Annotated in this window: 44 protein-coding genes, 2 pseudogenes and 1 riboswitch (2 of these 47 cut by a window edge); of the genes and pseudogenes, 34 read left to right on the forward strand and 12 right to left on the reverse strand. The window is 62.4% G+C overall.

Annotated features, from left to right (window positions below; all coding sequences use genetic code 11):
- From RT582_RS12840 to RT582_RS12850, 3 genes are all read left to right on the forward strand, one after another.
- Window positions 1–1,630, forward strand: partial view of a phenylacyl-CoA dehydrogenase gene (locus RT582_RS12840; protein WP_023445082.1) — the 3' portion only. Its footprint begins 176 nt before the window's first position; 1,630 of the gene's 1,806 nt are visible here — the last part of the coding sequence; its start codon lies off the left edge, out of view; it ends in the stop codon at window positions 1,628–1,630.
- Window positions 1,631–1,792: 162 nt separating this feature from the next.
- On the forward strand, window positions 1,793–3,082 hold the full coding sequence (locus RT582_RS12845) for a GGDEF domain-containing protein (RefSeq protein WP_046617611.1): 1,290 nt from the start codon (window positions 1,793–1,795) through the stop codon (window positions 3,080–3,082).
- Window positions 3,083–3,221: 139 nt separating this feature from the next.
- Window positions 3,222–5,000 carry an acyl-CoA dehydrogenase C-terminal domain-containing protein gene (locus RT582_RS12850; RefSeq protein ID WP_313477675.1) on the forward strand — a complete coding sequence of 593 codons (1,779 nt, stop codon included), beginning with the start codon at window positions 3,222–3,224 and terminating at the stop codon, window positions 4,998–5,000.
- A 413-nt stretch (window positions 5,001–5,413) separates the two neighbouring features.
- Here the strand turns inward: RT582_RS12850 and msrA are convergent, their stop codons facing one another.
- Together msrA and RT582_RS12860 are read right to left on the reverse strand one after the other, a co-directional pair.
- Complete coding sequence (gene msrA / locus RT582_RS12855; protein WP_313477678.1) at window positions 5,414–6,061, reverse strand: peptide-methionine (S)-S-oxide reductase MsrA; 648 nt, start codon at window positions 6,059–6,061, stop codon at window positions 5,414–5,416.
- A 111-nt stretch (window positions 6,062–6,172) separates the two neighbouring features.
- Window positions 6,173–8,845: a bifunctional diguanylate cyclase/phosphodiesterase gene (locus RT582_RS12860; RefSeq protein ID WP_023445086.1), complete on the reverse strand. Its 2,673-nt coding sequence runs from the start codon at window positions 8,843–8,845 to the stop codon at window positions 6,173–6,175.
- Window positions 8,846–8,994: 149 nt separating this feature from the next.
- Between RT582_RS12860 and RT582_RS12865 the strand changes: the two genes are divergently transcribed.
- The gene (locus RT582_RS12865; protein ID WP_103456084.1) at window positions 8,995–9,483 is read left to right on the forward strand and encodes a hypothetical protein; all 489 of its coding nucleotides are present in this window, start codon (window positions 8,995–8,997) and stop codon (window positions 9,481–9,483) included.
- An 86-nt stretch (window positions 9,484–9,569) separates the two neighbouring features.
- Here the strand turns inward: RT582_RS12865 and aceF are convergent, their stop codons facing one another.
- Together aceF and aceE are read right to left on the reverse strand one after the other, a co-directional pair.
- Window positions 9,570–11,576: a dihydrolipoyllysine-residue acetyltransferase gene (gene aceF / locus RT582_RS12870; protein WP_313477679.1), complete on the reverse strand. Its 2,007-nt coding sequence runs from the start codon at window positions 11,574–11,576 to the stop codon at window positions 9,570–9,572.
- A gap of 27 nt (window positions 11,577–11,603) precedes the next feature.
- Window positions 11,604–14,249 carry a pyruvate dehydrogenase (acetyl-transferring), homodimeric type gene (aceE, locus tag RT582_RS12875; protein ID WP_228208095.1) on the reverse strand — a complete coding sequence of 882 codons (2,646 nt, stop codon included), beginning with the start codon at window positions 14,247–14,249 and terminating at the stop codon, window positions 11,604–11,606.
- 266 nt (window positions 14,250–14,515) lie between these two features.
- Here aceE and glnE point away from each other — a divergent pair, with 266 nt between their 5' ends.
- The 15 genes and pseudogenes from glnE (at window position 14,516) to RT582_RS12950 (ending at window position 31,927) form a co-directional block, all read left to right on the forward strand.
- A complete protein-coding gene (glnE, locus tag RT582_RS12880; RefSeq protein WP_313477681.1) occupies window positions 14,516–17,461 on the forward strand; it encodes a bifunctional [glutamate--ammonia ligase]-adenylyl-L-tyrosine phosphorylase/[glutamate--ammonia-ligase] adenylyltransferase in 2,946 nt (981 codons plus the stop codon).
- 49 nt (window positions 17,462–17,510) lie between these two features.
- Window positions 17,511–18,434: a branched-chain-amino-acid transaminase gene (gene ilvE, locus RT582_RS12885; RefSeq protein ID WP_003301609.1), complete on the forward strand. Its 924-nt coding sequence runs from the start codon at window positions 17,511–17,513 to the stop codon at window positions 18,432–18,434.
- Between the two features lie 76 nt (window positions 18,435–18,510).
- Window positions 18,511–19,545 carry a lipopolysaccharide heptosyltransferase II gene (gene waaF / locus RT582_RS12890; protein ID WP_003301610.1) on the forward strand — a complete coding sequence of 345 codons (1,035 nt, stop codon included), beginning with the start codon at window positions 18,511–18,513 and terminating at the stop codon, window positions 19,543–19,545.
- On the forward strand, window positions 19,546–20,547 hold the full coding sequence (gene waaC, locus RT582_RS12895) for a lipopolysaccharide heptosyltransferase I (protein ID WP_003301611.1): 1,002 nt from the start codon (window positions 19,546–19,548) through the stop codon (window positions 20,545–20,547).
- Window positions 20,547–21,668 (forward strand): glycosyltransferase family 4 protein, encoded by a 1,122-nt coding sequence (locus RT582_RS12900; RefSeq protein ID WP_003301613.1) that lies wholly within the window; start codon window positions 20,547–20,549, stop codon window positions 21,666–21,668. The genes waaC and RT582_RS12900 overlap by 1 nt, the downstream gene beginning before the upstream one ends.
- A gap of 43 nt (window positions 21,669–21,711) precedes the next feature.
- Window positions 21,712–22,527, forward strand: coding sequence for a lipopolysaccharide core heptose(I) kinase RfaP (gene rfaP / locus RT582_RS12905; RefSeq protein ID WP_003301615.1), 816 nt, complete (start codon window positions 21,712–21,714; stop codon window positions 22,525–22,527).
- On the forward strand, window positions 22,524–23,261 hold the full coding sequence (locus tag RT582_RS12910; protein ID WP_003301617.1) for a lipopolysaccharide kinase InaA family protein: 738 nt from the start codon (window positions 22,524–22,526) through the stop codon (window positions 23,259–23,261). The genes rfaP and RT582_RS12910 overlap by 4 nt, the downstream gene beginning before the upstream one ends.
- Window positions 23,258–23,524: pseudogene (locus RT582_RS12915) on the forward strand (lipopolysaccharide kinase InaA family protein); the annotation flags it as partial. The gene RT582_RS12910 and the pseudogene RT582_RS12915, both read left to right, overlap by 4 nt.
- Window positions 23,525–23,589: 65 nt before the next feature.
- On the forward strand, window positions 23,590–25,029 hold the full coding sequence (locus RT582_RS12920; RefSeq protein WP_003301619.1) for a lipopolysaccharide kinase InaA family protein: 1,440 nt from the start codon (window positions 23,590–23,592) through the stop codon (window positions 25,027–25,029).
- A 100-nt stretch (window positions 25,030–25,129) separates the two neighbouring features.
- Window positions 25,130–26,884, forward strand: a complete 1,755-nt coding sequence (locus RT582_RS12925) for a carbamoyltransferase family protein (RefSeq protein WP_003301621.1) — start codon at window positions 25,130–25,132, stop codon at window positions 26,882–26,884.
- A complete protein-coding gene (locus RT582_RS12930; protein WP_234174556.1) occupies window positions 26,871–28,022 on the forward strand; it encodes a glycosyltransferase in 1,152 nt (383 codons plus the stop codon). Before RT582_RS12925 ends, RT582_RS12930 begins: the two co-directional genes overlap by 14 nt.
- A gap of 3 nt (window positions 28,023–28,025) precedes the next feature.
- Window positions 28,026–28,847: a hypothetical protein gene (locus RT582_RS12935; RefSeq protein ID WP_003301624.1), complete on the forward strand. Its 822-nt coding sequence runs from the start codon at window positions 28,026–28,028 to the stop codon at window positions 28,845–28,847.
- Window positions 28,848–28,868: 21 nt separating this feature from the next.
- The gene (locus tag RT582_RS12940) at window positions 28,869–29,828 is read left to right on the forward strand and encodes a glycosyltransferase family protein (RefSeq protein WP_036999401.1); all 960 of its coding nucleotides are present in this window, start codon (window positions 28,869–28,871) and stop codon (window positions 29,826–29,828) included.
- A 53-nt stretch (window positions 29,829–29,881) separates the two neighbouring features.
- Window positions 29,882–30,745 carry a DUF6625 family protein gene (locus RT582_RS12945; RefSeq protein WP_045666816.1) on the forward strand — a complete coding sequence of 288 codons (864 nt, stop codon included), beginning with the start codon at window positions 29,882–29,884 and terminating at the stop codon, window positions 30,743–30,745.
- A 30-nt stretch (window positions 30,746–30,775) separates the two neighbouring features.
- On the forward strand, window positions 30,776–31,927 hold the full coding sequence (locus tag RT582_RS12950) for a glycosyltransferase (protein ID WP_044313848.1): 1,152 nt from the start codon (window positions 30,776–30,778) through the stop codon (window positions 31,925–31,927).
- On the opposite strand, the gene RT582_RS12955 is transcribed toward RT582_RS12950, so the two are convergent.
- Window positions 31,852–32,481 carry a hypothetical protein gene (locus RT582_RS12955; protein ID WP_003301632.1) on the reverse strand — a complete coding sequence of 210 codons (630 nt, stop codon included), beginning with the start codon at window positions 32,479–32,481 and terminating at the stop codon, window positions 31,852–31,854. The two genes, RT582_RS12950 and RT582_RS12955, sit on opposite strands and share 76 nt — an antisense overlap.
- 629 nt (window positions 32,482–33,110) lie before the next feature.
- Between RT582_RS12955 and RT582_RS12960 the strand changes: the two are divergent.
- The 3 genes and pseudogenes from RT582_RS12960 to hldE all read left to right on the forward strand — a co-directional run.
- Window positions 33,111–33,494 (forward strand): annotated as a pseudogene (locus RT582_RS12960) (O-antigen ligase family protein); the annotation flags it as partial.
- Between the two features lie 255 nt (window positions 33,495–33,749).
- Window positions 33,750–35,564 (forward strand): lipid A export permease/ATP-binding protein MsbA, encoded by a 1,815-nt coding sequence (msbA, locus tag RT582_RS12965; RefSeq protein WP_036999403.1) that lies wholly within the window; start codon window positions 33,750–33,752, stop codon window positions 35,562–35,564.
- A gap of 85 nt (window positions 35,565–35,649) precedes the next feature.
- Window positions 35,650–37,071: a bifunctional D-glycero-beta-D-manno-heptose-7-phosphate kinase/D-glycero-beta-D-manno-heptose 1-phosphate adenylyltransferase HldE gene (gene hldE / locus RT582_RS12970; RefSeq protein ID WP_313477685.1), complete on the forward strand. Its 1,422-nt coding sequence runs from the start codon at window positions 35,650–35,652 to the stop codon at window positions 37,069–37,071.
- 70 nt (window positions 37,072–37,141) lie between these two features.
- Here hldE and RT582_RS12975 read toward each other — a convergent pair whose 3' ends face one another.
- From RT582_RS12975 to RT582_RS12990, 4 genes are all read right to left on the reverse strand, one after another.
- Complete coding sequence (locus RT582_RS12975) at window positions 37,142–38,029, reverse strand: hypothetical protein (protein WP_042921859.1); 888 nt, start codon at window positions 38,027–38,029, stop codon at window positions 37,142–37,144.
- A 90-nt stretch (window positions 38,030–38,119) separates the two neighbouring features.
- Entirely contained in the window at window positions 38,120–38,929 is an 810-nt protein-coding gene (locus RT582_RS12980; RefSeq protein WP_278361530.1) for an aldo/keto reductase, read from the reverse strand.
- Window positions 38,926–40,101 (reverse strand): NAD(P)/FAD-dependent oxidoreductase, encoded by a 1,176-nt coding sequence (locus RT582_RS12985; protein WP_278361531.1) that lies wholly within the window; start codon window positions 40,099–40,101, stop codon window positions 38,926–38,928. The genes RT582_RS12980 and RT582_RS12985 overlap by 4 nt, the downstream gene beginning before the upstream one ends.
- A 60-nt stretch (window positions 40,102–40,161) precedes the next feature.
- Window positions 40,162–40,494: a DMT family transporter gene (locus RT582_RS12990; protein ID WP_046617622.1), complete on the reverse strand. Its 333-nt coding sequence runs from the start codon at window positions 40,492–40,494 to the stop codon at window positions 40,162–40,164.
- A gap of 119 nt (window positions 40,495–40,613) precedes the next feature.
- On the opposite strand from RT582_RS12990, the gene waaA reads away from it, so the two are divergent.
- Window positions 40,614–41,882, forward strand: coding sequence for a lipid IV(A) 3-deoxy-D-manno-octulosonic acid transferase (gene waaA / locus RT582_RS12995; protein ID WP_313477687.1), 1,269 nt, complete (start codon window positions 40,614–40,616; stop codon window positions 41,880–41,882).
- A gap of 178 nt (window positions 41,883–42,060) precedes the next feature.
- Here waaA and RT582_RS13000 read toward each other — a convergent pair whose 3' ends face one another.
- A complete protein-coding gene (locus RT582_RS13000; protein WP_221103402.1) occupies window positions 42,061–43,515 on the reverse strand; it encodes a TolC family outer membrane protein in 1,455 nt (484 codons plus the stop codon).
- Window positions 43,516–43,690: 175 nt separating this feature from the next.
- Window positions 43,691–43,797, forward strand: a riboswitch (TPP riboswitch).
- A gap of 100 nt (window positions 43,798–43,897) precedes the next feature.
- Between RT582_RS13000 and thiC the strand changes: the two genes are divergently transcribed.
- A complete protein-coding gene (thiC, locus tag RT582_RS13005; RefSeq protein ID WP_003285206.1) occupies window positions 43,898–45,778 on the forward strand; it encodes a phosphomethylpyrimidine synthase ThiC in 1,881 nt (626 codons plus the stop codon).
- Window positions 45,779–45,849: 71 nt separating this feature from the next.
- Here thiC and RT582_RS13010 read toward each other — a convergent pair whose 3' ends face one another.
- Window positions 45,850–46,587 (reverse strand): RsiV family protein, encoded by a 738-nt coding sequence (locus RT582_RS13010; RefSeq protein WP_313477691.1) that lies wholly within the window; start codon window positions 46,585–46,587, stop codon window positions 45,850–45,852.
- A gap of 206 nt (window positions 46,588–46,793) precedes the next feature.
- Here RT582_RS13010 and RT582_RS13015 point away from each other — a divergent pair, with 206 nt between their 5' ends.
- The 10 genes from RT582_RS13015 (at window position 46,794) to RT582_RS13060 (ending at window position 56,633) form a co-directional block, all read left to right on the forward strand.
- Entirely contained in the window at window positions 46,794–47,411 is a 618-nt protein-coding gene (locus RT582_RS13015; protein WP_313477693.1) for an NUDIX domain-containing protein, read from the forward strand.
- Window positions 47,408–47,854: a DUF1249 domain-containing protein gene (locus tag RT582_RS13020; protein WP_003301652.1), complete on the forward strand. Its 447-nt coding sequence runs from the start codon at window positions 47,408–47,410 to the stop codon at window positions 47,852–47,854. The genes RT582_RS13015 and RT582_RS13020 overlap by 4 nt, the downstream gene beginning before the upstream one ends.
- A 152-nt stretch (window positions 47,855–48,006) precedes the next feature.
- Window positions 48,007–48,819 carry a 3',5'-cyclic-AMP phosphodiesterase gene (gene cpdA / locus RT582_RS13025; RefSeq protein ID WP_313477695.1) on the forward strand — a complete coding sequence of 271 codons (813 nt, stop codon included), beginning with the start codon at window positions 48,007–48,009 and terminating at the stop codon, window positions 48,817–48,819.
- 136 nt (window positions 48,820–48,955) lie between these two features.
- Window positions 48,956–49,561 carry a YqiA/YcfP family alpha/beta fold hydrolase gene (locus RT582_RS13030; protein ID WP_041015874.1) on the forward strand — a complete coding sequence of 202 codons (606 nt, stop codon included), beginning with the start codon at window positions 48,956–48,958 and terminating at the stop codon, window positions 49,559–49,561.
- 152 nt (window positions 49,562–49,713) lie between these two features.
- The gene (gene parE, locus RT582_RS13035; protein ID WP_313477697.1) at window positions 49,714–51,600 is read left to right on the forward strand and encodes a DNA topoisomerase IV subunit B; all 1,887 of its coding nucleotides are present in this window, start codon (window positions 49,714–49,716) and stop codon (window positions 51,598–51,600) included.
- Window positions 51,597–52,580: an esterase-like activity of phytase family protein gene (locus tag RT582_RS13040; RefSeq protein ID WP_313477699.1), complete on the forward strand. Its 984-nt coding sequence runs from the start codon at window positions 51,597–51,599 to the stop codon at window positions 52,578–52,580. Before parE ends, RT582_RS13040 begins: the two co-directional genes overlap by 4 nt.
- On the forward strand, window positions 52,577–53,110 hold the full coding sequence (locus RT582_RS13045; protein WP_313477702.1) for a retropepsin-like aspartic protease family protein: 534 nt from the start codon (window positions 52,577–52,579) through the stop codon (window positions 53,108–53,110). Before RT582_RS13040 ends, RT582_RS13045 begins: the two co-directional genes overlap by 4 nt.
- Window positions 53,107–53,490: a bleomycin resistance protein gene (locus RT582_RS13050; protein ID WP_031297512.1), complete on the forward strand. Its 384-nt coding sequence runs from the start codon at window positions 53,107–53,109 to the stop codon at window positions 53,488–53,490. The genes RT582_RS13045 and RT582_RS13050 overlap by 4 nt, the downstream gene beginning before the upstream one ends.
- Window positions 53,490–55,742 (forward strand): DNA topoisomerase IV subunit A, encoded by a 2,253-nt coding sequence (gene parC, locus RT582_RS13055; RefSeq protein WP_313477705.1) that lies wholly within the window; start codon window positions 53,490–53,492, stop codon window positions 55,740–55,742. Before RT582_RS13050 ends, parC begins: the two co-directional genes overlap by 1 nt.
- Before the next feature lie 183 nt (window positions 55,743–55,925).
- Entirely contained in the window at window positions 55,926–56,633 is a 708-nt protein-coding gene (locus RT582_RS13060) for a PqiC family protein (protein WP_313477708.1), read from the forward strand.
- A gap of 150 nt (window positions 56,634–56,783) precedes the next feature.
- Here RT582_RS13060 and RT582_RS13065 read toward each other — a convergent pair whose 3' ends face one another.
- Window positions 56,784–57,671: the 3' portion of an AhpA/YtjB family protein gene (locus RT582_RS13065; protein WP_313477711.1), read on the reverse strand. Its footprint extends 642 nt past the window's final position; only the last 888 of its 1,530 coding nucleotides appear in the window; its start codon lies beyond the right edge, outside the window; it ends in the stop codon at window positions 56,784–56,786.

Genomic DNA, 57,671 nt, shown 5'->3' on the forward strand with positions numbered 1-57,671 from the left:
CGTCGGCGACATCGAAGGCTGCACCTGGAGCGAGTCGGGCGTGAAGACGCCGACCGGTTTCAAGGAAGCTTACGAGCAGTACGTGGCAGGCGGCTGGCCGAGCCTGGCCCATGACGTCGACCACGGCGGTCAGGGTCTGCCCGAGTCCCTCGGTCTGGCGATCAGCGAAATGATCGGTCAGGCCAACTGGTCCTGGGGCATGTACCCCGGCCTGTCTCATGGCTGCATGAACACCATCGCTACCCACGGTACCGACGATCAGAAGCACACCTATCTGAGCAAGCTTGTGTCCGGCCAGTGGACCGGCACCATGTGCCTGACCGAACCGCACTGCGGTACCGATCTGGGCATGTTGCGCACCAAGGCGGAGCCCCAGGCCGACGGCAGCTACAAGCTGAACGGGACCAAGATCTTCATCTCCTCCGGTGAACACGACATGGCCGAGAACATCGTCCATATCGTTCTGGCTCGCCTGCCCGATGCTCCGGCTGGCACCAAGGGCATCTCCCTGTTCATCGTGCCCAAGTTCCTGCCCAACGCCGAAGGCGAGAAGGGCGAGCGCAACGGTGTGAACTGCGGATCGCTTGAGCACAAGATGGGCATCCACGGCAACGCGACCTGCGTCATGAACTTCGACGGCGCCACCGGTTTTCTGATCGGTCCGCCGAACAAGGGCCTGAACGCGATGTTCACCTTTATGAACACCGCACGTCTGGGTACCGCGCTGCAGGGTCTGGCACATGCCGAGATCGGTTTCCAGGGCGGCATCAAGTACGCTCGTGAGCGCCTGCAGATGCGTGCGCTGAGCGGCCCCAAGGCGCCGGAAAAGCCAGCCGACCCGATCATCGTGCATCCGGACGTGCGTCGCATGCTGTTGACCATGAAGGCGTTCGCCGAGGGCAACCGCGCGATGGTCTACTTCACCGCCAAGCAGGTCGACATCGTCAAGAACAGCCAGGATGAAGAGCAGAAGAAGCAGGCCGACACGCTGCTGGCCTTCCTCACGCCGATCGCCAAGGCGTTCATGACCGAAGTGGGCTTCGAAGCGGCCAACCATGGCGTGCAGATCTACGGTGGTCACGGCTTCATCGCCGAGTGGGGCATGGAGCAGAACGTGCGTGACGCGCGTATTTCCATGCTGTACGAGGGCACCACCGGTATCCAGGCGCTGGACCTGTTGGGCCGCAAGGTGCTGATGACCCAGGGCGAGGCGCTGAAGTCCTTCACCAAGATCGTGCACAAGTTCTGCCAGAACCAGGAAGGCAACGAAGCCATCAAGGAGTTCGTTACCCCCCTGAATCAGCTGAACAAGGAGTGGGGCGAGCTGACCATGAAGATCGGCATGGCCGCCATGAAGGATCGTGAAATGGTCGGTGCGGCGTCGGTCGACTACTGCATGTATTCCGGCTACGCCTGTCTCGCCTATTTCTGGGCTGACATGGCTCGGGTTGCTGCCGAGAAGCTGGCTGAGGGCACCTCCGAGGAGGCGTTCTACAAGGCCAAGCTGCAGACCGCGCGATTCTACTTCCAGCGCATTCTGCCGCGTACCCGCATGCATGTCGACGCCATGCTGTCCGGTGCCGACAACCTGATGCAGATGGCTGAGGAAGACTTCGCTCTCGGTTACTGACGGGTTGAGGTTGTAAAGAAAAGCCGCTGCTTTGCAGCGGCTTTTTTGTGCCCGATCCAGACGTTGTACTGCTTTTGCCGCATCTTCGCCGGTATTTCGGCTGCACAACTGGGAGCAAGAAGGCAAAATGCTAGCTTTTCTCGGCAGCATGCCGGAGTTGCCGTGTCGCGTACCGTCCCGCCTCGCTTCAGCCATTTTCTCGCGCCATTGGCCCTGTTGCTCGGCGGAGAGGTCATCGCGCGTCAGGTTTCGCTGAACGAGTTCTTCACGTCGCTCTATAACGTCCTGCCGACCGTACTGCTGTTGCTCGGCGGTGCGCTTTGCATGATGTACGGCCGCATCCGCGAGCTGTTTCTGCTGCTCTGCGTCTATCTTGCCTATTTCCTCCTCGATATCCACGCCGATCACTACCGGGCACATGGCACTCTGCTGGACGATGCTGCACTGACCTTTCATCTCTGCAGCTTGCTGCTGCCGCTGCTTTACGGCCTGTATGGCGTGTGGCGAGAGCGCAGTCACCTGGCGCAGGACGGCCTGGCCCGTGCCGCCGTGCTGTTTGCCGTCGGCGTCGTCGCCGTGGCGCTGGCAAAGCGGTTTCCGGAAACGTTACATGCCTGGCTGGTGGTGATTCGCTGGCCCGCCTTGCAGGCCGATTGGCTGCAGCTTATCCAGTTGGCGTACCCGGCGTTCCTCGTGGCGCTAGTGTTACTGATCGTCCAGTACCTGCGCCAACCGAGGCCGTCCCACGCGGCGCAGATCATCGCGCTGCTCGGCATTCTGCTGATGCTGCCGCAGACGTTCAGCCGCTATGCCGCCCTCAACATTCTGAGCAGCCATGTACTGCTGATGCTGGTGACGGCAATCGCTCATGAGGCTTATCTCATGGCCTTTCGTGACGAGCTGACCGGCTTGCCTGGGCGTCGCGCTCTGAATGAGCGACTGCAGCGCCTGGGGCGGCAGTACGTGCTGGCGATGGCTGATGTGGACCACTTCAAGCGCTTCAACGATACCTATGGTCACGACGTCGGTGATCAGGTGCTGAAGATGGTTGCCAGCCGGCTGCGCAAGATCGGCGGCGGTGGGCGCGCCTATCGTTATGGCGGTGAGGAATTCACTCTGGTATTTCCTGGGCACAGTATCGAGGAGTGCCTGCCGCACCTCGAGGCGGTACGCCAGTCGGTGGAGGCTTATGCCCTGCAGCTGCGTGACGCAGACAATCGGCCGAAGGATGATCGTCGCGGCCGTATGGCCCGGGGAGCGGCGTCGGCAAACCAGGTCTCGGTGACCATCAGCATCGGAGTGGCGGAGCGACAAGGCGAGCAGCGCAGTCCGGAAGAGGTGATCAAGGCCGCCGACCAAGCGCTGTACGGTGCAAAAAAAGCAGGAAGAAACTGTTCGCGAGTGCATGGCAGTGGCCGCGGCGCGGTGCGCATGGCCGAGCATTCGCGTTAGGGTTGCATCGGTATTGATAGTGACTGGTCAAAACTATCTGGTCATAAAAAGACGCTTAATCCTGTCCTGGTTATTCGGTTAGACTCGCTGGAAACGGCCCATAGTGGCCGCAACCCAGTGTCTTGCGAGGAACCTTGCCATGGCTGACTACCAAGCGCCGCTGCGCGACATGCGTTTTGTCCTGAATGAAGTCTTCGACGCGCCGAAACTCTGGCAGTCGCTGCCAGCGCTAGCCGAAGTGGTCGATGCCGAGACGGCCGATGCAATTCTCGAGGAAGCTGGCAAGATCACCGCCAACAGCATCGCGCCGCTCAACCGCAGCGGTGACGAAGAAGGCTGCCGCTGGGACGCCGGGGCGGTTTCTACGCCCGCCGGCTACCGCGAGGCTTATCAGCTATACGCCGAAGGCGGCTGGGTCGGTGTCGGTGGCGATCCGGCGTTCGGCGGGATGGGTATGCCCAAGGTCATCTCGGCTCAGGTTGAGGAGATGATGAACTCCGCCAGCCTGGCCTTCGGCCTCTATCCGATGCTGACGTCCGGCGCCTGCCTGTCGATCTACGCGCACGCCAGCGAGGAGCTCAAGCAGAAGTACCTGCCGAACATGTATGCCGGTGTCTGGTCCGGCTCCATGTGTCTGACCGAACCTCATGCCGGTACCGACCTCGGCATTATCCGCACCAAGGCCGAGCCGCAGGCAGACGGCTCCTACAAGATCAGCGGCACCAAGATATTCATCACCGGCGGCGAGCATGACCTGACCGAGAACATCATCCACCTGGTGCTGGCCAAGCTGCCGGATGCGCCAGCTGGCTCCCGCGGCATCTCGTTGTTCCTGGTGCCGAAGGTGATGGTCAACGAGGACGGCACCCTGGGTGAGCGCAACTCGCTGTCCTGCGGTTCCATCGAGCACAAGATGGGTATCCAGGCCTCGGCGACCTGCGTGATGAACTTCGACGGTGCCACCGGCTGGATGGTCGGCGAGCCGAACAAGGGCCTCGCAGCGATGTTCACCATGATGAACTACGAGCGTCTGGGCGTCGGTATTCAGGGGCTGTCGACTGGCGAGCGCTCCTATCAGAGCGCCATCGAGTATGCCCGCGAGCGTATCCAGAGCCGCGCACCGACCGGACCGATTGCGCAGGAAAAGGCAGCCGATCCGATCATCGTGCATCCGGATGTGCGCCGCATGCTGCTGACCATGAAGGCGCTGAACGAGGGTGGTCGCGCGTTCTCCAGCTATGTCGCGCTGCAGCTCGATATCGCCAAGTTCAGTGACGACGACGAGGCGCGGCTGCGAGCCGAGGCGCAGGTGGCGCTGCTGACACCGGTAGCCAAGGCCTTCCTCACTGACATGGGGCTGGAAACCACGGTACATGGCCAGCAGATTTTCGGCGGCCATGGCTTCATCCGCGAGTGGGGCCAGGAGCAGCTGGTGCGTGACTGCCGCATTACTCAGATCTACGAGGGCACCAACGGCATTCAAGCGCTGGACCTGGTTGGGCGCAAGATCGTCGGCAGTGGTGGCACCATGTATCAGGCCTTCGTCGATGAAATTCGCGCATTCATCGCTGATGCCGGTCCGGAGCTGGCGGAGTTCACCGAGCCCCTCAAGGCTGCCATGGACAATCTGGATGAGCTGACTGCCTGGGTCATCGACCAGGCCAAGGTGAATCCGAACGAAATCGGCGCCGCCTCGGTGGAGTACCTGCACGTGTTCGGCTACACCGCTTATGCGTACATGTGGGCACGCATGGCGGCGGCGGCATTCGCCAAACAGGATGAAGGCGACTTCTACCAGAGCAAGCTGGGAACCGCGCGTTTCTACTTTGCTCGCCTGTTGCCGCGAATTCATTCGCTGAGCGCTTCGGTCAAGGCCGGAAGCGAGTCGCTGTACCTGCTTGATGCTGCTCAATTCTGAGAAGCCGCGGCTTAATCTAAAGGCAATATGAAATTATTTGGCCATGACGCGGAACGATTAAGCCGCCCTTCAGGTCATAAAAACCGCACCATGTAAGCCTGGACTTACAGCACTGCATCAAGGATGACGCGATGTAGGAAAAGGCTTACAAGGCGTGATGCACAATGGCTACTACAGGCTCACAAGGTCTGACGGTAATCTACTGCTTAAGGACGTGGCGCATGGAAAGCGCAAATCAATAAAACGGACCACACAGGGAGCGGCGCCAGGATGGCGCGCGATCATGGATGTCAGGATTCAGTCTGCAGAGCCCCGCTTCGGCGGGGTTTTTCTTTTCTGCTTAGTTCTTATGCCAGCAGTCAGCCATTCAGGCGGCCTTGCGACCGCTTAGGCTTAGCCCGACTGCCCCGGCATCAATTCGGCAGGCACACACCGGTCCCACCAAGCCCGCAATATCCCCCAGGATTCTTTGCCAGATACTGCTGGTGATAGGCCTCTGCGTAGTAGAACGGCGGTGCATCGTCTATCTCGGTGGTGATGGCCGGAAAGCCCGCTGCGCTTAGTTGCCGCTGGAAACATTCACGGCTTGCCTCTGCCTCGCGGCGCTGCTGTGCATCCATGCAGTAGATCGCCGAACGGTACTGGCTGCCGGCATCGTTACCCTGCCGCATCCCCTGGGTCGGGTTGTGTGCCTCCCAAAAAACGCGTAGCAGCGTGCCGTATTCGATCTGCTGAGGATCGAAGACCACCAGTACCGCCTCCGTATGCCCGGTTAGCCCGGAACAGACTTCATCGTACGTCGGGTTCGGGGTCAGGCCTCCGGCATAGCCGACAGCCGTCGTCCAGACTCCCGGCTGCTCCCAAAACCGCCGTTCCGCTCCCCAGAAGCAGCCCATGCCAAACACCGCCTGGCAAAGCCCTGCTGGAAAGGGTGGCTGCAGCGGGTTGCCATTGACGTAGTGGGCGGGGGGGACCGGTATGGGTGTCGAGCGGCCGGGCAAGGCCTGCTCGGCGGTGGGCAGTGCCTGTTTGTTGATCAGAATCTGCGAGCGTAGCGACATGCGAGCCTCGAGCGGGGAAGGTGGCTGACGAGCTAGGCTACAAAAGCCCGGGAGTCAGTGAAAGCGCCACGGCTACCACGCGTCGCAGAGTTCTGCGCAAACGACTGGCGCTCAGCACCATTGGGGATAGCGGCGCAGAGCCTCGGTCAGGATGTTGCCGGGGATCGGCTTGTCGAACAGGTAGCCCTGACCGATATCACAGCGATGACGACGCAGGAATTTCAGCTGCTCCGGTGTTTCGATTCCTTCAGCGACGACCTTCAGGTGCAGCTTGCGGGCCATGGCGATCACTGCCGAGGTGATCTCCACGTCGTCTTGGTTGCCCGGGATGTCCTTGATAAAGCTGCGATCGATCTTGATCACGTCGATGGGGAATTTCTTCAGGTAGCTAAGTGAGGAATACCCAGTGCCGAAGTCGTCCATGGCAAGCGTCAGGCCGAGCGCCTTGAGGCCGATCAGCTGCTGTCGGGTTTCCTCGGTGGCTTCGAGCAGGAGGCTTTCTGTCAGCTCCAGCTCCAGCTGCGCGGCGGGAAGTTGCTCTTCGAGCAGAATTGCGGCGATCGTGCCAAGCAGATCAGGATCCGAGAACTGCTTGGGTGAAAGGTTGATTGCGATCTGGGGTGTGCCAAGGCCTAGCGCGGAAAGGGTGACGCCCATCCGGCAAGCTTCCCGCGCGACCCACTTGCCGATCGGGATGATCAGCCCGGTTTCTTCCGCGACGCTGATGAACTGATCCGGGCGGATCATGCCCTTTTCCGGATGGTTCCAGCGCAGCAGCGCTTCCAGCCCCTGCAGCCGGCCGGTATGCAGGCATAGCTTGGGCTGGTAGAACACCTCCAACTCGTTCTGCAGCAGCGCACGGCGCAGGTTGTTCTCGACGAACAGCTTGTAGTTGGCTTCGGCATGCAGGGCTTCGGTAAATATCTGCACCTGGTTCTTGCCGTTCGCCTTGGCCTTGTGCAGCGCTTGCCCGGCATGCTTCATCAGCGTTTCCGGGTCACGCCCGTGCTGGGGCGAGCACGCCAGCCCCAGGGACCCGCTGACGCTGATCAGCTGCTTGTCGACGAATAGCGGCTTATCGAGGATGCGCAGCACCTGGTCTGCCAGGCGGACGCCTTCATCCAGTCCCTTGTCATCGAACAGCAGGGCGAACTCGTTGCTGGCAAAGCGTGCCAGTACGGCCTGCTGGCTGAGTCCGTTGCGCAGTCGCCGGGCAAGGCTGGTGAGTAGCTTGTCGCCGGTCTGGTGGCCGAGGCTGTCGTTGATGCGCTTGAAGTTGTCGATGTCCACCAGCAACAGGCAGAGCCTGGGCTCGGCCCCGGCGGCAAAGCGCTCCTCGATGCTGCGAATGAAGTACGGGCGATTGCCCAGGTTGGTCAGGTTGTCGGTATAGGCCAGACGCTCGATATGCTGATGCGCCAGTTTGCTGCGGGTGATGTCCTCGTAGATGCCGATGTAGTGGGTCAGCGCGCCTTCTTCATTGAAGACCTTGGAGATGGAAAGCTGACCCCAGTACGGCTCGAGGTTCTTGCGTCGGGAGCGGAACTCGCCCTGCCAACTGTTGCTGTGGGCAAGTACCGAAGATGTGTCGAACAGCAGCTCGCCGAGGTTTTCCAGAGCCTTCAGATCGGCCAGACGCTGACCGCGTACCTCGGCTGAGGAAAACTGGCTGATGACGGTGAATGCCGGATTCACATATTCCACCCGGCCTTCTCGGTCGACCAGGATGAAGGCGCTGGCGCTCTGTTCGACGGCGCGCTGGAACAGGCCGAGCATATGGGTTGCGCTGAGCCGCTGCTGATTGGCCAGCACCTGCGCATACTGATCGGCCAGCTCGCCGGCGAAGGCGATCTCGTCGGCCTGCCATGCGCGCGGTTTGCCTGTGTGTTGCAGGCTGAGAACGCCGATTACCTCCCCACCGACTCGAATGCTGGCGTCCAGGATCGAGCGAACTCCCTGCGGACGATAGATAAGCTGGTCAAGTTCGCAGGTGCGGTGATCCTGGGACACGTCCTGCGCATCGACGGCGCGACCGCTCTGCAGCGCCTGCAAGTAGCGGGGAAAGGGTGCGAGTTCCAGGGCTGAGGGCGTTTCGTAATGGTCGCTGTCGAGTCGGTAGCACGACACTGGCTCCAGGCGCGTGCCGTCCAGATGCCAGATTGTCGCGCGGTTCAGCTCGTAGACTTCGCAGGCGGCCTGGGTGATCAGCTGTGCCGCTTCCAGTTCCGGATTGGCGGAGCCGTAGCGATGCCGAGCCAGCCTGACGATCAGGCTCTGCTGTGTGCGCGAGCGCAGCATGTGCTCGATGTGTTCGTCCTGGGCTTGCTGATGTTGCTGCAGCGCCGTGCGCAGTCGGGCGTTCTGCGCCCTGAGATCCTGATCCGATTCAGGCTGGCGTCCGGGCATCAGATAGCCCCTGAGCAGCTCGCGACCATACTGCTGGCAAACTTCGCCGAGTTCGGTGATGTCCTGCACGCCGTCAGGCGTGTGCAGTCGATAGCTGACTGAATAGTGGCTGCGGCCTGTCAGCTGTTGCTGAATCTCTTCGTGTAGCTGGTGACGGACGCTGGGCTCCATCAGGCTGGCGTAGGGGGCGTCGACCAGGGAGCAAAGGTCGCCGGCGGAAACACCGAGATAACGCTCGCAAGCGGGGTCGAGAAACAGCAGTGTCCAGCTGGACTCGTTCAAGCGCTCGAAACGCAGCATGCCGAGCCGTGAAGGCACTGGCAACTGCGTCACAACCTCGGTCGCCAGACGGCTGGCGGCATCGGTATGTATTTTCATCGAGCGGTTGGCTTCCAGTATGCTCCACGGAGTCGGGCTGGCCTGTGCTCCAGGCGCCGTTCCAGCGAAGGACGATGGCTAAATAATATTAATTTCGGCAAGGGTGCATCATGCGACAGGGACTGACAAGTCGGCTTGCAAAGTTAGTGATGGTCTCGGTTCTCTGCGTGATCGGAACACCTCTGATCGCGAGTGAAGTGGTGGAGTTCGGCTCGGATGAGTCGGCTCGCTATCTCACTGAATTGAAAAAGCTTTATCTCACCAGCAGCGATCGCGAAGCGCTGCTCGCGCATAGTAACGGATTGCTCGATACCTACGCATTGCGAGCGGGTTATCAGGTTGGTCAGGCCAATCCGCAGGACTTTCTCTACGAGCTGAGCGTGGCCTCTCCTGGCGAGTTGCGCATACGCGAGGAAGTCCGCAGCAGCAGCGGCGGTGTTGCCGTGCGCAACCGCAGTCTGTCGGTATTCGGGCTTGATCCCTACCTGCAATATCAGTGTCCTGCGCAAGGGTTCAGTTGTTCGATCAGCAGCCCCATCGACGGCCTGCCCTTGTTGGTCATTCTGCGCGACCCTCAGGGTGCCGAAGAGCTGGCCAAGGCATTGTCTTTTCTGATTCGTAATCTGCAGAAGGGTTGACGCAGCAGTTGGTGCCGTGATCCCTGCACAATAGAAAACGCCGCATCTTCTTCAGAGGATGCGGCGTTTTTCGTTTGGCTCAGCCGTTACAGCAGCAGCGTGCGGATATCCGCCAGCAGCTCCGACAGCCGTTTGGTGAAGCGTGCGGCAGCAGCCCCGTTGATCACACGGTGATCGTAGGACAGCGAGAGCGGCAGCATCAGGCGCGGCTCGAATGCCTTGCCGTCCCAGACTGGCTGCATCGTCGCCTTGGATACCCCGAGAATCGCCACTTCCGGCGCGTTGACGATCGGCGTGAAGCCGGTGCCGCCAATGTGGCCAAGGCTGGAAATGGTGAAGCAGGCACCCTGCATGGCGTCAGGCGAGAGCTTCTTGCTGCGCGCTTTCTCTGCCAGCTCGGCCGCTTCGCCAGCCAACTGCAGCAAACTCTTCTGATCCACGTTCTTGATCACCGGGACCATCAGGCCATCCGGCGTATCCACAGCGAAGCCGATGTGCACGTACTTCTTGCGGATCAGTGCCTTGCCGCTTGGCGCCAGCGAGCTATTGAAGTCCGGCAGCTCCTTGAGCAGGTGCGCACACGCCTTTAGCAACAACGGCAGCACGGTGAGCTTGACGCCGGCCTTCTCGGCGGCAGCCTTCTGGGAGACGCGGAAGGCCTCCAGTTCGGTAATGTCGGCCGATTCGAACTGGGTCACGTGCGGTACGTTCAGCCAGCTGCGGTGCAGGTTGGCTGCGCCGATCTGCATCAGGCGCGACATCGCGACTTCTTCGACTTCGCCGAACTTGCTGAAGTCCACGGCCGGGATCGGCGGAATGCCGGATCCGCCCGAGGAGCCTTCGGCCAGAGCCTGCTTGGCCTTGTGCAGCATGTTCTTGACGTAGGCCTGGACATCTTCCTTGAGAATCCGACCCTTGGGACCGGTGGCCGGAACATCGGCCAGGTCGACGCCGTACTCGCGCGCGGTCATGCGTACCGCCGGCCCGGCGTGAACCTTTGTGCCGGCCTTGCTCGGACCGCTGACGGCCGGAGCCGGCGTCGCCGCGGCCTTCGCCTCCGGTACGCCCTGCTTGTTCGGAGCGACGGCCTGCTGCTGGGAAGCGGCCTCCTGCGGCCTGCTCTCGGCCTTTTTCGCGGGCGCCGAGCCCTGGACCTTGAGGGTCAGGATCAGGTCACCAGTCTTGGCATCGTCACCCACCTTGATCGACAGCGACTCCACCACGCCCGCCTTGGGCGCCGGAATTTCCATGCTGGCCTTGTCGGATTCCAAGGTGATCAGCGACTGGTCCGCCTCGACGCTGTCGCCAGCCTTGATCATGACTTCGATGACCTTGGCGCTGCCGCTGGAGCCGATGTCCGGAATACGAACCTCCTCCACGGACTCGCCTGCAGTTTCGGCCGGTGCTTCTGCGGCCTGCTCGGTCAGTTTCTCCTTGGCCGGGCTTTGTGGCTGGCTGTCCGGAGCACTGGCCGCTGCCGGCTTGCTCGAGGCGGTACCCTTGAGGATCAGGATCAGATCGCCGGTACCGACTTCGTCGCCCACCTTGACCGAAATGCTCTCGACTACGCCAGCGGCTGGAGAGGGGATCTCCATGCTGGCCTTGTCGGACTCGAGAGTGATCAGCGGTTGCTCGGCGGCGATGGTATCGCCGGCCTTCACTGAAATCTCGATCACGCTGGCCTTGCCGGAGGAGCCGATGTCCGGAACCTTGATTTCCTGCGACTCGCCTTCCTCGGCGGAGGCCGAAGGCTTGTCATCTCCCGGAGGCGTAGGTGCTTCGGTTTCATCAGTCGGGCCGCCAGTGCTGGCAGCGGCAGGCTCGGCTGCGGCTTGCGCTGGCGCTTCGCTGTCAGTTCCTTCTTCGCTTTCCAGCTCGAGTAGCTCATCACCTTCTTTCAGGCGATCGCCGAGCTTGACCTTCAAAGCCTTCACGACGCCAGTCTTGGGTGCCGGGATTTCCATGCTGGCCTTGTCGGACTCCAGCGTCAGGATGCTCTGGTCCGCTTCGATACGATCGCCGACCTTGACGAACAACTCAATTACTTCACCCTCACCGCTGCCGATGTCGGGTACGCGTATGGTTTCACTCACAATAGGTTCTCCTGTGCGCACGCAGCATCAGCAATCCAGCGGATTGCGCTTCTCGGGGTCGATACCGAACTCGGTGATGGCATTGGCCACCACGGTGCGTTCGATGGCGCCGCGATCGGCGAGTGCCTGCAGTGCCGCGACGGCAACCCAGCGGCGGTCGACTTCGAAGAAGTCACGCAGCTTGGCGCGCGAGTCGCTGCGGCCGAAGCCGTCAGTGCCGAGCACCTGGTATTCGCGCGACGGAACCCACTGACGAATCTGATCGGCGAACAGCTTCATGTAGTCGGTCGAGGCCACTACCGGGCCTTCGCGGCCTTCCAGACACTGCTCGACGTAGCTCTTGCGCGGCTCCTCGGTCGGATGCAGACGGTTCCAGCGGTCGACCGCCAGGCCGTCGCGGCGCAGCTCGTTGAAGCTGGTTACGCTCCAGACGTCGGCGCCGACGCCCATCTTGGCGAGGATGTCCACCGCAGCACGCACTTCACGCAGGATGGTGCCGGAACCCAGCAGCTGTACGCGGTGCTTGAAGTCGCCCCTGGCTTCCTCGAGCAGGTACATGCCCTTGATGATGCCGTCCTCGACACCCTGCGGCATGGCCGGCTGCTGGTAGTTCTCGTTCATCACGGTGATGTAGTAGTAGACGCTCTTCTGCAGCTCCATCATCTCGTGCATGCCGTGATGCATGATCACCGCGAGCTCGTAGCCGTAGGTGGGGTCATAGCTGCGGCAGTTGGGGATGGTGCTGGCGAGGATGTGGCTATGGCCGTCCTCGTGCTGCAGGCCTTCGCCGTTCAGGGTGGTGCGTCCGGAGGTGCCACCGAGCAGGAAACCACGGGTCTGGGCATCGCCGGCCGCCCAAGCCAGGTCGCCAATCCGCTGGAAGCCGAACATCGAATAGAAGATGTAGACCGGCAGCATCGGCTGGTTGTAGTTGCTGTAGGCGGTACCCGCCGCGATGAATGAGGAGAAGGCACCCGCTTCGTTCAGGCCTTCCTGCAGGATTTGACCATCCTTTTCTTCGCGGTAATACATCACCTGGTCGCGGTCGACCGGCTCGTACAGCTGCCCCACCGGGGAGTAGATGCCCAGCTGACGGAACATGCCTTCCATGCCGAAGGTGCGGGCCTCGTCGGCGAGGATCGGCACGATGCGCTTGCCGAGATCCTTGTCCTTCACCAGCTGCGAGAGAATCCGGCCGAAGGCCATGGTGGTGGAAATCTCGCGATCACCGGAACCGTCGAGCACGGCTTTGAGGGTGTCCAGCGGCGGCGTCGGGATGCTGAAGCTCTTCGGCCGGCGCTGCGGCAGCGAGCCACCGAGTTTCTCGCGGCACTTGCGCAGGTAGCGCATCTCGGCGCTGTCTTCGGCCGGGCGGTAGAACGGCAGTTCTTCGAGCTGCGAATCGTTGACCGGGATGTCGAAGCGGTCGCGGAATTTCTTCAGGCTGTCGATATCGACTTTCTTGGTGTTGTGGGCGATGTTCTTCGCCTCTCCGGCACCGGTGCCGTAGCCCTTGATGGTCTTGGCCAGGATGACTGTCGGCTGGCCCTTGTGGTTGACCGCCTGGTGGTAAGCGGCATAGACCTTGTACGGATCGTGGCCGCCGCGGTTGAGCTTCCAGACTTCCTCGTCGGACATGCTCTCGACACGCTTGAGCAGCTCAGGGTCGGCACCGAAGAAATGCTTGCGCACATAGGCGCCGTCTTTGGCCTTGTAGTTCTGGTATTCGCCGTCGATGGCTTCGTCCATGCGGCGCTGCATGCGGCCGTCTTCGTCGGCGGCGAACAGTGGGTCCCACAGGCGGCCCCAGACGACCTTGTTGACGTTCCAGTTGGCGCCTTTGAATACGCCTTCCAGCTCCTGGATGATCTTGCTGTTGCCGCGTACCGGACCGTCCAGACGCTGCAGGTTGCAGTTGATGACGAACACCAGGTTGTCGAGATTTTCACGGCCGGCCAGGGAAATGGCGCCGAGGGTTTCCGGCTCGTCGCACTCGCCGTCACCGATGAAGCACCAGACGCGCTGCTTGCCTTTCGGGATGAAGCCGCGGTTTTCCAGGTACTTCATGAAGCGTGCCTGGTAGATCGCAGTGATCGGGCCGAGACCCATGGACACGGTCGGGAACTGCCAGAAGTCCGGCATCAGGTGCGGATGCGGGTAGCTCGACAGGCCCTGTCCGTCCACTTCCTGGCGGAAGTTGAGCATCTGGTCTTCGCTCAGGCGGCCTTCGAGGAAGGCGCGGGCGTAAATGCCAGGGGAGGCATGCCCCTGATAGTAGATCAGGTCGCCGCCGTGCTCTTCCGTTGGGGCCTGGAAGAAATAGTTGAAACCGATGTCGTAGAGGGTCGCGCTGGAAGCGAAGGTGGAGATGTGCCCACCCAGATCCGGATCCTTGAGGTTGGCGCGCATCACCATCGCCAGTGCGTTCCAGCGGACCAGGGAGCGAATACGGCGCTCCATGAACAGGTCGCCAGGCATCTTGGCTTCGCGGGTGACGGGGATGGTATTGCGGTACGGCGTGGTGATGCCGTAGGGCAGGGGGGTGCCGCTACGTGTGGCCAGTTCACCCATCCGGGTCATCAGGTAGTGAGCGCGGTCTTCACCCTCGCGGTCGAGGACGGACTCGAGGGCGTCCAGCCATTCCTGGGTTTCGACGGGATCGAGATCTTGCATGGCTTGCTCCATGGCGGAAAGGCTTCCAGAATCGGTTGCCTGTTCGCGACCGGCTTTGTGGGCCGGTGCGTGTAATGTTCTTGGACGAGTGCCGGGGGTAGGACCGGGCGTCTGTAGTTTTACTACAAAATGACGTCGGGATCAGCCCCCTGAAATACTCTTTAGTAGTAAAACTACAGATCAGCGGCGCTGGCATTTTCCTGAGAAAGGCATCTGCGAGGCTCTGAATCGCGCGGTTTCACTGTGTTGCTGTGAAGGAAACTTCAATGAGTCTGCCATCGCTGGTTGCATTGCCGCCCTCGCTTCTGCCTTTTGTCAGTCGTGCCGAAGAGTCGTTCCTCGCTGCTGCCGGCAGCCTGTCGGATGCCATTGCGGCACGTTGCCGCGCCTGGCTGGTGGAGCAGCGCGAGGCGTTTGGCCGGGTCTGTGCGGCGAGCGACTTCGTCAGCGAACAGGTTAGTCGAGATCCGCAGATGCTGCTGCAGCTGGCCGAGCTGGGCTGGCTGGACAGATCGCTCGCGCCGGTCGAGATGCGTGACGCCCTGAGCGAGCAGGTCGCCGCGTGCGATAACGAGGACGCCCTGGCGCTGACCCTCCGGCGCTTTCGCACGCGCCAGCAGGTGCGGATCATCTGGCGCGACCTGACCCGTCAGGCCGAGCTTGCCGAAACCTGTCGCGACCTCTCCGATCTCGCCGACGCGTCGGTCGATCTGGCCTATCACTGGCTGTACACACGCCATTGCGAGCAGTTCGGCGTACCCACCGGGCGTCGCAGCGGCAACCCGCAACACATGGTCATCCTTGGCATGGGCAAGCTGGGCGCCCATGAGCTGAATCTGTCCTCGGACATCGACCTGATCTTCGGGTATCCCGAGGGGGGCGAAACCGTGGGCGCCAAGCGCTCGCTGGACAATCAGGAGTTCTTCGTCCGGCTCGGTCAGCGGCTGATCAAGTCGCTGGACGCCATCACCGTCGATGGCTTCGTCTTCCGCGTCGATATGCGCCTGCGCCCGTACGGTTCGTCCGGTCCGCTGGTCTACAGCTTCAACGCGCTGGAACAGTACTACCAGGACCAGGGGCGTGACTGGGAGCGCTACGCGATGATCAAGGCGCGTGTCATCGGTGGCGACCAGCAGGCCGGCAAGGAGCTGCTGGAAATGCTGCGGCCGTTCGTCTATCGGCGCTACCTTGATTTCTCCGCCATCGAAGCGTTGCGCACCATGAAGCAGCTGATCCAGCAGGAAGTGCGGCGCAAGGGCATGGCTTCGAATATCAAGCTGGGTGCCGGCGGCATCCGCGAGGTGGAGTTCATCGCCCAGGCGTTTCAGCTGATTCACGGCGGGCGCGATCTCAGCCTGCAACAGCGGCCGTTGCTCAAGGTGCTGGCTACCCTGGAAGGTCAGGGCTATCTGCCGGGTGCAGCGGTGACGGAGCTGCGCGAAGGCTATGAGTTTCTGCGCTATACCGAGCATGCGCTGCAGGCCATCGCCGATCGCCAGACGCAGATGCTGCCGGAGACTGAAGTCGACTGCGCGCGGGTCGCCTTCATGCTCGGTTTCGACAGCTGGCAGGCCTTCCACGAGCAGCTGTTGCACTGGCGTGGGCGTATCGACTGGCATTTTCACCAGGTTATCGCCGACCCGGACGAGGACGAGAATGCCGAAGGCGAGGCGCTGGTCGGCGGCGAGTGGCTGCCGCTGTGGGAGCAGGACTGGGACGAGGAGTTTGCCTGTCGACAGCTTTCCGAAGCCGGGTTCCGTGATGGTCAGGTTGCCTGTCAGCGCCTCGCCGCGCTGCGCAATGCCAGTCAGGTCAGGACCATGCAGCGTCTCGGCCGTGAGCGACTGGACGCCTTCATTCCTCGTCTGCTGGCGCAGGCTGTCGAGCAGGACGACCCTGATCTGGTGCTCGAGCGCGTGCTGCCATTGGTCGAGGCGGTGGCCCGGCGTTCGGCCTATCTCGTATTGCTGACCGAAAATCCCAGCGCGCTGCAGCGCTTGCTCGAACTCTGCGCGGCCAGCCCGTGGGTCGCCGAGCAGATCGCGCGGTTCCCGTTGCTGCTCGACGAATTGCTCAACGCCGGTCGTTTGTATAGCCCGCCGCTGGCGCCGGAGCTGGCTGCCGAGTTGCGTGAGCGGCTGATGCGTATTCCCGAGGATGACCTTGAGCAGCAGATGGAGGCGCTGCGTCATTTCAAGCTGGCGCATCGCCTGCGCGTCGCAGCCTCGGAGATCGCAGGGACGCTGCCGTTGATGAAGGTCAGTGACTACCTGACCTGGCTGGCGGAGGCCATTCTGCAGGAAGTGCTGACCCTGGCCTGGCGCCACACTGTCGCGCGTCATGGTCAGCCGCGGCGCAGCGACGGCACGCTGTGCGATCCGGCCTTCGTCATCGTCGGTTACGGCAAGGTCGGCGGGATCGAGCTCGGTCACGGTTCTGACCTGGACCTGGTGTTCATCCATGACGGCGACCCTGCCGCCGAGACCAATGGCGCCAAGCCCATCGACACCGCGCAGTTCTTTACCCGTCTCGGTCAGCGCATCATTCATCTGCTGACCACCCAGACCACCTCCGGCCAGCTGTACGAGGTGGACATGCGCCTGCGTCCGTCCGGCGCTTCCGGGCTGCTAGTCAGCTCCCTCGGCGCCTTCGAGCGCTACCAGGGTCAGGAAGCCTGGACCTGGGAGCACCAGGCGCTGGTGCGTGCGCGGGTACTGGTTGGCTGTCCGCAGCTGACCGCCGACTTCGAACGGGTGCGCGCCGGTGTGCTCGGTCGTGAGCGTGATCTGGATGCGCTGCGTCGCGAAGTCAGCGACATGCGCGCGAAGATGCGCGACAACCTCGGGACCCGCGCGACACATGCGGGGACTGCCGAGCAAGCCTTCGACGGCGCGGCCGAGTTCAATCTCAAGCAGGACGCCGGTGGTATCGTGGATATCGAATTTATGGTGCAATACGCGGCTTTGGCGTGGTCGCACCAGCATCCCGAACTGCTGCGCTATACCGATAACATCCGCATTCTCGATGGGTTGGAGCAGGCCGGGTTGATGACCGGCGATGAGGTTCGGCTGCTGCAGGATGCCTACAAGGCCTACCGCGCCGCAGCGCACCGGCAATCACTGCAGAAGCAGCCCGGAGTGGTGAGTGGGGATCAATTCCACGACGAGCGCCGCGCTGTCATGCGTATCTGGCGTGAGTTGGGCCTAAGCTGAGCCCCTCGTCGGGCTACTGGCAAATTCGAATTCTGAGGAGCTGGCAACGATGTCGATGGCCGATCGTGATGGCGTCATCTGGTATGACGGCGAACTGGTGCAGTGGCGTGATGCGACCACCCATGTGCTGACCCATACCCTGCACTACGGCATGGGCGTATTCGAAGGCGTACGCGCCTACAACACCCCGGACGGCACGGCGATCTTCCGCCTGCAGGCGCACACCGACCGCCTGTTCGATTCGGCACACATCATGAACATGCCGATGCCGTACTCGAAGGAAGAGATCAACGAAGCGACCCGCGCCGCAGTGCGCGAGAACAACCTGGAAAGCGCCTACATCCGCCCGATGGTGTTCTACGGAAGCGAAGGCATGGGCCTGCGCGCCAGCGGCCTGAAAGTGCACGTGATCGTCGCCGCCTGGCACTGGGGCGCCTACATGGGTGACGAAGCGCTGGAACTGGGCATCAAGGTGCGCACCAGCTCCTTCACCCGTCACCACGTCAACATCACCATGACCCGCGCCAAGTCCAACGGTGCCTACATCAACTCGATGCTGGCCCTGCAGGAAGCCATTTCCGGTGGCGCTGACGAAGCGTTGATGCTGGATCCTGAAGGCTACGTGGCCGAAGGTTCGGGCGAGAACATCTTCATCATCAAGGATGGCGTGATCTACACCCCGGAAGTGACCGCCTGCCTGAATGGCATCACGCGCGGCACCGTGCTGACCCTGGCCGCCGAGCACGGCCTGAAGGTGGTCGAGAAGCGCATCACCCGCGACGAGGTGTACATCGCCGACGAAGCCTTCTTCACCGGTACCGCAGCCGAAGTCACGCCGATCCGCGAAGTGGACGGCCGCGCCATCGGTATCGGCCGTCGCGGCCCGATCACCGAGAAGCTGCAGAAAGCCTACTTCGATCTGGTCACCGGCAAGACTGATGCCCACGCCGAATGGCGGACCCTGGTCAAGTAAGCCTGGCGCTGGAAGCTGGCAACGCAACTCGCTTGCCGGCCACGCTTCCAGCCCCTCAGCTTATGGCTTAGAGCTTATGAACATACTGATCGTAGGACCCAGCTGGGTTGGCGACATGGTGATGGCGCAGACGCTGTTCGTCTGCCTGAAACAGCGCCATCCCGACTGCCAGATCGACGTGCTGGCGCCCGAGTGGAGCCGGCCGATTCTCGAACGCATGCCCGAAGTGCGCCAGGCACTGAGCTTTCCGGTCGGGCACGGCGTGCTCGACATGGCGACCCGGCGCAAGGTTGCGCAGAGCCTGCGCGGTCAGTACCAGCAGGCGATCCTGCTGCCCAACTCCCTGAAGTCGGCGCTGGTGCCGTTGTTCGCCGGTATTCCCAAGCGTACGGGCTGGCGCGGCGAGATGCGCTTCGGCCTGCTTAACGACATGCGCAAGCTCGACAAGCAGCGCTACCCGTTGATGATCGAGCGCTTCATGGCGCTGGCCTTCGAGCCGGGCGCCGAGCTGCCCAAGCCGTACCCCAATCCCTCGCTGCGTATCGACACCGCGACTCGCGACGCCGCCCTGGCACGTTTCGGCCTGAGTCTGGACCGGCCGGTGCTGGCGCTGTGCCCCGGTGCCGAGTTCGGCGAATCCAAGCGCTGGCCGGCCGAGCACTTCGGCAAAGTCGCCGAGCTGAAGATTCGCGAGGGTTGGCAGGTCTGGCTGTTCGGCTCGAAAAACGACCACCCGGTGGGCGAGGACATCCTCGCGCGATTGATTCCTGGGTTGCGCGAAGAGGCGGTGAACCTGGCCGGCGAGACCAGCCTGGCCGAGGCTATCGATCTGCTCTCCTGCGCTGACGCAGTGGTGTCCAACGACTCCGGGCTGATGCACGTGTCAGCCGCGCTGGGCCGGCCTCTGGCTGCAGTCTATGGCTCGACGTCACCGGCCTTCACCCCGCCGCTTTCCGAGCAGGTCGAGGTTGTGCGGCTGGGTCTCGACTGCAGCCCCTGTTTTGAACGCACCTGCCGCTTCGGCCACAACAACTGCATGCGCGAGCTGAAGCCGCGCGCGGTGATCGAGGCGCTGGATCGCCTGGCCCCGCAGTCAGTTGAGGTGCGCTGATTGAAGGTCCTGCTGGTCAAGACCTCGTCGTTGGGCGATGTCGTGCATACCCTGCCGGCTCTGACCGATGCGCAGCGGGCGCTGCCTGGCATCCAGTTCGACTGGGTCGTGGAGGAGGGCTTCGCCGAGATCCCGGCCTGGCATCCAGCGGTGGCGCAGGTGATTCCGGTGGCGATTCGTCGCTGGCGCAAACATCCGATCGATACCCTGCGCAGCGGCGAGTGGCGCCGCTTCAAGGCTCGTCTGCGCGAAGGTCGTTACGACCTGGTGATCGACGCCCAGGGCTTGCTCAAGAGCGCCTGGCTGACCCGCTACGTCAAGGCGCCGGTCGCCGGGTTGGACCACGATTCGGCCCGCGAGCCGCTGGCGACACGCTTCTATGATCGGTGCTATGCCGTGCCGCGCGAGCAGCATGCGCTGGAGCGGGTGCGTCAGCTGTTCGCTCAGGCGCTCGGTTACCCGCTGCCGCAGGATGTTGCCGACTACGGCCTGAATCGCGAGCAGATGGCCGCGCCCAGCGATCAGCCGTATCTGCTGTTTCTGCACGGCACCACTTGGCCGAGCAAGCACTGGCCGGAAACCTACTGGCGCGAACTGGCCGAACGCATGAGCGATTTCGGCTGGGCGATCCGCCTGCCATGGGGCAATGCCGAAGAGAAGGCGCGCGCCGAGCGTATCGTCAGCGGCGTGGCCAACGCAGCGGTGCTGCCGAAGCTGAATCTGGCCGGCGTTGCACGGGTCATCGCTGGTGCGCGGGCTTGCGTCGCAGTGGATACTGGCCTCGGCCATCTGGCCGCGGCGCTGGATGTGCCGAGCATTTCGCTTTATGGTCCGACCCTGCCCGGGCGGGTCGGCGCCTATGGGCGCTCGCAGGTGCACCTGTGCGCCGGCGGGCCGAACGCCGGTCGCGGTGATCGCCACAAGCCCTGTTTCGACGATCTGCGTCCCGAGCGCGTCGTCACCGAACTGAAAGCCCTGCTGCGGGCCCCGGAGTCCGTCTGATGCAACTGGCCTTCATTCTCTACAAGTACTTCCCTTTTGGTGGACTACAGCGCGATTTCATGCGCATTGCCCTCGAATGCCAGGGTCGCGGCCACACGATCCGCGTCTATGCGATGATCTGGGAAGGTGACGTGCCCGAAGGCTTCGAGGTGCTGATCGCGCCGGTCAAGGCGCTGTTCAACCACACCCGCAACGAGCGCTTCACCGCCTGGGTCGAGGCCGATCTGGCGCGGCGGCCGGTGGACCGGGTGATCGGCTTCAACAAGATGCCGGGACTCGACGTGTATTACGCCGCCGACCCCTGCTTCGAGGACAAGGCGCAGACCCTGCGCAATCCGATCTACCGCCGCTGGGCTCGCTACAAGCACTTCGCCGAGTACGAGCGCGCGGTGTTTGCGCCCGAGGCGAAGACCGAAATCCTGATGATCTCCGAGGTACAGCAGCCGCTGTTCGTCAAACACTACGGCACGCCCGCCGAACGCTTTCACCTATTGCCGCCGGGCATCGCCCAGGATCGCCGCGCGCCGGCCAATGCCGCGCAAATCCGTACCGAGTTTCGCGAGGAATTCGAGGTGCGGCCCGAGGAGCTGCTGCTGGTGCAGATCGGTTCCGGTTTCAAGACCAAGGGTCTGGACCGCAGCCTCAAGGCGCTCGCCGCATTGCCGCGCGAACTGAGTCAGCGCACCCGGCTGCTGGTGATCGGCCAGGACGATCCCAAGCCGTTCAAGCTGCAGGCCAAGACGCTGGGCGTTTCCGGCATGGTCGAATTCCTCAAGGGGCGCAGCGATATACCGCGGTTCCTGCTGGGCGCCGATCTGCTGATCCACCCAGCCTACAACGAGAACACCGGTACCGTACTGCTGGAAGCGCTGGTCGCCGGGCTGCCGGTGCTGGTCACCGATGTATGTGGCTATGCGCACTACATTACCGACGCCGACTGCGGTCGCGTGGTACCCAGCCCCTTCGAGCAGCAGGTGCTCGACCAGATGCTGGTGCAGATGCTGGCCGATGATCAGCAGCGCGCGGTCTGGAGTCGCAATGCGCTGACGTTCGCCGACACGGCGGACCTTTATTCGATGCCGCAGAAGGCGGCAGACGTGATTCTCGGGGCAAGCGCATGAGCGCTGCAGCTCGGTCAGCGCCCTGCCGATTGGCGGAGGCTCCATGCGCCTGATGCTATTGGAGCCGTTCAAAAGCCTCTGGCACGGCGAGGACCCGTTCGTCGAAGTCGAGCGTCTCGACGGGCAGGTGTACCGCGAGCTGGAGGGGCGACGCACGCTGCGTACAGAAGTCGAAGGGCAGGGCTACTTCGTCAAGATTCATCGCGGTATCGGTTGGGGCGAGATCGCCAAGAACCTGCTTACCGCCAAGGCGCCCGTTCTCGGTGCTGGCCAGGAATGGCGAGCGATCCAGCGGTTGCACGAAGTGGGTGTGCCGACCATGACCGCGGTGGCTTACGGCGAGCGCGGAGCCAATCCGGCCAGCCAGCATTCGTTCATCATCACCGAAGAACTGGCCCCGACCGTCAGCCTCGAGGACTTCACGGCCAACTGGCTGGAACAGCCACCGGCACCGTCGCTCAAGCGCGCCCTTATCGCCGAAGTCGCCCGCATGGCCGGCACCATGCATCGCGCCGGCGTCAATCATCGCGATTTCTACATCTGCCACTTTCTGCTGCATACCGACAAACCGGTGATAGCAAGTGATTTCCGCCTGTCGCTGATCGACTTGCACCGTGCCCAGACCCGAGCGCAGACACCGCGCCGCTGGCGCGACAAGGATCTGGCCGGGCTGTACTTCTCGGCGCTGGGCATTGGCCTGACGCGCGGCGATAGGCTGCGCTTTCTGCGCGGCTATTTTCAGCGGCCCTTGCGCGACATCCTGCACGACGAGGCGCGTCTGCTCGCCTGGCTGCAGCGCAAGGCCGAGCGGCTATCCAGTCGCTATGCGCGCAGGTACGCACCGGGCGCACAGGCGTGAGTGGCTGGCAGCTCGCGACCGGCATGCCCGTCGAGGCAGCCTCGGCGTTCGCCGATCTGCCGACGGTGTTCGCGCTGACCGGCGAGGCGATTGCCCGCGATCCGTTATCCGAAGTGATTCGCGTCGAATGCGGCGGTTTGCGCTATTACGTCAAACGTTATTGGGCTGCCGGCAAAGGGCTGCGGCGCTTTCTCGGGCGGCCGCGGGTCAAGGCCGAATGGCAGAACCTGCGGCACTTTGCGCGCTGGGGTATTCCTGTCGCGCCGGTGGTGGCGTGGGGCATGGAGCGTCGCGGCGGCGTATTCCTGCGCGGGGCGCTGATCACGCTGGAGGTGCCCAATACCGTCGACATGGCGGCAATGGCGACGAACAACGACCCCCGTCTTGGCGATCCCCACTGGGTCGCGCGTATCAGTCGCCAACTGGCGCACGCCACCCGCACCCTGCATGACCATCATTTCGCCCACAACGACCTGAAATGGCGCAACCTGCTGATCAATGAGGACGGCGAGCTGTTCCTGATCGACTGCCCCTCGGGCAACTTCTGGTGGGGGCCTTTCCTGCGGCGGCGCATCATCAAGGATCTGGCCTGCCTGGACAAAGTGGCCAAGTACCATTTGAGTCGCACCCAGCGCCTGCGCTTCTACCTGCAGTACCAGCGGCGTGGGCGGCTGATACCGACTGATCGAGCGCTGATCGCGCAGGTGCTGGAGTATTTCGAGGGGCGCGAATGAACGAGTTTTTTTCTGTCGCTGATCGGCCCCTGCTCAAGGCGCACGGCCTGGCCAGCTTCGATGCACTCTGGGCCGTGCAGCTCGAATCGGTCGATATGCCCAATACCGGTCGCGGCGGCTGGAGTAGCGTGTTTCGCCTGGAGTTGGGCGATACGGCCTATTACCTGAAGCGACAGAGCAACTACCTGACCCACAGCCTGCGCCATCCGTTCGGCGAGCTGACCGTTGCTTGCGAATTTCGCAATATCCAGCGGTGTCGGAGTGATGCGACTAACGACCCCAGGCTGGAGATGATAGCCGGCCGCCAGCAGTGCAGGATGGCAAGCATATGGTACTGACGGATCTCACCCGTGGCGGCCGCTCGCCAACATTACCTCTGACACTCCTGCTGCCGGCCGGCGAACTGCGCATGCTGCAGTGGCTGCGTGTACTGCCGGGGCAGCGATATGTAGGTCGGGCCGAATGGCAGGGGCGTACTGTGCTGGCCAAGCTGCTGGTCGGCGCTAAGGCCGAGCGCCATTTTCAGCGCGAGCGCCAAGGTGCTCGCTTATTGGCCGAGCAGGGCATGATCACTCCGGCGTTGCTCGCTGAGGGCTTCGAGGCCGGGCAGGGTGGCTGGCTGCTCTTCGACTTCCTGGTCGGCGCCGAAAGTCTGGAGCAGGCCTGGCGGGCAGTGGAGCACGAACCGCCGTTGTCCGATCTCCAGCAGATGGTGCTGGGGGAAGCACTGGGCGCCATCGCGCAACTACACGCGCGCGGCCTGTGGCAGGATGATCTCCACCTAGACAATCTGCTGCGACATGATGGCCATCTCTTCATCATCGATGGCGGCGGCATTCAGGCGCAGACTCCGGGCCAGCCGCTGGCACGCGATAAGGTACTGGCTAACCTCGGCGTGTTCTTCGCGCAGCTGCCGGCTGGTCTGGAGCCGTACATCGAAGAACTGCTGGTGCACTACATCTTGGTCAACGGCGAGCATGCCCTGCCGTTGGAGGCTCTGCTGCGGGAGATCGCAGGCGTACGTCGCTGGCGACTGCGCGACTATCTCGGCAAGCTTGGCCGCGACTGCTCGCTGTTCAGCGCAAGGCGCAGCCTGAGTGAGCTACGCATCGTTCGTCGCAGCGAGGCGACTGTACTGGAGAGTCTGCTGGACGCGCCGGATATGGCGCTCGAGTCGGGACGTGCAATGAAGCGGGGCGGCAGTGCCAGCGTGGCGCTGATCGAGACAGCCGGCCGGCCGCTGGTCATCAAGCGCTACAACATAAAGGGCCTGGGCCACTGGCTGCGTCGCTGCTGGCGGCCCAGTCGTGCCTGGCACAGCTGGGTCGAGGGAAATCGCCTGGATTTTCTTGGCATCGCCACGCCACGACCGCTGGCCATGCTGGAGCGCCGTTGGCTGGGCCTGCGCCAACGCAGCTATCTGATTACCGAATACAGCGGCGGCGAGGATATAATTGCGCGTTTTCAGCCATACCTCGCCGGTTCGCCGCCCGAAATCGAGTTGCTGGCGCTTGATCAGTTGTTCGCCGCGCTACGTCGCGAGCGCATCAGCCACGGTGATCTTAAGGGCACCAACCTGCTCTGGAATCAGGGGCGCTGGACGCTGATCGATCTGGATGCTGCGCAGCAGCACCGCAGCGAGGCGGGCTTCAGTCGCGCCTATACGCGTGATCGCGCACGTTTTCTGCGCAACTGGCCGTCAGATTCTGCGCTGCATCGGCTACTGGCCGAACGAATACCGAAGGACAGCTTGGAGCCCGATGCTTGAAGCTGGAAGAACACGCTCTGCGGAGCTGAACTAAACATCCGCTGTTGCTTCAAGCCTCCGGCTTCAGGCGTTCAGCTCGCTTTTCAAGAGGCTTTCATCCGTGGCATTGACGATTCTCGGCCTTTCCGGCGCCCTCAGCCATGATCCTTCCGCTGCCCTCTACATCGACGGCAAGCTCATCGCTGCTGCCGAGGAGGAGCGCTTCGTGCGCGACAAGCACGCGAAGAACCGCATGCCCTACGAGTCCGCCAAGTTCTGCATGGAGCAGGCCGGCATCAAGCCGAGCGACGTCGACGTGGTGGCGATTCCCTTTGCGCCCATCAGCATTTTCGAGAAAGCCCGCTGGCACTATGCCAAGCGCTACTGGTACGCCCCGGACCGCGCGCTCGACGCCATTCTCATGGGCAACCGTCGCTATTATCGCTACAAGAAGCGCATCCAGTGGTGCCTGCAGCAGCTTGGCTTCGATCTGAAAAAGGTCAAGCTGCAGCCGGTCGAGCACCACCTGGCCCACGCCTCCAGTGCCTACCACTGCTCCGGCTTCACCGAGAAGACCGCGATCATGGGCATCGACGGCAAGGGTGAGTACGCCACGACGTTCTTCGGCTGGGGCGAGAACGGCAGGATCCACAAGATCAAGGAATTCTACGATCCGGATTCGCTGGGCGGCCTGTACGGAGCGATCACCGAGTACCTCGGCTTCGAGATGCTCGATGGCGAATTCAAAGTCATGGGCATGGCGCCCTACGGCGACGCGGCCAAGTACGATTTCTCTCGCCTGGCGAAATTCGAGAACGGCGAGCTGATCATCAATACCGATTACGCCAACGTTATCGGTTTCCGGCGCTACAAGGAAAACGGCAAGGGCTACTACTTCTCGCCCAAGCTGATCGACTGGCTCGGTCCCAAGCGCGAAGGCGACATCGCCGACGATCCATACATCCACTACGCCGCCAGTATGCAGGCGCTGTTCGAGAAGCTGGCGTTGGAGATGATGGACTACTACTTGGGCGACATCATCCGCGAAACCGGCAAGATCGCTTTCGCCGGCGGCTGCGCACTGAACGTCAAGCTCAACCAGAAGATCATTGCCCGCGAAGAGGTCAAGGAACTGTTCGTCCAGCCCGCCTCAGGCGACGCTGGTACTGCGGTCGGTGCTGCTGCCTACATCTCCCATCAGCGCGGCGTGCCGGTGGAAAAGATGGAGCACGTCTATCTCGGTCCGAGCTTCAGCAACGAGGACGTCATCGCGGCCTGCGCGCGCCACCCTAACAAGCCCGCGTGGCAGAAGATCGACAACGTGCCCGAGCGCATTGCCAAGATCATGGTCGACGGCAATCCGGTCGCCTGGTTTCAGGGCCGCATGGAATTTGGCCCGCGCGCCCTCGGCGGTCGCTCCATAATCGGCTGTCCCAGCGTGCCGGGCGTGGCCGACCGGATCAACGAGCAAATCAAGTTTCGCGAACGCTGGCGGCCGTTCTGCCCGTCGATGCTCGACACAGTCGCGCCGCAGATGCTCAAGGTCGACCACCCGAGCCCGTTCATGACCTTTACCTTCGAAGTCAACGAAGGCTGGAAAGAGCGCGTCGGCGAAGTCGTCCACGAGGACGGCACCTCTCGCGCCCAAGTGCTCAAGCGCGAATACAATCCGCGCTGGTACGACCTGATGCTCGAGCTGGAAAAGCTCACCGGCAACGGCGTGTCTTTGAATACATCTCTCAATCGCCGCGGCGAACCGATGATCTGCTCGCCGACCGATGCGCTGAATATGTTCTTTGGGTCGGATCTGCAGTATCTGATCATGGAGGATGTGTTGGTGGTGAAGGATGGGATGAGCCGGCATGAGCCCAGCTGAGCGGTGGGTGCTGCAGCTCTGTCATGGCTATGACGGCCCTTTTCTCGATTGCGCACGACAGTACGCGGTGCTTTTTGCCGGCACGCAATACAAGGTCTGCACGGTTTATTTGACGGGGGCGCCGAGTGAAGAGGTAGTGCAAGGCTCGGCTTCCGATGACGTCGTGTTTCTTGGCTATGATAGCCGGCATGTGCGGGGCCTCAAGCTCGGTGCCATACGCAAATTGCGTAAGATAGTTGCGGGTCGCAATTTCCGATTGTGCATCGCCCATCGCTTCAAGCCCATCTACATCGCGCTGCTAGCGACCAGACTGCCGGTGATCGGCGTGCACCACGCCTTCGGCGTTTATAACCGGCCCATGCGGCGCTGGTTCGTCAATCATTTTCGTGCGCGCTTGTTGCTACTCGGCGTTTCCAATGCGGTGCGTGACGAGATGCGTGCCGACCTCCCCGGCTGGGAAAGCACGCGCGTTGAAACTCTTTACAATCGCATCGACGTCGCCGCCGTGCAGACCGAGCAGATTTCTCGCCTCGGCGCCCGCACAGCGCTGCAACTGCCGCTGGATGCCTGGGTGGTTGGCAATGCCGGTCGCTTGCACCCAGATAAGGATCAGGCCACCTTGATCCGAGGATTCGCTCAGGCACTGCCACGACTGCCCGTCGGTAGCCTGCTTGCGATAATGGGTAGCGGTCAGCTGGAAGCGCCGCTTCGCCAACTGGCCGAGAGTCTGGGGATCGCCGATCAGGTGCGGTTTCTCGGGCATGTGCGGCACGGCAGGCGCTACTTCAAAGCGTTTGATCTCTTTGTATTGACCTCAGACCACGAGCCATTCGGCATGGTGTTGCTAGAAGCCATCGCGGCGAAGGTGCCGGTGGTCTGCACCGATTGCGGTGGTGGGCGTGAAGTGGTCGAGGGCGTCGGAAAGCTGTTTCCGTTGGGAGACAGCGCTGCTTTAGCCACCGAGTTGGTGAAAGCTGCACAACTGGATCCCGGTTCGGCTCAATCGGCAGCCTCGACCCTTGAGCATCTCACCGAACGTTTTTCCGATGCGCGTGCGCAGCGTGATTTCAATACAATTCTGTCGAAAGCGTTTTTCACGGATGATTCAGTGCGGCATGTTCATTTTTACGTTGAATAATTCATGAGAATAGCAGTCGCATTTTTTGGTATTCCTCGCAACAGTTCTATCTGCTTCCCGTCTATTGAGCAGAACATCTATCAGCGCCTGCCCGGTAATGCACAGGTGCGGTCGTACTATCACCTTTACGAGCCCCAGTCGGTCAATAATCCGAGGTCTGGAGAGAATGGCTTCATCGGTGAGTCCAATTATCTGCCTTTTGCTCGTATGGAAGGGCGTCTTGAGGCGGCTGGCGCCTGTCTGAAATGCTGGGATTTCGACGAGATCAAGAAGCACGGCGATGTATGGCGGGACGACTTCAAGTCCGTTTCCAATCTGATACATCAATTGAACTCTCTGCATGCGGTAACTGCGCTGGTCGATGGATTTGAGTCTGACGTCGTGCTTTTCGTACGTCCCGACCTGCTCTATCACGACACCTTGCCCAGGTTCGTGCTTAACGCCTGTGCAGCGGATAGCCGCGCGGTCTTCATCCCTCATTGGCAATGGTGGAATGGTCTGAATGATCGTTTTGCTGTTTGTGGTCGGGACGTATATGGCGCTTACGGTCGTCGTGCAGAACTTATGATCCCTTTCTGTCTGCAGGAGCAGCGAGGTCTGCATGCTGAGCGGTTGCTGCGCTTCTCCCTGGCGGAGTCCGGCGCTTTGGTACGCACACTTGATGTGCGGGCATCCCGGGTTAGATTGAATGGGGAGTTGGTCGAAGAATCTTTCTCATCCAAACATTCCATGGGGCGTCGGGAAAATCGTTTCATGCTGCCGATGGCGCGCCTGCGCTCGCAGTTCGACAAACTACGGTATCGGCAGGGCGGTATGCTTGGCTGATTTAGGGAATATCGTCCAATGTTGAAAGTTCTGCTACTTGTGCAAAAAGAGCAGCGCGTCATGCTTGACCGCTTGTATGAAAGTATTGCGTATAATTGCGAGTGTGATACGCGGTGGCTGAGTCGTGACGAGCAGGCCAATTTGAAGCGCTACTTCTCCGAGAGCGTAAACCCGCAGCAGTATGACCGCATTGTATTGTTCTTACGCTTCAAGCAGGAGATTCGGCAGGTTGGGTTTATTCGCAGCGTGCCAAATCTGGTGATACTTGAGCACGACGCTTATCAAAACTATATCGCCTGCAAGTACACGGGAAAGTTCAGCGCACATTATCGGCGTTTGCCGTGGGTGCGTGTGATCAGCTCCGGTTACATGGTCAGCGAGCGGCTTCGCCAGGAAGGCTTCGATACAGTCTTCGTGCCCAAGGGGTACGACCAGGCATTGCTGCGCGATCTGGGGCGGGAGCGAGATATCGAACTGGCCTTCGTTGGCAGCACCAAAAGCGGCGCCTATAGCGAGCGCAAGGCGTTGCTCGATGAGCTGGCAAAAGTTGAGGATCTGGTCGTTACGCGCACCAATTCTGGTGAAGACTATTGCAATACCCTCAATCGCATTCGCTTCTTCGTCAGTGCCGACGTCGGCATGGGCGAATACATGATCAAGAACTTCGAGGCTATGGCCTGTGGTTGTGTATTGCTGGCGTGGGATCAGGGCGAAGCAGAAAACAAGGCGCTGGGTTTCATCGATATGGAAAACCTTGTGCTTTACCGCAATGTCGATGAGCTGCGAAGCAAGTTGGCGATGCTGCGTTCCGATCTCGACCTAGCGGCGCGCATTGCTTCGGCGGGTAGGGCCTTGGCGGAGCGGGAATACAGCTTCTCGCGCATCGGACAGCGCATCGTCCAGGCCTTGGATAGGCCGCTACGCGATCATCCGCCGATGGGCCTGTTGGATCGGCTGCGCTTGTACTGGAGGTTTAAGTGAATCCATCACGTATTCGTTTGCTGATTCCCTATTTCGGCCGGTGGCCGTTCTGGATGCCGTTTTTCCTGCGGAGCTGTAAGCGGAACGCGGGCATCGACTGGCTCTTCTTCAGCGATTGTGGAGTGCCGGATGACCTTCCGGATAACGTACGGATCGTGCCGATTTCGTTTGCCGATTACTGTCAATTGGTCAGCGAGCGCCTGGGTATCTCCTTCAAGCCGGACAATCCTTACAAGCTCTGCGATATCAAGCCTGCGCTAGGTCATATCCACGCCGACCATTTGGATGGCTTCGATTTCTGGGGTTTCAGCGATATCGATCTCATATACGGCGACCTGCGCGGCTATTTTTCCGAGGATCGGCTCGCCCGATACGATCTGCTGTCCACCCACGCGCGTCGCGTTTCAGGACATCTGTGTTTGCTGCGTAATAACGAGCGTATGCGCCAGGCGTTCATGTGCGTTCCTGGCTGGCAGGCTTGTTTCGAAGACCCCAGGCACCATGCGTTCGACGAAGCGGCATTCAGCCGATTGTTCATTCGACGAAAAAACTGGCCCGAGGCGCTTCGGCGGGTGGCTGATCACTTCAATCCGTGGCGTCGATGCAGCGAGTTCAACGAGGCGTTCAGTACTCCGCACGCTCGGGTTCCATGGCTTAGCGGTAGCTTCGATTTTCCCGATTGCTGGGTCTGGAACGATGGGCGGCTGACCAACAACCGCGATGGCGCTCGAGACTTCCCCTATTTCCATTTTATAACCTGGAAGAACGCCAAATGGTCAGGCTGTACCCTCGAGTCACTGGTGCAGCCTGAAAATCTTGCCGCTCAGCAATCGTGGTGCGTTACAGAACAAGGGTTTCGGGCTTTAGACGGGCTGGCTGTTATCGGACGGAGAACGAGTACCGATGGCTCGCTTTAACCCCAGAGTGCTCATGCTGGAGCATTCGGCTTGAGTATCCTTAGTATTTTGTGGTCTTCCGGCAAGGCGCATACCTCCATTCATCGAGTGCATGAGGAGATTCTTTCCCTAGTGGCTGATGAAAGAGAAAAAATGCACACTTGGATGCTGATGGGGCGCGAGGCTGCGCGGAACTCTGATTGCGGGCAAATGCTGCATTGGCGGCTGAGCTCGAGGGCGCTCAAAGGTCGGGGCATCTGGAAACTATCGCAGTGGTGGTTGCAGCGGCACCTTGCCCGCGAGATCGAGCGGCTCAATCCGAAAGTGTTGTTGCTCGATGGCATTGGCGTGGCTCGGTTGATCATTCCGGTGGTGGCGAGATTGCACCTTAAGTCCCGGGTCATCGTCGTGTTCCACGGGCAAAGCCGCATGCGTCGGAGCGATCCGAAGTTGTTCGACGCGATTGCTGCGCATCGTCTGAGGCTGGTCGCGGTGTCCGAGGCGCTCGCCGAATCTCTGGGCGCGAAGCTGGGTAGAGCGGTGTTCGCTGCACGAACAGCGATAAACCCGCATTCGTTCAAGCAGGAACTGATTTCTCGCGACGAAGCCAGGGGCAGACTGGGCCTTGATAGCGCAAGCATTGTCCTGGGCACGGTTGGGCGGCTGGTCGAGGAAAAGGGCTTTCTGCCCATGCTCGATGTGCTGAGTGAGTTGTCACGCGTGCGGACAAACATCCACCTGGTGCTCGTGGGCGAAGGGAGGCAACGACCGGAACTGGAGTCACGTATCCGACGCCTGAGCCTAGGCCGAATGGTTACGCTGGCGGGATATCGACAGGACGCTGCGCAGCTATATAAAGCGTTCGATGTGATGTTGATTCCGTCCCGCAGTGAAGGGTTGGGTTTGGTTTTGCAAGAAGCGGTGATGGCGGATGTGCCGGTCGTTGCCAGCGATCTGCCAGTCTTCGTCGAGCAGTTGGGGGTCAAGGGCATTTACGTCTCGCCGAACGATGTGTCCGGCTGGGTCACCGCCATTGAGCATGTGCTCGATTCGGATCGGCGATCGCTCGCCGTCGAGCAGGGGAATCACCTAGCATCGGAGCAGGCCTGGAAACGGTTCCGCAAGAGTTACGTTGAGCTGCTGGCCGATGACTCGGGAACGGTCAGCGCATCGCAGAACTGCGAAAACGGAAAGGCGTTCTGAAATTTTTCACGTTCGAGATATCGTTTGAAGTGCGCCAGATTACGTCGAATCATATGGTTCGGTAGAGATCGGCCCAGGAAACGCATATCGGCGATATCGATCAGCCCCAGCGAACCTTGCGGAGTAAGGACAATATTTCCCAAGTGCAGCGAGCGGAAATAAATACCCTTGCGATGCAGCTCGCGTACGAATCCAATCAGCTTGGGCAGGATTGTTGACCAACTGAAGCCAGGCTGCGTTGCAAGTTGACTTAGCGAGCTGCCCAGCAGCGGGGCATAAAGCACCGCGTCCGCCGATTTATCCGACAGTTCGTATATTGCCCGCACCTTTAGCGTAGCGATATCCAGGGCTTGGAGGCGTTCGGCGTTCTTGACGAATCGACGCGAATAAGGCCGCAGCAATGCCGAGGAAAGCCAGCGCTTTCGACGAAAGAATTTTAGAAATAGACCGCTCTCAAGCTGCAGGACCTTGGGACCCAGACCATCCGCTTCGAGAATTGCCGCATTATGGGTGAGTTGTTGCAAGTCTCGCTGGCATAATTGGCTTACATGCATGGTTGGCCTTAAGCAGTGTGCGAACGTCGGGACAAGGCGCGCATTCTAACATCGCTGGTGCTGGCGCATTCGCCGTTTTCCGAAGGGGTAGTATGGATAGCCGTCGTTTAGGGTTGACCTGGCTAACGCTGGGGTTGGTGTGGTTCCTGCTGGGCATAACCTGGATTTCGACGACTAAATTTTACCAACAAGGCTTGATCGTGTTTTTCTGGCTGCCGGCCATGTGGGCTTGTTGGTCCTGTCGTACGGTGCTGCTCGACCTCTGGCGCAAGGAAAAGTCGCTGCTGACAGCATTGGTCGCGCTGGTTGCGTGGGCTGCCGTTAGCTCGTTCTGGAGCGCCGCCGAGGAGCCTGCGCGCGAAGTCAAACGGCTGATATACGTGGTGCTTTTTTTGCTGGGCCTGGTATGCCTCATGCGACAGCCACGACGCGTCGTTTCGGTGTTGCAGTGGGCTGGTTTGGGACTGGCGCTTGCAGCGCTGGTAGCGCTGGTTCAGCGTTATGGGATCGAGGCGAAGCCTTGGGCCTGGCGGATGCAGGGTTATGGCCTGCTAGACCATCCGATTATCGGTGGATACGTGTTCGGTATAGCGCTGATTTGGTGGTTCTGTTTGCCACCCAGCCGCGCCATGCTGCGCATTGTGTGGGCGCTTGGTTTGTTGGCGCTGTTCACTTTTGTCGTGATGACGCAGAGCCGTGGCGTATGGGTTGCTCTGCTGGCGACTATCTTGCTGATGCCTGCTTGGCGGAGCGGCCGTGCCGACTTGTTCGTTGCGTTCCTGCTGCTGGTCGTGGCTGCGTTGGGGTACTGGTTGTTCGGCAGTTATGTTGTCGCCAGGGGCACCTCCTACCGCCCTGAAATATTCGCTGCAAGTCTCGCGATGATCGGAGATCGGCCTTGGTTAGGTTTGGGGTTGGGCAGCGATTATCAGGTCGGAGCCCTGGGGCGCATATTCGACCACACTCACAACCTGTTTACTCATGCTGCGGTAGAGCTTGGCTTGCCCGGACTCATTTTATGGCTGGCAGTTTGGCTGCGTTGCTTCGTCATCGCTGTGCGTGAGCGAGCCACCGTTCTCGGCGGCGCATTGTTGGGCATGTGGTTTTTCAGCACCTTTGCGTTGTTGTTCGATGGCGCGAATCTTTGGGATTCGCCTCGCCCGGAATGGTTCCTAACCTGGCTGCCAGTGGGGCTGGCGCTGGGGGCAGGGGCGGCCAGCTCGCTGTGTTACCATCCCAGGCCTTTGACAGACAGGCTGCATTCTCCTATGAGTGGCCCTCGGAAAGCCGACACGACATCCAGTCTGAGTATCTACCTGCGGTTGCTGCGTTATGTGGTCCCGTACTGGAGCCTGTTTGCAATCAGCATCCTCGGCTTCCTGCTCTTCGCCTCTACGCAGCCCATGCTGGGCTACATCCTCAAGTTCTTCGTCGATGGGCTGAACAACCCGGACGCCAGTTTTTTTGCCCAGGTACCTCATCTCAACGAGCTGGAGTGGCTGGCCGGGCTGAAGCTGCTGCAGGCGGTGCCCTTGCTGATCGTGGTCATCGCGCTGTTGCAGGGTGTCGGTTCGTTTCTTGGCAACTATTTCCTCGCCCGCGTCTCGCTGGGATTGGTACATGACCTGCGTGTAGCGCTGTTCAACAACCTGCTGACGCTCCCCAATCGCTACTTCGACAGCCACAACTCCGGGCATCTGATCTCGCGCATCACCTACAACGTGACCATGGTCACCGGAGCGGCGACCGATGCGATCAAGGTGGTGGTGCGCGAGGGTATGACGGTGATCTTTCTGTTCGCGACGCTGCTGTGGATGAACTGGAAGCTGACGCTGGTGATGGTGGCGATCCTGCCGGTGATCGGGGTGATGGTGTCCAGTGCCAGCAAGAAATTTCGCAAGCAGAGCAAGAAAATCCAGGTCGCGATGGGCGATGTCACCCATGTGGCCTCGGAAACCATCCAGGGCTACCGGGTCGTGCGCAGTTTCGGTGGCGAGGCCTACGAGCAGGCGCGTTTTCTCGGTGCGAGTCAGGACAACACCGGCAAGCAGCTGCGCATGGTCAAGACCAATGCGGTCTATACGCCGACGCTGCAACTGGTGATCTACAGCGCGATGGCAGTGCTGATGTTTCTGGTGCTGTACATGCGCGGCGATGCTTCTGCCGGCGATCTGGTTGCTTACATCACCCTGGCCGGCCTGCTGCCGAAACCGATCCGGCAGCTGTCCGAGGTCAGTTCCACCATACAAAAGGGTGTTTCCGGTGCCGAAAGCATCTTCGAGCAGCTGGACGAGGCCTCGGAAGTCGATGGCGGTACGCTGGAGCGTGAGCGAGTGGCGGGGCGCCTGGAGATCAACGGGCTGAGCTTCGTCTATCCGGGCACCGACAAGCAGGTGCTGCACGACATCAGCTTCAATGTCGAGCCGGGGCAGATGGTCGCGCTGGTCGGCCGTTCGGGCAGTGGCAAATCCACCCTGGCCAATCTTATTCCGCGGTTCTACCACCACGATCAAGGGCAGATTCTGCTCGACGGTGTGGATATCGAGGACTACACGCTGCGCAACCTGCGCCGGCATATCGCTCTGGTGACTCAGCAGGTGACCTTGTTCAACGACACTGTTGCTAACAACATCGCCTACGGCGATCTGGCTGGTGCCCCGTTGGAAAATATTCAGCGCGCGGCTCGCGATGCCTATGCGGACGAGTTCATCCAGCAGATGCCGCAAGGCTACCAGACGCTGGTTGGCGAGAATGGTGTGTTGCTTTCCGGCGGTCAGCGCCAGCGTCTGGCGATCGCCCGCGCGCTGTTGAAGAACGCGCCGGTACTGATCCTCGACGAGGCGACTTCGGCGCTGGACACCGAATCCGAGCGGCATATCCAGAGCGCGCTGGACCACGCCATGAGTGGACGCACCACGCTGGTCATCGCCCATCGTCTAAGCACCATCGAGAAGGCCGATCTGATTCTGGTGATGGAGCAGGGGCGTATCGTCGAGCGCGGCAACCATGCGCAGCTGCTGGCGGCCAACGGTGCTTATGCTCGTTTGCACGAGAAGCAGTTCAAAGACGACGAGCCGGCGTGATCCGCGTGTCCGCTGGGGCGCGCGAGCCGCGGCGCGCCGGCATGCTATGATCCGCGGCGTTTTCCAGCGCCCCGGAGCCCTCTCAATGAAGCTGTCCATGCCCCGTTTCGACCAAGCCCCCGTCCTGGTGGTGGGTGACGTCATGCTCGATCGCTATTGGCATGGCGGCACGTCGCGGATTTCGCCGGAGGCGCCGGTGCCGGTGGTCAAGGTCGAGCAGATCGAGGATCGCCCCGGTGGCGCAGCCAACGTTGCGCTGAACATCGCTGCACTGGGCGCGCCTGCCCGGTTGGTCGGCGTGACCGGCGAGGACGAGGCGCGTCAGAGCCTGGTCGACAGCCTCGCAGCCGCCGGCGTTGAAGCGCATTTCCAATGCATTGAGCACCAGCCGACCATCGTCAAGCTGCGCGTGATGAGCCGCCATCAGCAATTGCTGCGCATGGATTTCGAGGAGCCGTTCGATACCGATCCGGCGGCGATCCTGGCTGAGGTCGAGGCGCTGTTGGCCGGGGTCAAGGTGCTAGTGCTGTCTGACTACGGCAAGGGCGCGCTGAGGAATCATCAGGCGTTGATCCAGGCGGCGCGACGCCGTGGCATTCCGGTGCTAGCCGACCCCAAGGGCAAGGACTTCGACATCTACCGCGGTGCCACGCTGATCACGCCGAACCTGGGCGAATTCGAGGCAATCGTCGGGCATTGCGCCGATGAGGCCGAACTGGTCGCCAAGGGCGCCGAGCTGATGAGCCGGCTCGAGCTGGATGCGTTGCTGGTCACCCGTGGCGAGCACGGCATGACCCTGCTGCGTCCCGATCACGCGCCGCTGCACCTGCCGGCTCGTGCCCGTGAAGTGTTCGACGTGACCGGCGCCGGAGATACCGTCATTTCGACTCTGGCAGCGGCCATCGCTGCCGGTGAGCAGCTGCCGCAGGCCGTGGCACTGGCCAACCTGGCCGCCGGTATCGTGGTAGGCAAGCTGGGTACCGCATGTATCAGCGCACCCGAGTTGCGCCGAGCCGTGCAGCGCGAAGAGGGCTCCGAGCGCGGTGTAATGACCGTCGAACAACTGCTCACTGCGGTCGAGGATGCACGAGCAGAGGGCGAGAAGATCGTCTTCACCAATGGCTGTTTCGACATCCTGCACGCTGGCCATGTGACCTATCTGGAACAGGCTCGGGCGCAAGGTGATCGTCTGGTCGTGGCAGTCAACGACGACGGCTCGGTCAGCCGCCTGAAGGGGCCGGGGCGGCCGATCAACTCGGTGGATCGCCGCATGGCGGTGCTCGCCGGTCTGGAAGCGGTGGATTGGGTGGTGTGCTTTTCGGAGGACACGCCGGAAAACCTGCTGGCCCAGGTCCGCCCCGATGTGCTGGTCAAGGGCGGCGACTACGGCGTCGATCAGGTGGTCGGTGCCGAGTTGGTCAAGGCGTACGGTGGCGTGGTGAAGGTGCTGGGGCTGGTTGAAAACAGCTCGACCACAGCCATCGTCGAGAAGATCCGCAGCCGCTGAGCCCTTTGGATACGCCTACCGCGTATCGTCAGTAGGTGGATAGCCGCTTTTCGCGGCTTTCCACTTCGCGTTAACGGGCGGCCGCCATCGGCCGTGCCGCCCACCAATCCCGCCAGCGAACGCGCTCGTCGCGCACCACCCAGCCTTCCTGCGGCGCAAAGCTTTCCGATAGCCACAGGCCGCGAGTGTTCACCGGGCTGAACTGGCCATTGCGCAGTTGCAGCAGCTGATCCTGCGGCTGGCCCTGATGCAGCGGTATCAGGTAGATGTCGGGCCGGCTGCGCTCCAGGCGCGCAACCAGTTGCCCGTCCTCCAGGCGTTCGTCGACATGAAACAGGCTCAGCTGTCGCGTCTCTTTCGGTAGCTCCATGCGCATGTCATATACCAGCTGCAACGATGCGGTCGGCAGGTGTACATAGGCGCGAGGACGCTCCATCAGCACCATGTTGCCGCACTGCACCGGGCGCGTGGCGCCGGATTGCGAGGCGAGCTTAAAGTGCACCGCCTCTCGGTAGTGCAGGCTGGCCTGGTACGGAGTGGGCAGCCAGGTATCGCCGAAACGCCCGGCAAGCCAGCCTTCAGGGGTTTCCAGCAGGCATTCTTCGGCGATCTCCTGAATGGCGGTAAGCAGCGGCAGGTTCAGCTCATGCGCCGGGATGTATCCGGAAATCAGTTTGAGCACAACGTCACCACGGTCCGGCCGCTGCTGACGGACCAGCACCCAGTATTCGCGGCCCTGCCAGCTCATGGTCAGACGCACTGAAACGCCGAGATTGGCCAGTTCGATGGCAAAACGGCCCGGATCGGACACCTCCACCGGGCGGCGGCGCTCGATCACTTCGCTGAAGTTCAACGGCCGGCCCAGACTCTGGTAGCTCAGGTTGTCCTGGCTGGCCTCGACATAGAGAGGCAGGGTTTTGAATGCGGCAGGGCTCTTGCGCACCAGAACTCTTGGCATTCGGTTTCTCCTTGCGGCGAAGAAAGTAACCGCGCGGCATCAGCGTAATGCGCTTCCGGGCAGCGGATGAACGTTGCCGCCAGGACCGTTTCAGTTGCCGGTCAGAACGGCAGCAGCAGTCCGTACGTTAGCCGTCAAATGCTGCGGATTGATAGTGCCGATGATCGCGCCACTGACCCCGGGGTGGCCGAACAGTAACTCGAAGCTTCGGCGCACCGGGTCTTCACCTGGCTTGAGGCAGGCGTGGCCGCTGGCAAGCGCCTTCTTGATCAGAATGCCCTTGCCGTGGGCTGCAGCGTAGTCGAGCACTGGTCGCTCGGCCTGCTCGTTGAGGTTGTAGGTGACCATCGCGCAGTCGCCCCGTTGCAGCGCCAGCAGTCCGCCGTCCACGGTCTTGCCGGAGAGGCCGTAGCCGAGAATCTTGCCCTCGCGCTTGAGCTCGGCGAGGGTCTGGTAGACCTCGGCGTGCTGCAGGATGTCCAGATCGTTGCCATCGGAATGCACCAGCACCAGCTCGATGCGATCGGTGTGCAGACGCTTGAGGCTGCGTTCGACCGAAAAGCGCGTGTGCGTAGCGGAAAAGTCGAAGCGCGACTGGCTGTTCTCGAACTCCTCGCCGACCTTGCTGACGATCACCCACTCATCGCGCTGGCCGGCGAGCAGAGGGCCCAGCCGCTCTTCGCTGACGCCGTAGGCCGGGGCGGTATCGATCAGGTTGATGCCCAGGTCGCGGGCCAGAGCCAGAAGCTGGCGAGCCTGGGCATCGTCGGGAATGGCGAAACCGCTGGGATACTTCACACCCTGGTCACGTCCTAGCTTCACCGTTCCCAGGCCCAGCGGCGAAATGTTCAGACCGGTGCTGCCCAGCGGGCGGTGCAACTCATGCAGTGTTGCGTTCATGGCAGCAGCCCTTCCCAGAACGGCCCGGTCAACGGTGGTCGCGGCAGTTCCGGTAGCGCAGGATGCTGGACGGGGCGAATGCCGTCGCGGGCGAGAGCGGCTTCGACGCGGTCGGAAAAGTCCGGTGACAGCGCCAGCTTGGTTGGCCAGCCGACCAGCAGGCGGCCCTGCTCGGCGAGAAAGGCATTGTCCGGACGGGCGAGGGCCGATTGCGCCGGCTCGGCGCGGTCGATGCGTAGCGTGGCCCAGTGCGCTGCGGACAGGTCGATCCAGGGTACCAGCTCGGCCAGTTCCTTCTTCGCCGCGGCGATCTGGCTGGCTTCGTCGCGCGCCACGCCATCGGCTTCGGCCAGATCGCCGCCCAGGTACCAGACCCACTCGCCGTCTGCCGTCGGGTGGCTGGTCACGGTGATTCGCGGTTTGGTGCCGCCGCCCAGGCAGTGGGCGTAGAGCGGCTTGAGCGTCGGCGCCTTGACGATGACCATGTGCAGCGGTCGGCGCTGCATGGTCGGCTGCTGCAGGCCGAGCGAAGTGAGCAGCTCGGCCGTTCCGCCGCCGGCGCTGAAGACGATGCGCTGAGCGCGGATCTCGCGGCCGTCGACGCGCAGACCGACCAGCTCGTCGCCATCGAGCAGCGGTTCGACCTGCTGGCCGGCGAGCAGGCTGTCGCCGGCCAGCTCGGCCAGACGGGCGATCAGACTGGGCACATCGAGCACCAGTTCGCTGAGGCGGTAGACCTTGCCTTTGAATTTCGGGTGTTGCAGAGCGGGTGGCAGTTCGTCGCCCTTGACCTGACCAACCCGCGAGCGCACTGCCTTGCTGGCGAAGAAGCTGGTGAGGTTGCCGGCCAGAGTGCCGGGCGACCAGAGGTAATGCGCATCGGACAGCAGGCGCACGCCGCTGAGATCCAGCTCGCCCTTGCCTTCAAGAGCCTCGCGCCAGCGCCGTGGCATGTCGGCGATGGCTTCGGATGCGCCGGTGAGGGCGCCGCTCAAGGCGTATTTGGTACCGCCATGAATGATGCCCTGGGACTTCACGCTCTGCCCGCCACCCAGCGTTCCCTTGTCCACCAGCAACGTGGCAAAACCTTGCCTGCGCAGGCGCGCGTTGAGCCAGAGGCCGGCGACGCCGCCGCCAACGATCAGGACATCGGTGCTGAGGGATTCAGGCATGTGCAGGCCTCATACGGGGAAACGGACGCGCAGTATAACTGCATGCAGTTCGCGGGGCGCTCAGTGGCCGGTGCTGCCGGAGAACAGCTGAATGACCACCACGCCAGCGATGATCAGGGCCATACCGAGCACTGCCGGCAGGTCCAGGTGCTGGCGATAGATCAGCGCCGCAGCGATGCTGACCAGCACAATGCCCAGGCCCGCCCAGATGGCGTAGGCGATTCCCACCGGAATGGTCTTCACCACCAGCGCCAGCATCCAGAACGACAAGCTATAGCCGCAAATCACCAGCAACAGGGGCAGCGGGCGGCTGAAGCCGGCCAGGGCTTTCATCGAGGTGGTGGCGATCACTTCGGCGCAGATGGCGATGGCCAGGTAAACGTAACCGGACATGGGAAATCCTGATCGTGGGCTGGAGGAGGTCAACTTCGTTCGGTCGCGTCCTCGTCAACTAGTTCGCCAGCCGTGGCGATTGTGGCTCGCCGGCAGGCGGCTTGCTAAGCTCCGCGCCCATGAATCGCACCCTCTATACCCTGCTGTTCCACCTCGGCCTGCCGCTGGTATTTCTGCGCCTGCTCTGGCGCGCCTGGCGCGCGCCGGCCTACTCCCGTCGTATCGGCGAACGTTTCGCCTTTGGTTTGCCGCCGCTTCGTCCGGGTGGCATCTGGGTGCATGCGGTGTCGGTCGGCGAGAGCATCGCCGCGGCGCCGATGATCCGCGAACTGATGGCGCGCTATCCGCATCTGCCGATCACCGTCACCTGCATGACCCCGACCGGCTCGGAGCGCATCCAGGCGCTGTTCGGCGACAGCGTGCAGCACTGCTATCTGCCCTATGACCTGCCCTGGGCGGCGGCGCGCTTTCTTGACCGCGTGCGGCCGAAGCTGGCGGTGGTGATGGAGACCGAACTCTGGCCCAACCATATCCATCAGTGTGCACGCCGCAGCATTCCGGTGGCGCTGGCCAATGCGCGCTTGTCCGAGCGCTCGGCCCGCGGCTACGCGCGCTTCGCCCGTCTGACTGCGCCGATGCTGGCTAAGCTGAGCCTGATTGCCGTGCAGACCGAAACTGAAGCCGAACGTTTTCGCCAGCTCGGTGCGCGCGATGAGTGCGTGGAGGTGACCGGATCGATCAAGTTCGACCTGACCATCGACCCGGCACTGCTGGAGCGTGCCAGTAAACTGCGCCAGCAGTGGGCGGCGCTGGAACGGCCATTGTGGATCGCCGCCAGTACACACGCCGGAGAAGACGAGATCATTCTGGCTGCGCATCGCCAGCTGCTCAGCAACCATCCGCAGGCGCTGCTGATCCTGGTGCCCAGGCACCCGGAGCGCTTCGCCTCGGTGTACGAGTCGGCGGTCAGGGATGGGTTTGTCGCCGTGCGGCGCTCGACGGGGGAGGCAGTCGACGCCGGCACCCAGGTACTGGTCGGCGACACCATGGGCGAGCTGTTGTTTCTCTACGCGCTGGCGGATATCGCCTTCGTTGGCGGCAGTCTGGTGCCCAACGGCGGGCACAACCTCCTTGAGCCCGCAGCGCTGGGCAAGCCGGTGCTCAGCGGTCCGCACCTGTTCAACTTTCTCGAGATATCGGCACAGTTGCGCGCTGCTGGCGCCCTGCGTGAAGTGCAGGATGCCGCGCAACTGGCGCAGGTGGTCAGCGAACTCTGGGGCGATCCAGCCGGGGCCCAGGCGATGCGCGATGCCGGTCTCGGCGTGCTCAAGGCCAATCAGGGTGCTCTGGCGCGGTTGCTGGCGGGGTTGGGGCGGCTGCTCGGGTAGTTTGGCCGCGCGGATTCGGCGTCAGGCCGCGATGTTCGGCGCGGGATGCTTTCGATGGTTTTCCCGCCTCGGGCCGCGCAGCTCAACGCTAGAGTTTTAGCCGTTGGGCTCTCGCACAGGTGCATGAAGGTATCGCTACGCTACCCGGCCGATCATGCACCTGTTTCTCCTCCGTCGCTCAGTAATCGATCCGCACCGGCTGGCCGATGGTTTGCGGCAGGTCCGGTGGCAGGAAGTCGGTGTCCGGGTTGTAGTCGGGCTTCAGGTACGCCGCCAGCTGCTGCAGATCGTCCGGATTGAGCGTGCCCGCGGCCTGTTTCAGGCGCAGGTTGTCGAGGATGTAGTCGTAGCGGGCGTTGTTGTAGTCCCGCACGGCGCCATACAGGCGGCGCTGGGTGTCGAGTACGTCGACGATGTTGCGCGTGCCGACCTGATAGCCGATCTCCGTCGCCTCCAGCGCGCTCTGATTGGAGATGATCGATTGCCGGCGAGCCTCGACCTGCTCGATATCGGTGTTAACCGCTCGGTGCAGATTGCGTGTGGATTCGACCACCTGGCGGCGCAGGCTCTCGCGCTGCTGCTCGCTCTGGCTGAGCTGGTAATAGGCCTCGCGACTCTGCGAAGTGGTCAGGCCGCCACTGTAGAGCGGAATGTTCAGCTGCAGGCCGATGCTGCGCTGCTCGACGTCACCGGTGTAGCGCGGCATGTCGAAGCCCGGGATGCTCTGGCTGTTGCTGAAGCCCAGCGCATCGTTGTCGCCCTTGCGATAGGACGCCACCGCATCGAGCGTCGGTGCATGGCCGGAGCGGCGCTGGCGCAGGGTTTCTTCCGCTGCGGTCACCGCGTAATTGACCGCCAGCAGGTTGAGGTTCTGCCGCGTTGCGGTATCGACCCACGCCTTGGCCTCGTTCGGCACCGGGGCCAGCACCGGCAGGGTGTGGCGGATGCCTTCGAGGGCGATGTATTCGCGGTTGGTCAGTGTGTACAACGCCTGGAAGGCGTCCTCGACCTGGCGCTGTGCGATGGAGCGGTTGGCCCGGGCGGTATCGAAGCCGGCTTGGGCTTCGAGCACGTCGGTCTTGTCCGACAGGCCGACCTCGAAGCGCTCGTTGGCCTGGTCGAGCTGGCGCTTGAATGCAGCCTCCTCGGCCTTCACTGCCGCCAGGTTGTCTTGTGCGCGCAGCACGGCGAAGTAGGCCTGGGCGCTCTGCAGGATCAGGTCCTGTTCGGTGATGGAGTATTCGATTGCGGCCTGCTCGCTCACGGCTTCCGCGGCCTTGAGCTGGAACCAGCGATCGGCACGGAAGATCGGCTGGCTCAGCGTTGCCTGGTAGACGGTACCGCTGCGCGACAGCGAGGTGGAGCCCCTGCTGGTATCGACGTCCGTTTCGGTATCGCTCAGCTCGGCGCCGGCGCTGAGGTTGGGCAACAGCCCGGCCCGCGCCTGCGGCACGATTTCCTGCCGTGCGCGAAACTGCGCACGCGCTGCAGCCAGGTCGGCGTTGTTGTTGACGGCTTGCTGATAGACGCTGACCAGATCGGTCTTGCTGGCGAGCGGGACGGTTTGCTGTGCCCAGGCTGCTCCGGCGGTGAGGGAAGCCACGGCGAGAGCCAGGGGGAGTCTGCGCAGCATGTTGGGTCCATCCTGAATATAGCTGAGGGGCAAGGCTAAGCGGCGGCTGACGGGGGGTCAAGGCGCGTGTGCGAGGCAATGTCAGATGCCGGTTGCGGCCGGCCGGAATGACCGAACGGTCGACTACTTTCGCCCTTGGCATGGCGTTCGTACTGGGTCTTGATTAGACTCGATGGCGTTCTTGTCGGGGTGCCTTGAAGCGAAGGCTGAGATCGGAAAGTTTCGGATCCCGTTGAACCTGATCAGGTTAAGGCCTGCGTAGGGAACAAGATGTGCTCGCCAGTCGTTCGGCCAGCTCTCTCGGCGCCAGTTCCGGCGCACCCGATGCCCTTGCCATCCGTGTTTTCAGGTTCGCTCCGACAATTCTCTAGGAGCCAGCCTGATGCGTGTAGAACAACAGAACCTGAGTGAATCCGCCCAGGTCGACCAGCAGTCGATCCAACCCTTCCCGCGTTCGCAGAAAATCTATGTGCAGGGTTCGCGCCCGGATATCCGCGTACCGATGCGCGAGATCAGCCTGGACGTGACGCCCACGGACTTCGGCGGCGAGATTAACGCCCCGGTTACCGTCTACGACACCTCCGGCCCCTATACCGATCCGAACGTGCAGATCGACGTACGCAAGGGCCTGGCCGATGTGCGCAGTGCCTGGATCGAGGAGCGCGGCGATACCGAGAAGCTGCCGGGGTTGACCTCCGAGTTCGGCCAGCGTCGCCTGAACGACGCCGAGCTGACCGCCATGCGTTTTGCCCATGTACGCCATCCGCGGCGGGCCAAGGCCGGGCATAACGTCAGCCAGATGCACTATGCGCGCAAGGGCATCATCACGCCCGAGATGGAATACGTTGCCATCCGCGAGAACATGAAACTGACCGAAGCTCGAGAGGCTGGGTTGCTCAAGGATCAGCACGCCGGGCATAGCTTCGGCGCCTCGATCCCCAAGGAGATCACGCCGGAATTCGTGCGTGACGAAGTGGCCCGCGGTCGCGCCATCATCCCGGCCAACATCAACCACACCGAACTCGAGCCGATGATCATCGGCCGCAACTTCCTGGTGAAGATCAACGGCAACATCGGCAACTCGGCGCTGGGTTCTTCGATCGAAGAGGAAGTGGCCAAGCTGACCTGGGGCATCCGCTGGGGTTCGGACACGGTGATGGACCTATCCACCGGCAAGCACATCCATGAGACTCGCGAGTGGATCATCCGCAACTCGCCGGTGCCGATCGGCACCGTGCCGATCTACCAGGCGCTGGAAAAGGTCAACGGTGTCGCCGAAGACCTTACCTGGGAGCTGTTCCGCGACACGCTGATCGAGCAGGCTGAACAGGGCGTGGACTACTTCACCATCCACGCCGGGGTGCTGCTGCGCTACGTGCCGCTGACGGCCAAGCGCGTGACCGGCATCGTCTCGCGCGGCGGTTCGATCATGGCCAAGTGGTGCCTGGCGCATCACAAGGAGAACTTCCTCTACACGAACTTCGAGGAAATCTGCGAAATCATGAAGGCCTATGACGTCAGCTTCTCGCTGGGTGATGGCCTGCGTCCGGGCTCGATCGCTGACGCCAACGACGCTGCACAGTTCGGTGAGCTGGAAACCCTCGGTGAGCTGACCAAGATCGCCTGGAAACACGATGTGCAGTGCATGATCGAAGGCCCGGGTCACGTGCCGATGCACATGATCAAGGAGAACATGGACAAGCAGCTGGAGTGCTGCGACGAGGCGCCGTTCTACACCCTGGGCCCGCTGACCACCGACATCGCGCCGGGTTACGACCACATCACCAGTGGCATCGGTGCGGCGATGATCGGCTGGTTTGGCTGCGCCATGCTCTGCTACGTCACGCCGAAGGAGCACCTTGGTCTGCCGAACAAGGATGACGTGAAGACCGGCATCATCACCTACAAGATCGCCGCCCATGCTGCTGATCTCGCAAAAGGTCATCCGGGCGCACAGATCCGTGACAATGCGTTGTCCAAGGCGCGCTTCGAGTTCCGTTGGGAAGACCAGTTCAACCTCGGCCTCGATCCGGACACCGCGCGTGCCTTCCACGACGAGACGCTGCCCAAGGAGTCGGCCAAGGTGGCGCACTTCTGCTCTATGTGCGGGCCGAAGTTCTGCTCGATGAAGATCACTCAGGAAGTGCGCGAATACGCCGCTGAGCACGGCCTGACCGACGAGCAGAAGGCCATCGAGGCCGGCTTCGCCGAGCAGTCCTCGCGTTTCAAGGACGAAGGCTCGGTGATCTACAAACAGGTGTGACCGGCGAGGTGTGACTGACTGGCTGTAGACGACCCGAAGCGGACCGGCATATACCGGCCCGCTTCGTATCCTCAGAGATATTCCGGCTTCAGAATGCCTTCCAGCTGTTCATGAGGAATGAACAGTTCAGGGTGCCCGCTCGAGTACGGCGCAATGCTGTACACGTCGTACTTGAGCAACACGCTGTCTTTCAGCAGCGCGATGTTTGCGGTCTGCTGAAAGGGCCAGAAGCCGGTGAACTCGGCGTCCTGGGCGTGGCCGTTCTCCACCAGCCAGCGTTGATGGGCCTGGCGCGCAACGCGCCAGAACCTGCCCTCCTGCCCGGGGATCAGCAGGTCTGCGAGACGTAATTCCCGATCGGCCTCTCGGTCGTAGTTGATGAAGCCGCGACCGGGCATACCGTGGGCGCCACCGACATACAGATAGCTGGACAGCTCGACGACCAGGATGTCGCCGTGCTGCTCGCGCAGCTTGGCCTGCAGGTAGCTGCTCCAGCCCGGCTCGGCAGTGCGAAGAAACTGCTGCTGGTAACCCTTGAGCGAGTCCGGCAGGCGATCATCCGGACCATTGATGGTCATCCGGCGCAGGCGCGCGTCGATCAGGTTGTTCAGTTCGGGTTCGTCGGTGAAGGTCAGGGTGTCGATGTTCACCAGCGGGCAGTCTTCGCCCTGGCAGCCCTGCGGGCGTTGCTCGGTGAGGTTCTGCCGCACCTCCACCGGGCGTTCGGAGGCAAGGTGCTGACAGCCGCTCAGCAGCACGACAAGGCTGCTCAGCAGGATCAGAGTGCGGATGAAGGCGGTTCGATTCATGGTTGGTCCAGGCATGGCAGTGCGCTTTCGATTGCCGAAGACGCCTGAAGTTCGTGCGGCGCTGCAGGTGGAGCTTTCTTCGGCTACGGTGGTCTGCAAAGGGCTGCGCCAGCGACGATGCCGCGTTAGGATGGCGACGAAGCCGCTCACGTTGTGACGGTTGCAGTCGCCCGCCGCGCGGTTCAAACCGATATGAGTAGTACCCGATGAGCGAGACCTTCAAGCCCGGACCGGATGATGTCCAGATCCTCCGACGAGAGCAATGCTTCAGCGGTTTTTACCGGCTGGAACGCCTGCACCTGCGTCATCGCCAGTTCAGCGGCGCCATGGGCGCGGAGTTGAGTCGCGAGCTGTTCGTGCGGCATGACGCCGTGTGCGTGCTGCCCTACGATCCGCAGCGCGATCAGGTGGTGCTTATCGAGCAGTTCCGCGTGGGGGCGCTGGGCAAGGTTGAGAACCCCTGGCTGATCGAGCTGGTGGCGGGGCTGATCGACAAGGACGAGTCACCTGACGCGGTGGCCCGGCGCGAGGCGGTCGAAGAAGCCGGGCTGGAGCTGGGCGAGCTGTGGCCGATCACCCGGTACTTCCCGTCCCCGGGCGGCAGCGATGAACAGGTGCATCTCTACATCGGTTGCTGCGACAGCGAAGGCGCACAGGGCGTCTTCGGTCTGGCCGAGGAAGGCGAGGATATCCGCGTGCATGTATGGCCGCTGCAGCAGGCACTCCGCGCGGTCAACGAGGGGCGTATCGACAATGCGGCCAGCATCATTGCACTGCAGTGGCTGGCCTTGAATCGAGAGCAGGTGCGGGGGGCGTGGACATGAGAAAGACGCGCGAGCGATACCGAGTCGACCTGCTCGAACTGCAGTCGGCCTGCGAGGCCAATTACCTGCGCCTGATGCGCCTGCTGCCGGGCATGCGTAACGGTTGCGACGCGCGCCGCATCGCCATCAGTCAGGGCGACATGTTGCTCGGTGTGCTGGTGCTCGAGGTGCTGGAGAGCTGCCCTTACACCACGACCTTGCAGGTCAGTCAGGAGAACTGCCTGACCTGGTTGCCGGTGCCGAAGATGGAGGTGCGGGTTTACCACGATGCGCGCATGGCCGAAGTCATTCGCGCCGAGAATGCGCGACGTTTCCGCGGCATCTACCACTACCCCAACGCGCAGATGCACCAGCCGGACGAGAAGAACCAACTCAATCTGTTCCTCGGCGAATGGCTGGGCCACTGTCTGGCCTGCGGGCACGAGCTGGAACCGGTGCTCTGACCCCTTGCACCATGCCTTGATAGCCTGATACTGCGCTTGATCCGCCCTGGATGCGCAGCGCTATTCTGTGATCCAAGCCCACATCCCGAGGTTTACCCCCCTGCCGGGCACCTACCATAATTCCGTTGCGATTTAGCTCAAGGAGAAGGGCATTGCCTGGTGCGTCCCTGACTGTTGAAGATTCGGTTCTGCTGGTGCAGCTTACCGACAGCCATCTGTTTGCCGAAGCGGACGGCAAGCTGCTGGGCATGAATACCTGTGACAGCCTGGAGCAGGTGGTCGAGCTCGCCATCGACGAGCAGCCGCGCATCGACCTGATCCTTGCCACCGGCGACCTGTCGCAGGATGGCTCGGTAGCGTCCTACCAGCGGTTCCGCCGGCTTGCCGAACGCATCGAAGCACCAGCGCGCTGGTGTCCGGGGAATCACGACGAGCTGGCAGCAATGCGTGAGGCCTGCCGTGGCAGTGCGCTGATGGAGCCGGTGCTGGAGATCGGCGGCTGGCGTGTGGTGATGCTCGATACGCTGGTGGCGGGCTCGGTGTTCGGCATGCTGCGCAACGATCAGCTGGAACTGCTCGAGCGTGCACTGAGTGAAGTGCCGGACCATCACCACCTGATCTGTCTGCACCATCATCCGGTGTCCATCGGCAGTCGCTGGATGGATACCATCGGGCTGCGCAATCCTGACGCCCTGTTCGAGGTGCTGGATCGTCACAGCAACGTGCGTGCATTGCTCTGGGGTCATATCCACCAGGAGTTCGATAGCTGGCGTAACGACGTACGCCTGCTGGCGTCGCCATCGACCGGCGTGCAGTTCGCCCCGCAGAGCGAAGACTTTCAGGTCGACAACGTCGCGCCGGGTTATCGCTGGCTGCGGCTATATGCCGATGGGCAGCTGGAAACCGGAGTTTCCCGGGTCAGCGGTATCGAGTTCGAGATCGACTACAGCGTCAAGGGCTACTAACGCGGCTCTGCGCGCAGTGACACGCGCTGGCGGTACTTGCCAGCAGATACCCCGAGCCCACCCATCATGCCGCCGGCCTGCTTGCAGACGGCGGCAGGTGCCTTGTAGCCTTGCGGTTTTCCTACGAACTGTATCCATGTCCAGCTATTCACCTTCGATTCTCTATATCCACGGTCTCAACAGCTCACCGGTCTCGCAGAAGGCCAGCCAGTTGTCCGCTGCGCTGGAGAAACTGGGCATGGCCGAACGCTTGCGGGTCCCCGCACTGCACCATCATCCGCGTCAGGCCATTGCCCAACTCGAAGCATGCCTGGCCGAGCTCGGCCGGCCGTTGCTGGTCGGCAGCTCGCTTGGCGGCTACTATGCGACGCACCTCGCCGAGCGCCATGGCCTCAAGGCATTGCTCATCAATCCGGCCGTGACACCGCACCGCCGGTTCGACGGTTATCTTGGGCCGCAGACCAATCTGTATAGCGGGGAAGTCTGGGACCTCACCGACGATCATGTAACCGCCTTGGCGGAACTGGAAACCGCGCCACCACAGGATGCCGAGCGCTATCAGGTCTGGCTGCAGACGGGCGACGAGACGCTGGATTACCGTGACGCCGCGCAGTTCTATCGTGGCTGTGCACTGCGCATTCAGGCCGGTGGCGACCATGGCTTTCAGGGATTTGCCGAGCGTCTGCCGGCGCTGCTGGCCTTTGCCGGCTTCGAGCCGCAGGCATGGCTTGATCGGCTCTGAATGGATGCTGATGCGCGGCGCAACGTTAGCGCGGCTGGTCGGCGGTCAGGGTGGTTTCGCGAACGCGGACCGGCCATTTCATTCCGGCGTTGCGCGAATTTCGCTGCCCGCAAGGGCTGATTCATTCAGAACATAAGGACAGTGCCAGACAGATGTCTTATACCGCAGAAGCCATCGAGGTTCTTTCCGGCCTCGACCCGGTGCGCAAGCGCCCGGGCATGTACACCGATACCTCGCGGCCCAACCACCTGGCCCAGGAAGTCATCGACAACAGCGTCGACGAAGCCCTCGCCGGCCATGCCCGCTCGGTTCAGGTGATCCTGCATCAAGACAATTCGCTGGAAGTGATCGACGACGGCCGTGGCATGCCGGTGGACATCCACCCGGAAGAGGGTGTGCCGGGCGTCGAGCTGATCCTCACCAAGCTTCACGCCGGCGGCAAGTTCTCCAACAAGAACTACCAGTTCTCCGGTGGTCTGCACGGGGTCGGCATCTCGGTGGTCAACGCCCTGTCGACGCGGGTCGAAGTGACCGTCAAGCGCGACGGCAGCGAGTACCGCATGAGCTTCGCCGATGGCTTCAAGGCCACTGACCTGGAAGTCATCGGCAGCGTCGGCAAGCGCAACACCGGTACCAGCGTGCGCTTCTGGGCCGATCCGAAATACTTCGATTCCCCCAAATTCTCCATCAGTCGCCTCAAGCATGTGCTCAAGGCGAAGGCCGTGCTCTGCCCGGGGCTGAGCGTCAGCTTCGAGGACAAGGGCAGCGGCGAGAAGATCGAGTGGCACTACGAGGACGGCCTGCGTTCGTACCTGGTCGACTCGGTCAGCGATTACCTGCGCCTGCCCGATGAGCCGTTTGTCGGCACCCTGGCGGGCAACACCGAGGCGGTGGACTGGGCGCTGCTGTGGCTGCCGGAAGGTGGCGAGAGTGTCCAGGAGAGCTACGTCAACCTGATTCCAACGGCCCAGGGCGGCACCCATGTCAACGGCTTGCGCCAGGGGCTGCTGGATGCCATGCGCGAGTTCTGCGAATTCCGCAACCTGCTGCCGCGCGGGTTGAAGCTGGCACCGGAAGACATCTGGGAGCGCATCGCCTTCGTCCTCTCGATGAAGATGCAGGAGCCGCAGTTCTCCGGGCAGACCAAGGAGCGCCTGTCGTCCCGCGAGGCCGCGGCATTCGTCTCCGGTGTGGTCAAGGATGCCTTCAGCCTCTGGCTCAATGCCCACCCGGAGCTGGGCATGCAACTGGCCGAGCTGGCGATCAGCAACGCCGGGCGTCGCCTCAAGGCCGGCAAGAAGGTCGAACGCAAGAAGATCACCCAGGGTCCGGCGCTGCCGGGCAAGCTGGCCGACTGCGCCGGGCAGGACCCGATGCGCGCCGAGCTGTTCCTGGTCGAGGGTGACTCGGCCGGCGGCTCGGCCAAGCAGGCGCGGGACAAGGAGTTCCAGGCGATCATGCCGCTGCGCGGCAAGATCCTGAACACCTGGGAAGTCGACGGCGGCGAAGTGCTGGCCAGTCAGGAAGTCCACGACATCGCCGTCGCCATCGGCGTCGATCCGGGCGCGGCCGATCTGGGCCAGCTGCGTTACGGCAAGATCTGCATCCTCGCCGACGCCGACTCAGACGGCCTGCACATCGCCACGTTGCTCTGCGCCCTGTTCGTTCAGCATTTCCGCCCTCTGGTCGAGGCCGGCCATGTCTATGTCGCCATGCCGCCGCTGTATCGCATCGACCTGGGCAAGGACATTTTCTACGCGCTGGACGAGGCCGAGCGGGACGGCATCCTCGAGCGTCTGGTTGCTGAAAAGCGCCGTGGAAAACCTCAGGTCACCCGATTCAAGGGCCTCGGTGAGATGAATCCGCCGCAACTGCGCGAGACCACCATGGCCCCCAACACGCGTCGACTGGTACAGCTGACCCTGGATGATTTCGAGGACACCCGCGAGATCATGGACATGCTGCTGGCCAAGAAGCGCGCCGGCGACCGCAAGAGCTGGCTCGAGTCCAAGGGCAATCTGGCCGAGGTGCTGGTTTGATCCGCCGTTGGCTGGCGTTGCTGAGTCTGGCTTCGGCACCGCTCTGGGCCAGCGAGCCGGCGCCCGAACTGAAATTGCTCGGCGAGCACCCGGTGGCCGGAATAGCCGGTGGCAACCTGTCCGGAATGGCCTGGTGCGGCGATGCCTTGTGGGCCGTTTCCGATCGCGAGGACGACGTTCTCTATCGTCTGGATACCAGCGTCTCGCCCTGGCAGGCGGAGCCCGAGCGTTTCGAGGCGGCCCCGCCACCGGACAGCGGCTTGCCCTGGGGCATGCGCATGCGCGCCTGGGTCAGTGGCCAGGTGCGGGGTGGTCAGCTGGATTTCGAAGGTCTGAGTTGTGACAGCCTGGGCAACCGCTACGTGGTCAGTGAGGCCCATGCCGGCGTGCTGCGGGTCAGCCCAGCGGGTACGGCAGAATGGCTGCGCCTGCCCGATACGCTGGTACGACAGGCGCGGGCCAGCGGCATGCTCTGGCACTTCAACGCGCTGTTCGAAGGGATCGCCGTCGATCCGAAGGCCGAGCGCATGTGGATTGCGGCCGAACGCGAGCGCCGCGGTCTTCTGGTGCTGCATCGTCAGCAGAGCAGCTGGCAGTGCACGGGCGGTTGCGTGCTGATGGCCGAGGGGGGGGGTCAGGTGCCGCCCGCTGCGCTGGGCGATGCGCCGCTGCCAAAGAGCTTCTCGGCGGTGGCGTTCTTCGCCGACAAGCTTTTCGTGCTCGAGCCCTCGGCCTACCGCGTCTGTCGTCGCAGTCCGGCCACCGGCGCGGTGGAGCGTTGCTGGTCATTCGCCGAGGAGGCCTTGACCGAGGATCGCCGCTACGCTGAGCCCTTTGGCAACGCCGAGGCGCTGTGGATCGATGCCGAAGGCGCGTGGGTCGGGGTCGACAACAACGGCAAGGCCCGTGGTGATGGCGAAAAGCGCCCGATCGTCTGGCGTTTTGCCGCGCCTGATGGCGGCTGGGGTGCGAAGCCGTGAGCCAGACCGCCGGGCGGCGTGCCGGGCGCGTGATGCTGGTGCTCGCCTGGGGCGTCGGACTGTTCCTGGCCACCCGCTTTTTCGCCGCTTGGGAGGAGGATCGGCTCAACCCCAATCGGCAGCCGGTTTCCCAGCTGCAGGGCGAGCAGATCGAAGTGCAGCTGGCCGGCAATGTGCAAGGCCATTTCGTTGCCAGTGGGCGGATAAATGGTGAGCCGGTCACTTTTCTGCTGGATACCGGTGCTACCGATGTCGCGGTGCCGGCCGAGCTGGCCGAACGGCTGGGACTGGAGCGCGGCGCGCCGGTGATGCTGCACACCGCCAACGGCCAGACCACCGGTTATCGCACCGTGCTGCCGAGCCTCGATCTGGGTGACATCCGCCTGCACGACGTGCGCGCTATCGTCGCCCCCGGCTTTCGCAGCGAACAGGTTCTGCTCGGTATGAGCGCACTGAAGCAGCTTGAATTCACCCAGCGCGCTGGCACCCTGGTGCTGCGCCAGCAACTACCTCAGGGGCAAGACCGATGAGGGCGCTCATACAGTCCACGGTGCCTGTCCTGGCTTCGTTGAATCTCGATGAAAGCCGCGGCTTCTACACGACCTATCTGGGTTTCCAGGTCGTGCTGCAGGCCACTGACTACCTGATCGTGGAGCGCGACGGTGCGCAGCTGCATTTCTGGCTTTGCACTGAGCGCCACGTTGCCGAGAACACCTCCTGCTACATACGTACCGGCGATTGCCAGGCGCTGTACCGGGAGTTCTGTCAGCGTGGCCTGGTCCTGGACGCGCCCGTTATGCAGCCCTGGGGCATGCAAGAACTTTATGTCATCGACGCCCACGGCAACTTGCTCAAGTTCGGCGAGCAACCAGCCGTGAGTCATCCATCCTTTGCTGAAGAAAATTGCTGATGAGCGAATCCCTCGACCTGAGCCTGGACGGCGTGGAGCGTCGCTCCCTCGCCGATTTCACCGAGCAGGCCTACCTCAACTACTCCATGTACGTGATCATGGATCGCGCACTGCCGCATATTGGCGACGGTTTGAAGCCGGTGCAGCGGCGCATCATCTATGCCATGAGCGAACTCGGTCTGGGCGCCGACGCCAAGCACAAGAAGTCCGCACGTACCGTCGGTGACGTGCTCGGCAAGTTTCATCCGCATGGCGACAGTGCCTGCTACGAAGCCATGGTGCTGATGGCGCAGCCGTTCAGCTATCGCTACACGCTGGTCGACGGTCAGGGCAACTGGGGTGCGCCGGACGATCCCAAGTCGTTCGCCGCCATGCGTTATACCGAGGCGCGGTTGTCGCGCTATTCCGAGGTGCTGCTCAGCGAGTTGGGTCAGGGCACGGTTGAGTGGGTGCCGAACTTCGATGGCACCCTCGACGAGCCGGCGACGCTACCGGCGCGCCTGCCCAACCTTTTGCTCAACGGCACCACCGGCATCGCCGTGGGCATGGCCACCGATGTGCCGCCGCACAACCTGCGTGAAGTGGCGAGCGCCTGCATACGTCTGCTCGACGAGCCGAGCGCCAGTGTCGAGCAGCTCTGCGAGCATGTTCTGGGGCCGGATTTCCCGACCGAGGCGGAGATCATCACGCCGCGTGCGGACCTGCTGAAGATCTATGAGACAGGTCGAGGTTCCGTTCGCATGCGGGCCGTCTACCGTGCCGAAGACGGCGACGTCGTGGTCACCGCGCTGCCGCACCAGGTGTCCGGCTCCAAGGTGCTCGAGCAGATCGCCGGGCAGATGCAGGCCAAGAAGCTGCCGATGGTCGCCGACCTGCGTGATGAGTCGGATCATGAGAACCCCTGTCGCATCGTCATCATCCCGCGCTCCAACCGGGTCGATGTCGAAGCGCTGATGCAGCACCTGTTCGCCACCACCGATCTGGAGTCCAGCTACCGGGTCAACACCAACGTGATCGGGCTCGATGGTCGCCCGCAGGTGAAGAACCTGCGCACCCTGCTCAGCGAGTGGCTGACCTATCGCATTGGTACGGTACGCCGTCGCCTGCAGTTCCGCCTGGACAAGGTCGAGAGGCGTCTGCACCTGTTGGAAGGCTTGCTGGTGGCTTTCCTCAATCTGGATGAAGTGATCCACATCATCCGTACCGAAGATCAGCCCAAACCGGTGCTGATGGCGCGCTTCGAGCTCTCCGAGCTGCAGGCCGACTACATCCTCGACACCCGCCTGCGTCAGCTGGCGCGGTTGGAAGAGATGAAGATCCGCGGCGAGCAGGACGAGCTGGCCAAGGAGCGCGAGAAGCTGCTGGCGCTGCTGGGTAGTGAAACCAAGCTGAAGAAACTGGTGCGCAAGGAGCTGGTCGAGGACGCGGAAACCTACGGCGACGATCGCCGCTCGCCGATCGTCGAGCGTGCCGAGGCGCGGGCGCTGTCGGAAAACGAGCTGCTGCCGTCCGAGCCGGTGACCGTGGTGATCTCCGATAAAGGCTGGGCGCGCTGCGCCAAGGGCCATGATGTCGATGCCAGCGGGCTGTCCTACAAGGCCGGAGATGGCTTCAAGGCAGCTGCGGCCGGGCGCTCGAACCAATATGCGGTGTTCATCGACTCCACTGGGCGCAGCTATTCGCTGGCGGCCCACTCGCTGCCTTCGGCGCGAGGCCAGGGCGAGCCGCTCACCGGCCGGCTGACGCCACCGCCGGGCGCGAGTTTCGAATGCGTGATGCTGCCCGATGATGAGGCGCTCTACGTGATCGCCTCGGACGCCGGCTACGGTTTCGTGGTCAAGGGCGAAGACCTGCAGGCCAAGAACAAGGCGGGCAAGGCGCTGCTCTCGCTGCCGAAAGGCGCCAAGGTCGTCGCGCCGCGGCCGCTGGCCAGTCGCGAGGAGGATTGGCTGGCTGCAGTGACGACCGAGGGCCGTCTACTGGTGTTCCCGGTGCGGGATTTGCCGCAGCTGGGCAAGGGCAAGGGCAACAAGATCATCGGCATCCCCGGCGAGCGGGTCGCGAGCCGCGAGGAGTATCTGGTCGATCTCGCCGTGTTGCCGACCGGTGCGACACTGGTGTTGCAGGCAGGCAAGCGCACGCTGTCGCTCAAGGCCGAGGATCTGGAGCACTACAAAGGCGAGCGTGGCAGGCGCGGCAACAAGCTGCCACGAGGCTTCCAGCGCGTCGAAGGCTTGCTGGTCGAAGCATGACCAAACGTATTGGCGCTGGAATCGAAGGCCGCTTTCACGGAAGATAGCGGCCTTTCCAATCTGCGGCATGTTGCCCGGTGCTTTCTTTCGCGTCGGCGGAGTCGATTGTCCGACGAGACATATGCACGAGGCATTGGCGATCTGATGATCGCGAGCGGCCTGAACTCTGGTGTTATGACGGTAATGAAGAATTTGCTGCGTGTTCCGACTGTTTTGTTGCTGGCCAGCATGGGGCTGACAGGCTGCATCGGCCTGCAGCCTGCGCCAATGTACCGACTGGACAGCGGTACGACTGAAGTGCCTGAGCGAACCGATGGCGCCGCCGTGCTGCTGGCACCGGTGACGCTTGCCGATTATCTGCAGCGTGACGCCCTGCTTCAGCGTCTGGCTGACGGCAGCCTGGCCGTCGACGGTCAGCGCGCCCACTGGGCGGGCAGCCTGAAGGCCGACGTCGAGCAGGTGTTGCTGCGTCAGCTGGCCTGGCGTCTGGATACGCAGAGCCTGGTGCTTGGCCCGGCCGACGAAGGCTTTACTCCGGAAGTGCAGATCGAGTTGTCCATCACGCGCCTTGATTCCGGCCCCGAATTCCCGGCGGTACTCGAGGCGCAATGGCATCTGCGCGACAAGGCGGGCAAGCACCTGGGCAGTCGACTGGTGCGCCTGCAGGAGGAGCACCAGGGCAGCGCGAGCGACCAGGTGCGGGCGCAGAGCGTTCTGCTGCAGCGCCTGAGCGAGATGGTCGCCGATGCGGTCGAACCTACCCTGGTAGCCAAGACCGCACCCAAGGTTGCGCCTGCCAAGCCACAGGTAAGCAAGTCTGCCGAGGCGCCGGCACCGCGCATCCCGGCCGCGGAACCCATTCGTACGGATATGGAAGTGTTCCGCTTCTGACTCTGTCGCGGCTGCTGTTGCAGCCAGCGCATTGAAAAGCCCGGCCAGCGATCTGGTCGGGCTTTTTCGTTTTCTCGGGCTGGTTGCGACTGCGGGCTCGACCAAAGGTCAAAGGTCAACGGTCGTTCGATAGCGACCGTATGGCTTGCGTCAGTGGGTGCGGCTGCGTAGTTCGTGCATGCGCGTCAGCTGGCGTTCCAGCAGCGAGGGGTATGGGTCCAGCAGGCGCTCGACGCAGCAGGCGCCTTCCGGGCTGGCAATCGGGCGGATACGCGCGCGCTGCTGAATCAGCCGGTCCTCGCTGATGCTGGCCTCTACCAGCAGCAGGTTGCGGCTGTGCAGCGACATATCCAGCGCAGCCTGCGCCGGCTGGCTGAGCAGCAGGTCGCCCTGGCTCAGGTCGAACAGGCCATCGCCCTGGGTCAGGGCGAGCTGAAGTTGCAGCGTGATGCCGCTGTCGGCGACGTCGATCTGCAAGGCATGGCCCAGCGCACGCATCAGTTCGCCGCAGCAGATCGCGTGGGTGAGGTAGTTCTGCTCATCGTCCTGGCTATGAAACAACATCAGGCTGCTGCCATCGTTGAGCGTGTGCAGCTCGGCCTGGTATAGCGTCGCGGCTTGTTGCAGGCAGTCTCGATAGCGTTGCAGCAGTTCGGTCAGGCGCGGCCGCGGCAAGCGTCGCAATTGTTCCTGCCCGCCGAGCTGGATGGCCAGCACGGCGCTGCGGGTAGGTTGCGGCGGGGTAGGAGGTTGTACGCTCGGGGTACCCAGTGACGGGAGCTCGAACGGCACGTCGTCGTCCAGCTGCTGCACGTCGTCATCAGCGTTCGCGGAAAAGCCGCGTGGGCGCTGTGGCTCGTCGTCCAGCTCGATATCGAAGCGCTCCGGTTGCGCTGCGGGGGATCGTGAGTCAATGCTGTGGTCGTCACTGTTGTCGAAATAGTCGTCGTCCAGCGCATCGCTCAGGTCAAGCTCCGCCTCAGGCCTCTCCGGCACCAGGCGTGACTGCAGTTGGCGCGCAAGGTCGCCAATCTCGTC

It is taken from the genome of Stutzerimonas kunmingensis, assembly GCF_032106285.1.
In the GTDB taxonomy this organism is placed as follows: Bacteria; Pseudomonadota; Gammaproteobacteria; order Pseudomonadales; family Pseudomonadaceae; genus Stutzerimonas; species Stutzerimonas kunmingensis_B.

What these genes read in the sequence shown, in the direction of transcription:
- hldE (WP_313477685.1), top strand. Translation starts at nt 35,650, where the DNA reads ATGAAGCTGTCCATGCCCCGTTTCGACCAAGCCCCCGTCCTGGTGGTG.
- RT582_RS12935 (WP_003301624.1), top strand. Translation starts at nt 28,026, where the DNA reads ATGAGAATAGCAGTCGCATTTTTTGGTATTCCTCGCAACAGTTCTATC.
- RT582_RS13060 (WP_313477708.1), top strand. Translation starts at nt 55,926, where the DNA reads ATGAAGAATTTGCTGCGTGTTCCGACTGTTTTGTTGCTGGCCAGCATG.
- ilvE (WP_003301609.1), top strand. Translation starts at nt 17,511, where the DNA reads ATGTCGATGGCCGATCGTGATGGCGTCATCTGGTATGACGGCGAACTG.
- RT582_RS13020 (WP_003301652.1), top strand. Translation starts at nt 47,408, where the DNA reads ATGAGAAAGACGCGCGAGCGATACCGAGTCGACCTGCTCGAACTGCAG.
- RT582_RS13015 (WP_313477693.1), top strand. Translation starts at nt 46,794, where the DNA reads ATGAGCGAGACCTTCAAGCCCGGACCGGATGATGTCCAGATCCTCCGA.
- RT582_RS12865 (WP_103456084.1), top strand. Translation starts at nt 8,995, where the DNA reads ATGGTCTCGGTTCTCTGCGTGATCGGAACACCTCTGATCGCGAGTGAA.
- RT582_RS12975 (WP_042921859.1), bottom strand. Translation starts at nt 38,029, where the DNA reads ATGCCAAGAGTTCTGGTGCGCAAGAGCCCTGCCGCATTCAAAACCCTG.
- RT582_RS12860 (WP_023445086.1), bottom strand. Translation starts at nt 8,845, where the DNA reads ATGAAAATACATACCGATGCCGCCAGCCGTCTGGCGACCGAGGTTGTG.
- RT582_RS12955 (WP_003301632.1), bottom strand. Translation starts at nt 32,481, where the DNA reads ATGCATGTAAGCCAATTATGCCAGCGAGACTTGCAACAACTCACCCAT.
- RT582_RS12990 (WP_046617622.1), bottom strand. Translation starts at nt 40,494, where the DNA reads ATGTCCGGTTACGTTTACCTGGCCATCGCCATCTGCGCCGAAGTGATC.
- rfaP (WP_003301615.1), top strand. Translation starts at nt 21,712, where the DNA reads ATGCGCCTGATGCTATTGGAGCCGTTCAAAAGCCTCTGGCACGGCGAG.
- msrA (WP_313477678.1), bottom strand. Translation starts at nt 6,061, where the DNA reads ATGTCGCTACGCTCGCAGATTCTGATCAACAAACAGGCACTGCCCACC.
- thiC (WP_003285206.1), top strand. Translation starts at nt 43,898, where the DNA reads ATGCGTGTAGAACAACAGAACCTGAGTGAATCCGCCCAGGTCGACCAG.
- msbA (WP_036999403.1), top strand. Translation starts at nt 33,750, where the DNA reads ATGAGTGGCCCTCGGAAAGCCGACACGACATCCAGTCTGAGTATCTAC.
- RT582_RS12850 (WP_313477675.1), top strand. Translation starts at nt 3,222, where the DNA reads ATGGCTGACTACCAAGCGCCGCTGCGCGACATGCGTTTTGTCCTGAAT.
- waaA (WP_313477687.1), top strand. Translation starts at nt 40,614, where the DNA reads ATGAATCGCACCCTCTATACCCTGCTGTTCCACCTCGGCCTGCCGCTG.
- waaF (WP_003301610.1), top strand. Translation starts at nt 18,511, where the DNA reads ATGAACATACTGATCGTAGGACCCAGCTGGGTTGGCGACATGGTGATG.
- RT582_RS12900 (WP_003301613.1), top strand. Translation starts at nt 20,547, where the DNA reads ATGCAACTGGCCTTCATTCTCTACAAGTACTTCCCTTTTGGTGGACTA.
- RT582_RS12980 (WP_278361530.1), bottom strand. Translation starts at nt 38,929, where the DNA reads ATGAACGCAACACTGCATGAGTTGCACCGCCCGCTGGGCAGCACCGGT.
- RT582_RS13010 (WP_313477691.1), bottom strand. Translation starts at nt 46,587, where the DNA reads ATGAATCGAACCGCCTTCATCCGCACTCTGATCCTGCTGAGCAGCCTT.
- RT582_RS12985 (WP_278361531.1), bottom strand. Translation starts at nt 40,101, where the DNA reads ATGCCTGAATCCCTCAGCACCGATGTCCTGATCGTTGGCGGCGGCGTC.
- RT582_RS13050 (WP_031297512.1), top strand. Translation starts at nt 53,107, where the DNA reads ATGAGGGCGCTCATACAGTCCACGGTGCCTGTCCTGGCTTCGTTGAAT.
- RT582_RS12920 (WP_003301619.1), top strand. Translation starts at nt 23,590, where the DNA reads ATGGTACTGACGGATCTCACCCGTGGCGGCCGCTCGCCAACATTACCT.
- RT582_RS12930 (WP_234174556.1), top strand. Translation starts at nt 26,871, where the DNA reads ATGAGCCCAGCTGAGCGGTGGGTGCTGCAGCTCTGTCATGGCTATGAC.
- RT582_RS13000 (WP_221103402.1), bottom strand. Translation starts at nt 43,515, where the DNA reads ATGCTGCGCAGACTCCCCCTGGCTCTCGCCGTGGCTTCCCTCACCGCC.
- glnE (WP_313477681.1), top strand. Translation starts at nt 14,516, where the DNA reads ATGAGTCTGCCATCGCTGGTTGCATTGCCGCCCTCGCTTCTGCCTTTT.
- RT582_RS13030 (WP_041015874.1), top strand. Translation starts at nt 48,956, where the DNA reads ATGTCCAGCTATTCACCTTCGATTCTCTATATCCACGGTCTCAACAGC.
- parC (WP_313477705.1), top strand. Translation starts at nt 53,490, where the DNA reads ATGAGCGAATCCCTCGACCTGAGCCTGGACGGCGTGGAGCGTCGCTCC.
- parE (WP_313477697.1), top strand. Translation starts at nt 49,714, where the DNA reads ATGTCTTATACCGCAGAAGCCATCGAGGTTCTTTCCGGCCTCGACCCG.
- aceE (WP_228208095.1), bottom strand. Translation starts at nt 14,249, where the DNA reads ATGCAAGATCTCGATCCCGTCGAAACCCAGGAATGGCTGGACGCCCTC.
- RT582_RS12945 (WP_045666816.1), top strand. Translation starts at nt 29,882, where the DNA reads ATGCCGTTTTTCCTGCGGAGCTGTAAGCGGAACGCGGGCATCGACTGG.